The sequence below is a fragment of the Paenibacillus sp. PK1-4R genome, from assembly GCF_030369595.1.
Classification (GTDB): Bacteria; Bacillota; Bacilli; order Paenibacillales; family Paenibacillaceae; genus Paenibacillus.
Genome location: NZ_CP126535.1, coordinates 1,787,820 through 1,844,506, shown reverse-complemented (window position 1 = coordinate 1,844,506; position 56,687 = coordinate 1,787,820). Strand labels below are relative to the sequence as shown.

Below are 56,687 nucleotides of genomic sequence, written 5' to 3'. Positions count from 1 at the left end.
CTCACTCTCTTGTACATGTATCAATTCAATATCCTCACAATAAAATCCTAATATTCCGTCCTCATAGTCTTCAACGTAATATTTCATCGGATGATATCCGTGGTCTTTCAGATCTTTAATATTAAACCCACTTATCTGAACTAGAACACCATGAGGCTTATAATGAAAATTTTCAATATTAGTGAATCTAAAAAGTAATTCATATGTAACAATGGAGAATTTCATTAAAAATGTAATATCTGCTATCGAAATATTTTCATAATATTTGTCTTGTTTTATATACAGATTCAACCCAGCAACCCACTCCAAATTTTGAACAGAAAAGGCTGGAATAAAAGGTTGAATTATTGCCATGTTTTTCACCATGATCTAACCTCTATTCATTTAGAACTATTATATTAACGCTATCACTGGCGTAGCAATTTAGACTCTCCTTGCTTCAAGTCTACAAATATAGGCTTCTGCACATTGTTAATTGTGGAAATATCAATCTCATCCAGACTTTTAAAAACAAGCTGTAATGACTCCTTTTGTTCATCTTCAGATAAAAGAGTTACCTGATCATCACAGAGTTTTCCTTCCAACTCCGCAATAACGTCAAATAAAAACATTACAAATACTACTTCATTTCCATCCGGATACGTATAGTGCATCCTCTCACCCGTGTAGATCGAGGCCAATTCATAAGAACTCACCTCAAGCCCTGTTTCCTCTTTCACTTCTCTAATCATGTTTTCTTCGATTCGTTCACCTGGCTCCATACCACCACCAGGTAATCCCCAATCCCCATAATCTGATCTCTTTTGCAGCAGAACTCTCCCCATATGATCTCGAATAATAGCTCCACCCGTAACCACAATACGACTAGTCATTGCTCTTGCTCCTCTCTGTTGAGTTGCTTCTCAACAGCTTACGATTTTAATCAGGAAACTTTTCTATTGATTCATATCCCAAAATGCACAATACATTTCCCATTTACCTCAGCATACTTTGCCATGTTTGCAAGCTTGTTTAATTCGTTGATTAATTCAACTTTGTTGTACACGAGTTTTTCGTGACAGCCCTTCCGTTCTTCTCCATCAAAACAGTAACTCCCTGTTAGAACAATCGGATCCGCCGCATGGCTGAATAGATCGATCCAGGCCCGAATGATTTGATGAAACTTCAACAAAACATCCTGTTCTTCAATAACGGTTATTCCATAGTTGTTCAGTCCACTACACCGCATACAGGTAGATGGATTCCATGTATCCAACCAACAAAGGGAATCATAGATGTACGCAATGAATTCGTCTTCCAAGGTCGCATGATTCTCTGTGGTTAATCCACTTCCATGTATTCTCCCTTGTGAATCCCATGAGTAGTAGGTATGAATATTCCCGTCTACTTGCGATTTGTTTTCGATAACAAAATGATGATTCGGCATACCTAAGTACTTCCCCCCTTACACGTCACTCCCATAGACTCCTCTTAATTCATCATAACCCATGTATTGGTAAATGGAAATTGAAAAAGATCCTATCTAACTCCCAAATTAGGAGAAGCCAAATAGGAGCGTGAAAAAACTTCCTTACATTCATAAAATCCTTCGTCTACTCAGAAACGCTGTTCCTTCTTCTCGGTACATCTCTATAAACTCATTGGTCACATGATCATGCCTCAGTATTCCCATATAATCTGTTCCAGGTTTCTTTGGTCTATAATCTGAATCCACCATGTAGATATTGAAGTGCACCTCATCTTCGTCCTCTGATATATCCGTATGATCGAAAAGTGAACTCACTTCATCTTTACCGAGAAACCTAAATGGAGATGCCTGACGCTCTACAATATAAAAAGGATATGTGAGGTTCTCTATCTGAATGAATTTCTGGTATCCCTTAAGCTCTTCAGGTATAAGATCCATGTACTGTCTAGCTACATCTTCTGTCTGAAACACACCCGAAACCCACTTCAAATCCCCCTTGGTTGCTACGATAATGAACAAACTAATCACCTTCTAATTTAAATATTATTTCTCTCTTTCACGCACAAAAGTCTGGGACAAAATCCGGTGGGTGCCAGTGATGTTGTCAATTTCAATGTTATATTCAGACTCAGTATATTCAATCTGATGTTGCTCATAATATTTTTTCCAGAATGAAACTGCGGCTGCATTATTAGCAAGCTGTTCTACTTTGAATGTACCCTCAAATTGAGCAAAAACCAAGTCAACCGCTTGTGCTGCCAGCCCCTGTCCACGATACTTTTTCACCATGAACAGCTCTTGGACGGTATAATCCACGTCTTCCGGCACATATGGAGGTGAGCACACCAGTACGAATCCAATAACCTTTCCTTCATACTGAATCAAAAACGCATGTAATTCATCGCGTTCCAGATATAGATAGGTGTTCGTTGGATCATATTTCCCCTCCTCAAGCAGATCCTCACCAGAAAATTCGGACAGGTCATATAAGTACAAGTTGTACAGGTTGAGAAACAATTCCTTTTGTTCTGCCAAAACACTCGTAATTTGTACGTTGATCTTCATTGCACATCTCCCTTAGTAAATGAGTTGGCTAGTGATCCATACATAACCTTACCGATTCCACAGCACGTTTGCTGTGCCCTGTTCTCAATATATCCTTTCAACCACAGCAGATATAGGCAAAGTTTGGTTTAAACCATAGAGTAACCTTAACTGTCGTAGTGGAAGTGTACATTTGTGCAAAAAAAAAGACTCCCTACAGAGTCCGATTATTGGTCTTATCTTTATTTTTCACCAAGTATCCATTAACACTTAGCTAATAATTATTGAATTATATAGGTTCAACTAAACTTTTTACACAAAAACGGAGAGGACAGAAATAACCTGAAGAAGCGGAGCATTCGCCTTTATCACCGGATTTCCCCTTTAAAAAGGGAATCAAAAAAATCTGGGGATAACAGCGATCGGAAGGTTGTTCTGTCATTGGAGTGCTCAGTGTAAACCTCTTTAGTTGAACTTATATAGATAATCAACCACAGGATATGAGATCACATTTCGATCTCTATACGTTGAAGTCACCGCTTCGGGATGTGTGCTAAGAATTCCATTTTGCAACATCACCGGCCTGAAACCTCGCTCCATCGCACCGTTGTATGTGAATAGAACACATTCCTCTGCGGCAAACCCGGAGATAATCACCAATTCAATTCCATGACTCTTCAAAACCTGCTCCAGATTAGTTTGCCAGAAAGCATTGGAAGCTTCTTTGGTAACTGTGATATCCTTCTCATTCACATCTACCTCGGGAATAATACGATATTCTTCCGGTGGTGTCTCCTCCATGCCCTCCACATCCTGCACGTGAACGACCACATGATCATTCGAGCGCAGCACGTTAGCTACATGGTTAATGTACTCGCAAGCATGGTCTATCGATCTCTGGTCCATCTTTTTCCGCACAATACTCTCTTGCATATCAATGATTATGAATCCTACTTTCATCCAATCTCTCCTCATAAAATGTAGTATTAATCTTGGTATCACATCTCAACTTAATCTTTAAATAATTCATTCAGCATCCGGTCACGGTTCTCCAGAAAGCTGCGGGTAATCTGGTAGTGATCGGTATCCTCATAGGTTACCTCTTGAATATGGTTATCGTCAAAACTTAAAATCTCCGCCCCCGGATACCCGAGCAGAATAGGTGAGTGCGTCGCAATAATGAATTGTGAAGTGCCCGAAAGATCATGAAGGATACGCAATAAAGAGAGCTGCCTTGCTGGAGATAAAGCGGCTTCGGGCTCATCGAGCAGATAGATGCCTTTGGAACTGAAGCGATTGACGAACAGACTGAGAAAAGACTCCCCATGTGATTGTTCATGTAATGAACGCCCGCCATAATATTGAAGCGATGCCGGCATCTCATCGACATGTGATGCGAATTGATAGAACGATTCAGAGCGCATGAAGAAACCATTCGTTATTTTGGGCAACCAGGCCAGCCTGAGATAATTCCCGAGCGAGGATTCCGAAGCATGTGTCTCATAGGTATTATTCCTGCCACCCCCTGCGGTATTGAAGCCACATTGATGTGCGATGCCTTCCAGCAGCGTAGATTTCCCTGAACCATTTTCACCTACAAAAAAAGTAACGTTATTCGTGAGCTCCAATCGTTCCAAGGACCGGATCGCGGGGATGTCAAAAGGATATTGGTCCCGATTCTCGATCTTGGCCGACAGGAGTTCCACACTTCGAAGATACATAGGCATACTCCTATTCATGTTAGATTTAGCTCCAACTACGGCAGGTACCTTTTCGTTTACACATTCCCTATATTAAACGACGAACAGTCGGATGACAAAATTATGGTTGACGGGGGCAGATCAGCTTTTATATTATGTAGGAAGAACGTTCTGATGAAAACATAAAATGAATTGGCGTGTTACCACCCCAGAGGGCATGAGCCAAGAAGCGAACATGAGACTATACTCGCTTCTTGGCTCTTTTTGCGTTCCGGAGGAATGAAAGCGTTAACTTTAGAAACGAGGAGGCGGTGAACCGTGAGTAAAGGAATGGTTCTGCAGGTGGAGCGGGTCGTCGGCAGCAATATTGTTCTGGCCCGGTCGCAGCAGAATACCAAGGAGTACGTACTGATTGGCAAAGGTTTGGGATTTGCGTTCAAGGTGGAAAGCACCGTTCAGTCCGATGATCCGCGGATTGAGAAAAGGTTCCGGCTGGAAGACCGGGAGGAATGGGGGCAGGCTCAGGAGCTGATGAAAGACTTGGATCCCAATGTCATCGACATCTCTGACCAAATTATCCGTCTCATCGCTGATCAGTTTCCCGGCAAGCTGAATGACAAGATCTACCTTGCTCTTCCGAGTCATATTCAGTTCACCTTATATCGTATCCGCAACGGGATGGAGATTCTGAATCCTTTTCTTACGGAGACAAAGCTCAGTTTTCCAAAAGAATTCGAAATCGCCTCGGAAGCGGCGGCCATGATCGGAGAGGCCTTTGGCGTAGAGATACCGGAGGATGAGGCCGGGTTCCTGACATACCATGTGTACTCCTCCGTAAATCACGTCACTGTCGGACAGTTGGTTAAGGTATCCAATGTGATCAGCAAGCTTCTGTCGATTATTGAAGAGGAGGGTGGCGTTCGCTTTGATCAGGGCAGCCTTAGCCAGGCAAGACTCATGATACACTTGCGCTTCTCCATGGAACGCCTGTATCAGCAGCCGATGACGGCCCCCACCTTCGCACAATATGTGAAAAATGAATATACGTCCGAATATCAGCTGGCCAGAAAACTGAGCGCTGTAATGGCCGAGGATTTGGGTACAGAAGTGCCCGAGGAAGAAACGGCTTTTCTCGCAATGCATTTATACCGGCTTTTTCAAACCCATGCCAAAACCAACAACAGAAAGGACAACACACAATGATCTGGAAATGGAAAAACAACAAATCTGCCAAAACATCTGAAACAATATCCGTCGCCTCCCCGCTCACCGGAACCTGCGTCAGTTTGGAAGAAGTGCCTGACGAAGCGTTCGCGCAAGGACTTATGGGACCGGGAGTCGCGATGATTCCCCAGGAAGGCAGGCTGGTCGCCCCTATAGACGGCACTGTGGTGCACCTGATCAAATCGCACCATGCCGTAATGATTGAGCATGCTTCCGGGCTGCAGCTGCTGCTGCATATCGGTATCAATACTGTCAGCCTGCAAGGACAGGGCTTCACACCCCAAGTGCAGACCGGGGATCAGGTCACTATCGGTCAGACTCTGATTGAATTTGACCTGAATGCGATCGCTTCGGCCGGTTATCCAGTCATCACCCCTGTCATCGTTGCGAATGCGGCTGAACAGCCATGGGAGTCGCACCCGGAGTATGGCAGCGTAGAAGCAGGCATGGGAACTATCATGAAAGTCAGCTTGTCCAAATAACCTAAATCAAAAAAGAAAGGAAGAACAATATGCTGAAATCACTGCAAAAGCTGGGAAAATCCCTGATGCTTCCTGTAGCAACCCTGCCTGCGGCAGGTATTCTTCAAGGCCTCGGTCTTCTTAATTATGAAAAGGACATTCCGCTCGGTCCCGTGATCGGGGGATTTCTTAATCAGTATGTAGTTCCATTCCTGAATGAGGGAGCGGGGGCGATCTTCGGCAACCTTGCGCTCATCTTCGCCATTGGGGTGGCAATCGGACTGGCGGGGGATGCGGTCGCCGCGCTTTCCGCCCTGATCGCTTATATGGTGCTGACGCGGATTCTGGGAGCTGTTCCAGGTGTATTCGGCTATATTCCTGACGATGTCAAGCTGGATATGGGCGTATTGGGCGGGATATTTGCCGGACTGCTTGCAGCCTATATGTATAAAAAATACCATAATATTAAGCTTCCTGACTGGCTCGGCTTCTTCTCCGGCAAACGCTTTGTGCCGATGGTCACCGCCGGCTCCATGCTGGTGTTGGCCATCCTGTTCGGCATGGTCTGGAGCCCGATTCAGGATGCCATCGGCGCTTTCGGCGCCTGGATTGTAGGCTTTGGCGGCGTTGGTTCCATGGTGTTTATGATCGCCAACCGCCTACTCATCCCGCTTGGTCTGCATCATGTCCTCAACTCCATCGCCTGGTTCCAGATTGGAGATTATACCAATGCAGCCGGGGAAGTCGTGCACGGCGACCTGACCCGCTTCTTCAACGGAGACCCTACGGCAGGCATGTTCATGTCTGGCTTCTTCCCGATTATGATGTTCGCTCTTCCGGCGGCGGCGCTAGCCTTGATTCATACAGCCCGGCCTGAAAAGCGCAAAATGGTCGCTTCGATCTTTATCGGCGCAGCGGTGGCTTCTTTCTTAACGGGTATTACCGAGCCGCTCGAGTTCTCCTTCATGTTCGCGGCGCCTCTGCTGTATGTGGTGCACGCTATTCTTACCGGTGCAGCGGCCCTGATCATGTACCTGCTGAATGTTAAGCTGGGCTTCGCCTTCTCTGCAGGTCTGATCGATTACCTCGTGAACATGAAGCTGTCGACCAATCCGCTGCTCTTGATCCCGGTAGGACTCGCATTTGCGGTCGTCTATTATTTCCTGTTCCGATTCATGATTGTCAAATTCAACCTGAAAACGCCGGGGCGCGAGGATGACGCTTATGATGCCGATCCCCCAACTGATACTTCCGCCGTGGCAGCGTCTGCCGACACCAAGGCTGGCAAAGTGCTCGCCGAGATCGGGGGAACAGATAATATCGAGAGCATTGACGCCTGCATCACTCGCCTCCGGTTAGTTGTCAGGGACGACAAAGCCATCAACGATCAGGCGCTCAAACAGCTTGGCGCTTCCGGCGTCATGAGGCTCGGTGGTGGAGCTGTGCAGGTCATCTTCGGCACTCAGTCCGAAATCCTGAAGGATGAGATTAAGAAGCTGATGTAACACTCGTCCTCCTGTGAGTTTAAAAGGCGAGAACAAGGGTATGTTTCCCCCTGTTCTCGACCTTTTTTGTTAACCAAGAAGCGCAGGATATTCTTTTGAAACGGTTTTGATTGAAAAAAAAGAGAGCAAGCTATATGCCACTCTCTCTGTGTTAATAGACAAATCTGCGCTGCGCCCAATAGCTGAATACAAAGATCGATACCTCGGTCAATAATTTGGCTGCGAGCAGTGGAATAATCAGTTTTTCATTATAAAAGTACAGTAAACCATAGTTTAATAACAGCACCAGCAAGACAAGTGAGAAATATTTGGGCAAAGACTGCCGAACCTTCGAGGTTCGTCCAGCGGAAAATACGTACTTCCGATTAATCGTATAGTTGAAGATGGAGCTGCATAGTCTTGCTGCAACAACCGACAGAAACAGATTGTGTGTGAAATACTGAATAACAAATAATAGTCCAAAATCAATCAGAGCAGACAGCACCGAAGATGTGCTGAACATCAGGATTGGCATATAGATCCGGAATGAATCAACCAGCGGGCGGAAATGGGAGGACTCATTGTGATCCAAATACACCGTATCAATAAACTCCTCCGTAATCTCATACCCTTCCTTGTGTGCCGTTAACAGCATGTTCATCTCGTATTCAAACCGATCCCCGGGAATCTGGTTCAACCAGTCCAGCATGGAGTAAGGAAAACCGCGTAGACCCGTCTGCGTGTCATATACTTTGGTACCTGTCGTGAGCGAAAAGACCGCCCGTGTGACGGTGTTGCCAAAACGGCTACGTGCTGGAATTTTACCACTGAAGCGACGGCTGCCGAGTACAATTCCTGGTGTCGTTTGTGCAAGAAGTACTTCGAAGATACGCTTAATATCATGTGGCAGATGCTGTCCGTCACTATCTGCGCACACCACACCGCCCTGTGGTCCAAACTCCTTAATATACTGAAAGCCCGTCTTTAAAGCCCTCCCCTTACCCAGATTGACGGGATGTGTCAGGACCGTACAGCCATAGGCTTCTGCCGTTTCAAAAATGCCACGGTAACCGGGTCCACTGCCATCATCCACAATCACAATGGGTCCAAGTTTAAATGTCTGTAACTGCAGAACAAGATTTAGTAAACGCACATCGGGTTCATATGATGGAATTAATATCGTCATGATCCTCGTCCCTCCGTCAGATATAAAATGTCACTTACGCCACGTTCCTGGTTACGCCCTAGCGGATTATTGACAACTCTGCCCATAAAATACATCGTGGATGAACCGCCGCCGTCCAGATTGTAGGCTTCGGTTGCTCCGAGGCCTTTCATGACATCAGCCAGTTCTGCCAAGGTCATGCCACGGCTGTCGTCCTGTCGTCCGTCCACCACCACGAAGACGTAATGATTCGGAGCAATCATGCCGATCGCTGTTCTTGGATTCGCATCTTGGATCGAGCGGTTGCCAAAGTTGTTATCGATTTTCACACTGCTAAAATCACTGACAATCTCGCCATCCTGAATCAGAATGGGCCCAAAGGATAACGTATTGGTTGCACCTTCGGCCAGCAATTCCGAGGAAGAAATCTCGTTCTCGTTATAGGTTTTCATCGTTCCGTCATTGAACAGGGCAAGTGCATCCCGCGTGGGGCTGTCCCGGTACAATGTTCCATTTCGGATAATGACACCATCATCACGAAATCCATAATAGTCACCATTAATGGCAAAAATCGCATTGTTGGCTGCGGCAATCTCTGACGTATTCTCGGTAATGTTTGTTCCAAAGCTGTTGTCTGCCAGCGCGGTTCGCAGGCTGCTTGCATCTGTTAGCTGAACATCGGCGACATAATACGTAATCTGATCCGAGCCTGAACCAGTCTGTACCTTTTCAATACTGACTTTCATATCATCACTCGAATAATTCCAATCATCTGACGTTGCATTCACCTCAGTCGCTGTGATTGAAGTGTTGGTGGAATCATTCGCGTTGTTCGTTGCTGCCGTTGCCGTGTTCTCATCCGCCACAACCACCTGCACATGCCGGATCAGGTAACGGTCAGCCAGGCTGTACAGGATTCCACCTATCGCAAGCACGATGACAAGTGTGATGATGAGCCATCTGCGCTTTCTTGGGGAGATCGGTCGTTTATTTGGGTCTTTCCGGGTTGGTTTCTCATAGATCTTCATCATGTAAAGCTCACCTCTTCATCTAAGTTCTTAAGGCCATATTAGGCCGGGTAGCTTAAATGAATCTGAAACCATATCAAAAAAGGCCATCCGTTTTCCTAGTAAGGAAATCAGATCACCTTAATTTCAGTTTATATAACCCTAAATGTCACTGTTATCGTTTATATATCTCGTTCAACATACATATCACATATCTTCAACAGATCTTCCTTTTATGCGTCTGCAAAAAGAGCATCGTATGCGGGACAAGGCCGCTTTTCCAAAAATTCAGTTAACGCCAGCGGCTGCTGGGCATAGATATCCTTCAACGACGTTCCATTATAGATATTACCAATCACGACAGGATGGCATAACTCACAGATGAGAATATCCCCGTTGCCGTGCAAGTGCAGCTGTTTCGTGCCATCCACACAATTAGAGAAATACACACCAGGTTGTTCACGCAAATTCAACTGTTCAGCGAACCGATCCATACAGGTAAAATAGAGCGTTGTATCTGGCTTCTTATGTTCAATTAATTCCGTTACAGATCGAACGAGAGACTCCCTGGATACAATCTGGCTCCAGTCGGTATGCGGCATCTTAATGCTGTTCTGGATCTCATGGATGCGCACACCCAGATCATACACCTTATCGCTAATGGCCTGCATGTTCGCTTGATTACCTTTAAACAGCAACGTTTCCAACACCGTCTCCAGACCAGCTTCCGTACACAAACGGATATTCTGCTCCAGTCTCTCATACATGCGAGGATGCACACGGTAGTACGCAGCATAGGCATCCGCATCCGTATAATTGAACGAGATATGAATGTTGGACAAGCCTGCATCACGCAACGCAAGAATCCGTTCTTCGGTCAGCAGACTGGCATTACTGTTCAATTGTGTATCAATGCCATGTGCTGCACAGTACATCACAATCTCCAGGCAATCCTGGTATTTCAGTGTTACTTCTCCTCCGGATAATCGCACTCGCTTGAGACGAGGAAGTTCACTAATAATACGGATGACTTCCTGACTATCGATGCACGCTCCATCATCCCGATTGTAGGCGCAGCAATAGTCACATTTATAATTGCAGTTCGATGTCACTCCCACCTCAAGCCCTTCCAGCTCATATACGCCGGGGGTCTCCAGTTCGAGTGATTTATATTTGTTTTTGGATATCAATTCGTTGTACCTCCTGGTTCCTTCATTCAATTCATGTTTGGATAACTTGAAGATTATAGCGGAAGGCACCCCGTTCACGATATGACATTATGTACGTTGCTTGCTGAAAACAAAAATAAAACCCATTTCCTCAATGATCGGGAATGGGTCAGAGCTTGGCATATGATTATTAAATTAGACAATATAAAATAGGATACCTTGACCTTTTGATGCAGCAATTCAAACTCTTTCTTACTTCTGCTTTTATTGTGTACCACTGATAAATTCAGGATTATAGGAAAATCCATGGCTCTCCAGCATGATAAATGACATACGACTTTCAATAACACGTTCTTTATTTAACACGAGTATAGAAATCATCTTTTACGATAGCATACATCTTCAAATCCTGAAGTTCATTTTTCACCCGCATGTACTTCCGTAAAATACCCTCAAATTGCATGCCTGACTTCTCCATAACCTTGGCGGAACCTGTGTTTTTCACCAAACATCTGGCCTGAATTCGCTCGAGCCCCACTTCATCAAATCCAAATTGGATGATTCGTTTCACTACCTCGGTCATGTAGCCTTGATTCCAAAATTGATCAGATAACACATATCCCAGCTCAACTCTCCTGTTATCGCTATCACACCCTAGATAGTTACAACTACCGATCAGCCTCTTGGTGTGTTTATCTTCAATCCCCCATGGGCCTATTAGATCCGTCTCATAGCGACTCATGACAAAATTTAAAAAAGCTTTTGTATCTTCTATGCTCTGATGCGCGTCCCAAGTGGTGAACTCCGATACAGCAGGTACAACGCAATAACTATACATATCATCCAGATCATCATAGGTAAGAGGCCGGAGTAACGTCCGTTCGGTTTCCAACACCGGAAATGGTTCGAAGAAACTTTCAATCGTTTTCATAGATTTATCCTCCCTCAGATTGTTAGGAAAAAGAAACACACAGCAGTTCGGTCACTATTGCCTAACTCATCTTTTCTAAAATTAAGGCCACAATCTGAGTGTCTTCCACTGCCCATCTTGCTTTACATATTGGACTCGTACATGCTTGCGCTCCGAATCTCCCTGCCAAAATTCTACCTCTTGTGCATTCACGGCATATAAACGCCAATGAGGTGTAACAACACTGGGGTCACGTCTTATCTTTTCCTTCTGAGCTTCGATGGAACGATCAAGTACTTCCTCGCTATCCAAAACCTCACTCTGATGTCCTGTCATGGCAACTGCTCTCGCTCCAGCTGAACGTTTGCGGAAATCATCAGCGCCCGCTTCATCTCCACAATCTTCGGCAATTCCCCTTATCCGAATCTGTCTTCCAAGGGAAGGCCAGTAGAAGGTGAGAGCCACATGAGGGTTCTCCTTCAACTGCTGACCTTTTCGGCTCTCCGAACTGGAGGCAAAATAAAACGTTTCGTCAATTACGTTTTTCAAAATCAACACCCGCGCATCAGGATAACCATCTTGATCCACGGTCGAGATCGTCATGGCATGAGGTTCTTTCACTTCGTTCTCAACCGCCACTCTCAACCAATCCAAAAATAGCTTACCTGGCCGCTCCGGCAACTGCCCCATATCCCATGTTGGAAATGGTCCGGATAAAGACTTCAAATGTTGTAACAGTGAAATGGATTGATCACTCATGTCATCGCCTCCGTCTTCTATTTTCTAATCAAGGTGACTTATCCGCTCATGATCTAGCATCTATATAAATTGAACTAAAGAATATTTACACTGCACACTCCGATGACAGAACAACCTTCCGATCGCTGTTATCCCCAGATTTTTTTGATTCCTTTTATAAAGGGGAAATCCGGGGATAAAGGCGAACGCTCCGCTTCTTCAGGTCCTTTCTGTCCTCTCCGTTTTGTGTAAATGTTCAGTTCAATTTATATAGTAAACAACTAATCAAGATGAATTAACACATTTGCGTTGCTAAGTTTCCAACCATGCCTTCCCTTTTCAACGGTATGTACACTGGTGTTGTCCATGGGATAAAAGCTGGATTTATTACTCCACTCCCTATTTCCAAGCAGATAATACAGAATATTAATCACTCCGCCGTGAGTAATTAACAGAACATTAGACTTGACTGCTTGTTCCTCCATATCTCTAAGAAGACTCTCGAAAGATGTGCTTATCCGGTTATAAAAATCCCTTGGACTTTCTCCTCCCGGAAAAGGTGAATCCATCTCAAGGGTGTTGAAATAAACTCCCGGGTAATGTTCTTCTGCATCCTTATGGAGCATGCCTGCCATATCTCCGTTATTCATCTCCCGCCAATCTTTCATTAAGCTAGCCTGCATATGTAATTTCTTCTCAATTTCCCGTGTTGTCTGCACTGCACGAGGAAGATCACTGCTAATGATCGTATGTATGTTGTACTCCTCAGCATGATGATGTAAATACTCTCCCAGTCTTCTGGATTGATTGATTCCCTGTTCCGTAAGTCCACGATCGCTCCATCCGCCTCGATACCCTTCCTCATCCATCCCATGCCTTACCAGATAAATTTTCAAGATCTCTCCTCCTTTTCATGAACAATATCCTTTACACTGTATGACTAGCCCGGTATATATAAAATAAACCCGACCTCAGATAGCTTCTATCCAAGATCGGGTATTTCCTGCTTACCATTTATCTTACAAATGTGTTATGAACTCGCTCGGATTTGATAAAATAAGGAATCCAGATGGCACAACTAATAACAGATTTCACAATCTCCTGTATTCCACTTCCATCTTCCAATTCTCGCATCATAGGAATCTGTAGCACGAGTATATAATCAACCATATAGAGCACTAAACTCACACTGTAATAGATGATCATTAACCGGGGCAAGATTGCTTTTTTTCTATAAAAAGTCACAACTATATATATCGTGAACAATAAAAAGACCACATTATATATAGCTTCAAAAATAATTAATGGCCCCCACAGAACGTGATAGTATTCGGAGTCCTTGGAAACAAATAAGTCCCACATTTCGGGTGTTAAAGCTGGTAACGTGTTTTGCATCAACTGTACTGCGAGCAGGATAATGGTAAGAAATAATCCAATCTGGATGAGAATCAGCCAACCACCCAATCCCGATACACCTAGTGGACGGTAGTCTGTTTTTTGCTCATGAATATGTGGTTCCACCTTGTAACACTTCCTTATGTAGTTTTGTTTTTCTGAGATGAGTCTTCCTCGTAATATTGCCAATTGAATCTACGGGTGCTTCACTCCGTTACTTCACGTGCGCTGTATGTATTTTCACACTCTTCTTATAGCGACCTCTCCGCCCTCCTCCTATATAGAATTTTACACAACTTCCTTATTGTACTACGCGTGTCAAGGACGCAACATCCATTTCAAAACATCGTACTCATACACTGTGAAAGCAAACAAGGCCTTCGCTATACTTCCGCCATGTTCAGCAAAGTACACGTACGTCATAATCCTATACAGATACAGGTGGTGACTCTGCATTGGACTACAAAGGAGGATATGGATATGCCCAATCCTAAAGTAAAACTTCTGCCTTTTGCCGATATTTCAAATTATGTCGAGGGCTTCGATATCGTTTCCACCCAGTGGGGCGGTGATGGCCTTGTCTATGTGTTGTTGATGAATCAGATCCCGGAAAGAGAGCGAGGTATGTTCGTCCAAAGTAAATTGAAGCAAAGCTATACGTACAAAGTGCTTATTGTGACAGATCAAACTATCGAGGAAGTTGTCATCTGGGGGCAGACGTTTAATTATCATTACGTACAACCATTACATGATCATCTGCTGCTCGTCGGAGCACGATGTGCGAATTACGGAAATGAAAAGTTTGATCTGAATGCCAAAGTGTGTGATCTGGACGGAAATACATTTCGCGAGTTTCTGTTGGGAGACGGTATCCAAAGTGTACAGGTCACAGAGAAGGGAACGATCTGGACCAGTTACTTCGATGAAGGGGTATTTGGTAACTACGGATGGAGCGATCCAATTGGATCAAACGGTCTGTTGGCCTGGGATGAGCACGGTAATAAAGTGTACGAAAACCGCGCAGCTGACATTGCAGATTGTTACGCACTCAATGTGGTGAATGAGAAGCAGGTCTGGTTCTACTTCTATACCGATTTTGAACTCGGTTGTATCTCAGGGGGAACCAGTGAACCCGACGTTACATTCATGAATCCAAACATCTCCGGTTCCTCGGGCTTCAGTACGGATGGTTATCATTTCTTGTTTGATGCGGGGTACGGTAAACATGGGACGTTTGTGCTAAAAAAAATGGAGAAACCCGGTAGATTGAGCAAGGGGCAGAAGATTGATTTCCTAAATGAAGATGATCAGCCCTTCAAGCAGGCACGGCAAGATTTTCGCCAACATCGTCTGCTACTTAGTGAAGGTAACTTGTTGTATCGGGTAACGATGGAGGAGATTACATCCGCTTCTGGTTTGGATTAAATGACAGGATTGAAGAGGGTTATTTCTTAAAAGACAATCCCTCTTTTTCCAATGCGTTCCGCAGTTTAGGCATGGCAGATGGCCCGATTCCATGCAGCATCAGGATTTCTTTCTCCGTGTACTCCGTAAGTTGCATTAGTGTTGTAATCCCTTCATTCTCCAAGGCACGTCTGGCGGGAGCTGACAACAAGGCTAGAAATCCCTCTGTCGGTTTACGTTCAGCTTCGCACGTTGGACAGGTTGGGCAGTCACTTTTTTTATAATACGAATGTCCTTGTTCGCATGTTCTGAGTGTTCCTTTATCGTTTGTCATTTGGGTGTCTCCCCCTAATTTAAGTATTCAACCAGATCTTAATATCTGAAATCATATTTTCGTATTGTTTTAAAGCCTCTAAAGTCCAAATGACTTGTGATGTTCCTACTAACTGTTCCTCTACGTCCGTACATTCAATCCACAGTGACCGTTTAAGACTGTACTCGAGCCAGTCCAACTTTCCAGCAAAACCATTATCCAGAACCACTTCCCAATTCGCTGTTAGACTACCCACTCTCTTCTCATATCCAGCTATGAAAGCCAAGAACCTCTCCTTGTTTATACTTCCAGCGCTATCTACTGACCAATACACAGCTGTTTCTACCAGATCATGCATCGGATTAATATAACCTGCCGATTCCCAATCTATAATAATAGGTATGCCCTGTCTCCACATCACATTCTTAGGCTCCAGATCTCTGTGACTAATCACTTTATTGAATGCTAGCATTGAAGATGAATTCTTAGCCTTCATGCTCCACTCATACAGCTTATTGATATTAGAATCCAAAATCTCAATCCATTCCGAATTCTCATTTTTTCCTTTGTTCAGATAAAACATCCAATCTATTTTTTTAGAATTAGTCGCCTGTGGACTATCCAATTCTAGTTGTCTAAAATCCGTTTTATGGATATCTGCAAGGATCGTTCCCATCAGAGAACTGTTATTGATAGTAACTTCATCTTGTTTCAAACATTGACCCTCAATCCAATCAAATATTAGATAGAATTGATTATCAATGTTATGTATAGAAGCACCCTTTAACCTTTTTGCAGGTTGAGCATGGATATGTTCAGCTGCCACGTCTGCTATTTTTTCTGAATTAATATAATTTTGCACAGCAGCAGGTCGTATCATGATCTGGGGATTCAATGCCTTAACTGCATAATTAGCTTGCGTCGTTTCAATGGCGTACATTCGATGAAGAAGTCCACCTGAAATCGGTTTGGGCGAACTGATCAATTCACCAAGCTGTAATTCATTACACAGTTTCTCAAAATTTAAATTATATTGAGTATCGTTCATATGTTATCCCCTCTCATTTTGGCTATTTGTCTGGAGCAAAGCTTACATTCCGTACTCGGCAAAAACGGCTGCATATTTCTTTTCTAATATCGTCCAGCGCTTTTCGGCTCCGTATTTGGCGTGCAGTTGCTGTAAATAATGCTTGGCTTCTTCCGTATCGCCGGCTTTTAGCAGGAAACGGAAGGTTACTTCGCTTAAATGTAGCGCTGTCTTATCCATATAATAATGGACTATATCTCTGGCCCCTGTTAGCGAGTGTAAGAATGACATACCCTCTTCCAAATGTGACACCAGTTCTTTCGATAAAGCGTCTGGATCGATATCAGGCGTTAAGGTATAGTGGGCCGGAGCGGAAGGGGCTATTTCTCTGATTCGGCAGGTAAAATGAGATGTGAACTCCAATATGTCTCCATTCAATCCAACGGAATGCAACTCCGCAAGTTCGGTGGAATGAACACCACAATTAACATAAAACTGGACTTGTCTACTGGTGTTATACTTTGCTCTTTGAATGTTGAACTTATATGCGAGGTTTCCATCCGCTTTGTAGAAATTCAGATTTTTCTTCGAATAGCCGTGTTTGGCAAATACGGGTTTGACGTCTGTTTTGATGATCTTCTTAAAAAGTTCCTGCATTGATATCACTCCCAAGGCAAAGTTTATTTAATTCGTTGTTACCCTTTTTTGTTCAGAATCATGCTTGTTCTATTTTATAAAAATAAGGGCCACACATGGATTCGTGCGTATACACGTACGTCCATGTAAACGCTCGGTCGAAGATATAGATATCCTGCTCCGAATCAAAATCCGCTGCAATGACCCGATTCGCGTTTTCGTATAAAAGCACCCAACCACCACTTTCATACATCACATATACTTCATCTTTCGGCTCGGCATCGAAAGCATCTCGTGCTTCATCATGTGTCAGACATTTCTGTTGTTCATAACTGAACATATGCCACTTGTACTGGCTATAATGGATAGACTCTTTGACCACATCATCGATATTATGGGCAAATACGCTGTCCCATTGCTGTACAATCCCTTCGGATTCCTCATACAGTTCGGATACGACAACCCCTTTATCCTGCAATTTCTTCTTGAACATATATTCCTGATGGATACGCTCAATCCCCCAATATGCTCGGTTCAGTTCCATTTCGGGTAACGCATCCAGCAGCTCGTTAATTTTATCTCGAATCATCATTACCTCCGTAAGTTATCTGGAATTATAATACCTGGCCCTTGCCTGACTGTTTAGCTTCTTCTCGTAGCATATGAGCCAGTTTGTACATTTCTGCAATGTCATGCCTGTTCTGTTCCTGGAATCTTCGTATTGCCTTATCAATCTCTACCACTTCCACCGCAACCACCTGCTCGCCATCTTCCGGATTCAGTGGATCACCGACAAGTTCAACATCTCCATATCCGATGATTCGTACAAAATGGGGATGCGGAATATGCGGCCGATACGGTTCCAAAGCACTGGATGTGCAATAGAATTGACCAAAGATCTGATAGGACCGCATTTTTGCCCCAAGCTCCTCCATCAGTTCACGCTTCAGTCCATCCATGTAATGCTCACCTGCTTCAAGCGTACCCCCAGGCAGCTCCCAGGCTCCATTATCCAGTTGGAAGACAACACATTGATCCCCGACAAACGGAATGATGCTAATATTACTCACCAGCTTTTCATCCACGATGTCGTTCAATCTGAACTCCGCCTCAATAATTCCCCAATGAATTGACGTACTCAGCGCCGGAAATAGTTCCGCACTCAAGCTACTCATCCGCACCCGATCCTCTCTATCTAATTCCACTATTCTTCCAATTATAGTCGAAAACACAGAAAGAAGGCCACCTTCCCACCGGGGAATACGTGACCCTCTTCTTACGCTCTCTGCCCTTAAGCCTTGAATCAGTGTTCTCTCCAGACTCTCAGACCATTCTCCTTCTAATGCTGCACCAGTTTCCCATTTTCCAAAAAAAGAACCCGGCTACAGAGCGGCAAAATCCGCTCATCATGCGTAACCATCACTGCACTCTTGCCCTGCTCTTTCACGAGCCGTGCAATCATGCCGACAATATCCAGCCCACGTTCCGCATCCAGACTGGCTGTTGGTTCATCCGCGAGCAGAACAGCCGGATCGTTCATCAATGCCCGTGCAATGGCGACCCGCTGACGTTCCCCGCCAGACAGCTTCTCTGCATATGCCTTCCTCCGATGGGTCAACCCCACCGTATCCAGCAGCTCATCCACTCGCTTCTCCGCCTTATTTTTATCCGTTCCGGCGAGCTTTGCGACCACCATCAGTTGTTCTTCTACTTTCAGATACGGAATGAGGTTGGCACTTTGAAATATAAAACCAAGCTGCTGAAGCCGTACATCGGATATATCTTGTTTGCTTTTGCCCATAATAGAGGCTCCGTCCAGCAAAACCTGTCCTTCCGTCGGTTCAAGAAGTGCGCCTGCAATGGACAAGAATGTACTTTTGCCCGAGCCGGAAGGCCCCATCACAGCCACAAGTTCCCCTTCAGCAACCTCAAGGTGCAACTTGTCCAGAATCGTCCGTTTACTGCCACCATCTTCAAAGGTCTGTGTAATTCCCTGCAATACCAATCGGTTTCTCATGCTGCTGTCCTCCCAATCGCATCAAGTGCATCAATTTTGGTAACCTTCCACACCGAGAACAATGAACCCGCCATAGACATGAGTATGAATAATACACAGGTCAGTGCGAGGGTGGATAAACCTAATTGAAACGGCATCGATGCTGGCAAGATGGACTCAAACAGTCGAACCAATAGTACGCTAATCACCAGACTGCCAACCGACAGAACCAACACTTGTAACGAAACACTACCCGCCAGATAACCATTCCGCGTTCCGATGGCTTTTAATATGCCGAACTGACTCGTCTTCTGAATCGTGATGACATAGAAGAATACCGCAAGCACAAACGCCGAGATGACATATAGAAAAGCGATCATCATGAGCAATGATCCCTGCTCTTCCTTATATCCAGGAATGGCCGATACGGCATCAGACTTCGTAATGACTTCCGTATTAGGCATTGCAGCACTCAGGCGGTCTACCTTATCGCCCCCATCCTTAATCGCAATAGCATTGTATATCGGAGCATTGGCATTGGTGTCTGCTGAACCTTGCGAAGTTCGTGAACTTCCCTGAAGTGCAAGCCACTCCTGTTCATTCAGGAACACCACAGGGGAGTGACTGAAGGACTCATTTTGAACAAATCCACCAACAGTCCACTCCGTTCCCGAAGCTTGATCGACCAAGACGGTGCCAATTGTGACACCAGATTCAGACAACTTTTGGTCCACCACAACCTGCCCTTTCGTCTGATCTGTAATCGGAGATCCTTCGGTAACGGTTGGAGCAAGCCAACCTTCCGGGTTGACCATGAACAACGTGACATCGATCTTCTTCGTGTCGCCCGTTGGACTAACAGTTGTCATTTTCACACCCAGTGGCTCAGCATTCTCTTGCCCCACTACGGAGCGAGCTTGATTAAGCTGATCCTGATCCACTTGTGACCGGGTAAACCGATGATTCGAATCCTGTTCCAGCACAAAGTGGGTTGCTGCCATATTTTTGACCGAAGCTGCGTTATCATAAGCCAGCCCCTGTGCAAGACCTGTAACAAACAGTACCAGAAATGAAACCAGTACCATGATTGTAGCAATTAAGGCATACCGACCTTTGGCATACCTCATTTCCCGAATAGCCAAGTACATGTTCTGTGACCTCCCTCTTGATAACCCAAGTATAGGAGGCGAAAATGAACGGCAAATGAATAACAGATTACATCTGCGGAAGGGTCACGGTGAAGACCGTACCCTCAGGCGAACTGGAAACCTCGATTGTACCGTCATGAATTCGGATAATTTTCTGCACAATGGCAAGTCCAAGCCCGGTTCGTCCGGAAGAACGTTCCCGCGCACGGTCCACCCGATAGAATCGATCGAACAGGAAAGGTAGATGCTCCGCAGCAATCCCGTCTCCAGTATCCCGGATCTGAATCACACACTGGTTATCCGTCTGCTCGGCATGAATCTCAATGCTTCTTCCCTGCGGCAGATGATTCACTGCATTTCCCAGCAGATTCATCCACACTTGCATGAGCAGCACTTCATTGCCGACCAGCTGAATAGATTCGGGCACCGATATCCGAAGCAGCAGTACTTTTTCTTCAAGTTGCCATTGTAACACCTGAACCGCTTGCCGGAATTGATCTCGCAAAGAGAACTTTACTTTCGACAGATCTTCGTTGCCTTGTTCTAGGGAGGACAGGAGTAGCAGTTGTTTGCTGAGCAAAGAGAGATGACGGCTCTCCTCCTCAATGATCGATGCATAGTGCTCTCTTTCCTGTTCAGGCAGATCCCGATCCGCAACTAATTGGGCAAAACCCTGAATCGAGGTCAGCGGTGATTGAATCTCATGGGATACGTTGGATACAAACTGCTGCCGCGCCTGATCGACCCTCTCCAATTCACGACTCATTGTCATGAAATGTTGAGCCAGCTGTCCAATCTCATCCCGCCTTGCGGTAGGCAATTTCAGATTATATTTTCCTTGCGCAATCCGCTTGGTCGCCTCGGACAGACGTTCAATCGGATGAACCAGATAGCGTGTACTGATCAGAAAGATCAGGATACTAATACCTATCGTAAATGCTCCAATCAGCGCAAAAAAGATTCGCAGCTCACCGAATTGCAGAATTACATCCGGACGCATAAAGAGAGCGTAATTGGTATTGCCCAACAGTAGTTGAACACCCACGGTATTGCTTAATTGATTATCGAAGAAACCGGTAATGAACGGTTTGCTTGGAAACTGGGCGACGCCATGGTATACCTCACCATTCAGCACCAATTCTACAGCTTGCTTGTCCAGATCTTTTTCACGGAATTCGCGGCCGTAGAATTGGTCGTTGGCTTTTCCATCCGTTACATAAATTTCGTACCCAAGTGCGGCGGCATTGTTCAGATACTGCTCCATTGTGTCCGGTTGCTGCTCCACAAATTGTTTCATTTGCGTCGCAATGCCCACCAGCTTCTCATCATTAAAATCCTTGAGCTTTGCATGATAGTAGATATTCGACAAAAGAAAACCGAGCATGCCGCTGACCATAATCACCGCAATCGTAATGAGGAATACCCGGACGTACAAGGTCCTCAAGGTGCTTTCACCTCCATCTTGTAACCAATGCCCCGCACAGTCTGAATGACAAAATCGTCCGTATAATCGGCAAAACGATCACGCAGCCGCTTGATATGCACATCAACGGTACGGTCATCTCCTTCGTAGTCTGCTCCCCAAACGAGCCGAATGAGCTCATCCCGTGAGAACAACCGCCCTGGAAACTGCGCAAGCTGTGAGAGTAATTCAAATTCTTTCATTGGCAAAAAGAGAATGGATTGCCCGTCCGTAACCTCCACATTGTTGCGGTCAATAACGATTCGGTTCATGCGGATGATATCGCTGGATGTGCGATGATACCGACGAAACAACGCCTTTACCCGATAGACCAGTTCTTCAGGTTCAAACGGCTTGGTCACATATTCATCCGTTCCTTTCAGATAACCGTCTCGCTTGTCAGATAGCTGATCTCGTGCCGTCAGCAACATAATGGGAATGTCGTAATGCTGCCGAATGTAATCACATAACTCCAGTCCGTCCATGCCTGGCATCATCACATCTAAGATTGCCAGATCGATCGGTGTTTCTTGCATCAGTTTGACCGCTTCCAGTCCGTCCTGCGCTTCATGAACCCGATACCCTTCCTTGGTCATGACATGCCGCAGGAGTGCTCGAATATTGGCATCATCGTCTGCCAGCAGCAGATGTTTCATAAGGTTGTCCGCCCTTCTATGTAACGAGTACATCTCACTTTGATCCTGCACAGATGGTAGCATAAAAGCAACTTCATTCGCCAGCACACAATCCCGAAAACACCGCGGCCATGTTTACATTTCCATGAATCTGGTTGACACTATTATGAGGCGCAACTATAATAAAATCATAACATATGAACAAACGCTCATATATTCATTTGTAGGTGATCAAACATTGCCAAGAATCATCTATATTCCACACTAGAAATCATATTACATAACGGAGCAAGGCTCCAAAGGAGAGGATTTAAATGTCCGGACATCATCACGATCAGAACCATGGGCACGATCATGGACACAACCACGCTCACACCACCAATAACAAGAAAGTCCTGTTGTTTTCCTTCATTATTATTACCATCTATATGATCGTCGAAGCCATTGGTGGATTCATCACCAACAGCCTAGCGCTCATCTCGGATGCAGGTCATATGTTGTCCGATTCCATTGCGCTCGGGATCGCTTTGCTGGCGTTCACGTTTGGTGAAAAAGCAGTGAATACTGGCAAAACGTACGGCTACAGAAGATTCGAGATTTTGGCTGCCACGTTAAATGGAATCACGTTAATTGCCATCGCGCTTTACATTTTCTACGAAGCCATTGGTCGTTTTATCCACCCTCCAGAAGTCGCAACCGTAGGCATGTTAATCATCAGCGTCATTGGACTGCTCGTAAACATTCTTGTTGCCTGGATCATGATGCGTGGTAGCGATACGGAGAATAACCTGAATATGCGCGGTGCTTATCTCCATGTTATCAGCGACATGCTGGGATCGATCGGGGCCATTGCTGCGGCACTGCTCATGATGTTCTTTGGCTGGGGTTGGGCCGATCCACTGGCGAGTGTGATTGTCGCGGCACTGGTATTGCGTAGTGGGTTCTATGTCACCAAATCATCCCTGCATATCTTGATGGAAGGAACTCCGGCCAATGTGGATGTGAATGAACTGGTGCAAACCATCAAACAAGTCGATGGCGTCAAAGGTGTACACGATGTGCATGTCTGGTCCATTACCAGTAACCTGAATGCGCTGACCGCTCATATCGTGGTGGATGGAACGATGGATGTTTATGCATCCGAGATCCTGGTTCAGAAGATTGAACATATGCTGGAGCATAAAGAAATCAAACATGTGACGCTCCAAGTGGAGTCCGAAAAACATCTGCACGATACCTCAGTACTATGTACCGTCAAAGGAGACGCACCCGATGCTCACGCACATCATCACCATTGAGAAGGGTAACAAATATTAGTTGCTTCTAAATGAAAACAGGGCAGATTCTCCGGTGAAGGGAACGCCCTGTTTTTATTTTCCTAAGTTCAGCTTCTTGGTATGAGTAGAAAATAGAATAGCCTTTACCTAACCGTAGCGGGCTCTGGACTACTTGTATCTGGAGAGTAACTTCTCTTTCTTTTGATCGAATTCATATTCTGATATGATATTTTTCTCTTTTAATTCACCCAACTGTAGCAGTTGTTCATGAACATTCACAGGGGTCTTTTTTCTCTTGCTAGATATGATCAAAGCTAGGATTGAGAAAAGCAGACCATACAGGACAGCCAAAATCCCCATTCCTGCTGCGGCTTCCGAACTTTCCAAGAAAGCCACTAAAAAGAAAAAATTAAGTACGTACCAAATAAGACTGACGATCGATAATGCTTTCAATGAATATTCCTCCTAAAGGTTATGTATATTTCTATTCAAAATCAGAAAAGGTCGGTCAGAAGACTAAACATCAACCTCGTCCCAGTTTATAATGACGTATCCAAGCTGAAACAACAGGATGACAATATAACTGATGTTGATTCTCAAACTGGTCTTAACTTTCTTGATCTGATCCAAGAAATCTTCTTTGTTCATTTTTTCGCGTTCCAGCTCAGACTTCATCTTTTGTTTTTCTTTCCATAAAAGTACAAACTCGATTACACCAAATACACCCCATACCAATGTAAACATCAATAAGGACGCATTTGCACCCGACAATAGCATAAGGGAACCTTCATCCAAACCTTTCTCAATTCCTAGCTTAAAGCTTACATTCACACTCAAAGTCAGAATGACTAAACCAAAACCTATAAAACTTAAATACGGTGTGAATCTGGAGCTGCGCAATACTTCCCCTCCTTTCGGATAATAGAACCCTAGCACATATGCCAGGGCTCTTCGATTCAGGTAAGCTCAAATTCTCTTTAAGAGACTTTGACCTTATAAACCGCATAACCAATCTGAAGATCACAGTATTTAGTTACTTTCGAACTGTCCATCTATTTCTTCTGTGCCTGTAACAGTTGATCATTAACAAATGCTTTCAAGAAGAAGAGTTCATTCCCATTAGGCTCCCGCAGCTGTTCCTTTTCAAACGATGTTATCGCCTGCTCCAAGGAAGTAGATGTCACCGCTCTGCTACTGGTTGTAAGCTCTCTCCAGAATACATCCATCTCTTCCCGATCACAGATAGACTCGTGTCCGAGAATGAAATGCTCTGCATCATACATCTGGATATCTTGTATCATGTGGTTAAGCAAGGATTGCTTAAAATGAAACATTTTATCCGTTGTTGTTCCATAAGGACTATCTCCGAGAAAAATAGTCTTCTCATCCGGAATATAAACAATTGTTGAATCATCTGTGTGCGTACTTTGAATCCTATCCAGCATACAGAGCTTGTTCCCCAGGTCAATCTGGAGGGAATCTTTAAAGACGATACCGGGCTTATCTAGTAGAAATGATTCTCTCCTCGGGATTTCCGCCTGTATAATTTCCATACAATGCGCGCTGATTATATCGGCATCTACATACTCACGAAGTGACTGATCATCGAAGGAATAAGATCTCCATTCGTTCAACCGCTGTTCTGTCAACCGATTAACGATGATCGTCGCACCAAATTCATTCATTCCCAAAAAATGATCCCAATGCGCATGAGTAATAACCACATACTGAACGGGAGGCACATCTAAGCATCGAATCTCCTCGATAAAGTCTCTGGCATGTTGAACTGAATTCCCACCATCGATCACCAGACTATGTTTTTCCCCACACACCAAGCCTAGTACCGGTCTTTCTCTATCATTATCGTTGGACATATAATAAATGGAATCGCTTAATTGATTTAACATGTCAATTCTTCTCCTCTATATGAGTATTTTCATATCATAGGCAGAGAAAAACCGCATGCTTATCCAAACTAATACATGGATTTTTCTCCGTTTATGGATTTACCAATGGAATCACCTCTTTCAATCTGTAATCAATATTTCAAATATTATGTAATGGCAATGATTATACTACTTATCAACATCAACAACGTTACGGGCGCCCAGATTCTTCGTTCCCATACACTTCTCGTAATCAGATTCAAAATCGTCCCAAGTACTAAATACGCGACGATAAACCAGATCGCTGTCTCTGCAAAAACAGACCACTGAGGCCAAAGCAATCCTGCTTTACTCAGAACAATGATACCCATGAATGCTAAAATCGCAATCTGGAATATGCAAGCAAAACGCATGGAAACGGGGTATTTCCCGGGAAACTTTCCACCCATGGCGTACTCCCCCCAAGGCACACCTACCGCTAAAGCAACCTGAAAGAGAATAACGATTAGGATCAATATGGTAAATGCTATTGCTGACGTTAATACGATCATGACCACACTCCAGTATTCAAAGCGGCAGTAGAATCACTCCCATAATAGGGATTCCTTACCAATCTTAGACCCTTTATTCTCTACAGAAATGCAAACATGATTGTTCTCTAAATTATACAGGCTATGCCACTAAATCATACTTCCTTTTTTGCCTTTTCGCCCCCTGCCAATCCGCGATACAACATTCTGCATGGTCCTACACTCTTTAACCATCTTGCAAAAAGATCGGTGAAACTGAACTTCGGAGGAAAAGAACTAGGAGTTGCTGGATACTGTTTCGTTTACTTCAATTGTTGAGTGCCATAAAGTATCCGGGCTTGCTCATAATTCAATGGTTCAGTAAAAGGTACTTCCAAGAAATACTCCAACTGCCATTGCTGCGTTTTTAGAGCCTGTTTACTTGTTGGCTTGTCCCAAGGCGGATATACACGTATGGCGCGCTTGCCACCTTTGCCTTGATCCGATACGATATCTCGCTGTAACAATACAGGTTTTGGAAATACAAATTGACCAAAATGGCTGCCTGAGCGCGTACTAATGACATACATATCTTCTGGATCTGTTACGTCATATGGCTGTGTCGATCCATCCTCACTTCGTTGCCACAGGGTAACAAATTGTCCAATCTTGGTTGGGGTGGTTTTTGCGACGCGAAATCGAATGGAGAGAGAATTTAAGGTGAATACATACGCCCCGTATTCAGCATTTTGTGCTTCTTCATGTGGTTGTGAGCATACAAAGCCACACTTGTCATAGATAAGTGCTTTACTGGCAAGTAAGTCACCATGAAGTATATCGGGGGTTGTCCAAGCATTCGAACGATTCAAACTACTTTTGTTATCCAACTTGTGATATCTCTCCTGTCTTATACAGTCTGAACTAAGGCATTAGCGATAGCTATAATAACTCTGCTAGTTCAAAGTTCCTGACATAATCGTTTCCATACATTCCATGCCTCCAAATATTCAGGCAGATCATCAGGATGATGCTTGTTACTCAGCCCAATTCGGCAATATAGATGGACCAGAGCTTCCTCGATCAATCTGGATTTATCCATTTCCACTTGTTCCAGAAGTTCGAACGTAGCAAATAATGTTTCGGTGTTGATATTATCTGGCGAGGAGCTAAAAGCATACAAGAAATCATAGACGATAGGTCCAACCATTGGAGATGGGTCAATAACGCCGATGAGTTCATTTTGATCATATACAAAATTATGAACCCCCGTATCTCCATGCAAAAGAAACTTCTCTTCTTCCTCATGAAAGAGACGATCCACTTTGGATTGAACCAGATTATAATCATCTTTCGTTAAAATATTTCCGATATTCATCTTTGCTTCATGAATACTAATCTGATTGAATTCTTTCCATGTCCTCTGCGGGAGCTCTATTCTGCCCCATGATTTCGTATCTGTAGAACGCACATATGTATTGAATAACTCTTTCACCAGACGAGTTAACCATTCTCTCTTTAGGCCCCGGTTGAAATGGGTCGTACCGTCCATATACGTATAAATAAAATAAGTGTTAGCCGGGTCAGTGTACAAAACTTCAGGCAATAACGAAGAATTCTTATACGTATCCAAAAACTGCTGGGCGATGTGAATCTGTTCGGGTTCATCCGATTTCAAAATATAGTGTTTATTCAGACTCGTACTCAACCGATAAACACGTCCAGCTGTGGTACCTGACAAACTTTGAATTTCAGATATTTCTTCATTGATATGATGCATCTTGAATAAGTTATTGACCTCATTTATCGTTGGATTAATTAACATATGGTTCTCCTCATATAACTAGGATCTTGATTCATTTGGTAAACATAAGTTAAGGTGAGCATTAAGCTCCAGCTCCACGCTGAATTATCTTTCAAAATGGACTCGTTCTTCTTGATTGGAACTAAAAATATAATCTGGATACTGGTTTGCCATGGGTGGGAGCTGATCCTCGGGGAAAAACTGCAGATCCTTCATCTCTTCATTATCGGGCGTGAGTTGTCCAGATCTGATCCTGCATTCAAATACGATAGTCAAATATTCGACCTGATGACCATTGCTGTATGTAAACCTTCTTGCTTCACCCCCGTATATTCCGATAATCTTCTCCGGTTCAACAACCAGACCTGTCTCTTCCAGTGCCTCTCTTACCATCGCTTGCGCCGGTATTTCACCAAGCTCAATTGCTCCAGCAATCAGCCCCCAGGTTGATTCGTTATGTTTACGACCGAACAGGATCTTTCCTTGTTCATTTCGGATAATTCCAGCTACACCCGGCATAAAAATAAGCTCATTGCCGATCTTTTCCCTAAGGTTTTTGTAATAGTCTGACATGCCCATGCACAGTTATCTCCTGTCTTCTATTTTCTGATTTCCCTTCCATCAATGATCCATTGTACGGCATCCCAAATATCCTCTGCGATATAATCAGGTTCGGTCTCCGTCCATTTGTCTCTAAATTTGGTTAATGAAGATTCCCCCCAGCCTGTTCTCACCATGATTTTGGTCGCTCTTACGGCATGGGCAGCAAGCATATCTGTATCTCCTACATCTCCAATTACTACGCATTTGGATAGATCCAGACCGTGTTCCTCTGATGCCTGTAATAACATTCCGGGTTGTGGCTTTCTGCAGCTGCATTCTTGCTCATGCGGACATATATAGGAGTGATCGAATCCGTACTTGCGAAATTGCTCTTCAAAATCCTGAACACTTGCCTCTCCACGAGAAATTCGATATTGATTCGTAAAAGCCAGCACCATAATTCCTTCTCGTTTCAAAAGCATAATTGCTTCTTGAGCATTGGGGTATAATCTGAAATCTCTCGGATGAATAAAATGACCTGTACCACCGATTGTTCCATCTCTGTCTATAAAAACAGCTTGTACATTCCCCTGTGGTTTCATCATGGTCTGTTCCTTTCTTAGAAAAATTTCAAGTCGTGTCGTTCATCTATACTTTCTCATCGATAGTATGCTTGCTGCCATCTTGCTGTTTATTGTGTTGTTGTTTTTTAATTTCAGTTTTCAGATAGTGTACTTCTTTGATTAATACATCCAGCTTTTTCGATGTTTTGGATGAATCTATCGCATAACGTACAATTGCAGCAAAGATAAGAACGACAATAAAACTTATAAGTGATACTACTAAAGCTCCATAAAACTCCAAAATGGTGTTCAACTCCTTGCTGTCAAAAAAATAAGTTGTAAAACTCTTCTGAAAACCAAAACCATATAATCCCCAGGATAACCATAGTGATGCCTAGTACTTTTAATATTATTTCGATATGTTTAGAGATATCACTATTAGGAGGGTTATCTTCAAACTCGTAATTCGGTTTAATTTTTCGATATCTCATCAGGACAAATATTTTGTATAGAAAATCAGGAAAGAAGTAACATGCAATGCCCACGACAAATACGGGAGTAGATAAATAACCAAACGTACTGTTGGTCCATTCCATCTCTATTTCCTCCATCCTCCTTTTTTCCTTACTGAATTCCCGCCGTACCAAACGTATTTTCGATGGCCTGTTTATAATTTTCCCAACCAAAATAAAACGGGCCTACCTGTAGTTTCTTGTCGTTCAATATGAAATCGCTCCAGATCACAACATCATCTTCCTTATCAATCTTGACAGAAATAAATCCACACTCTTCATCCCCACACCAAGGACATACTAAAATGGGATATCTATAATACATGGATTCATGTGGTTTCTTAAGTAAAAAATAATCAATGAGAAGTCTCTGATATTCATCGCTGACCCATCCCAGACTTGGTACCAATTCATGTTTTTTCAATTTTTGATAGAGCGATGTACCATCAATAATGATGTCAGCAAATCTCGTATTTTTATTCCCATCCTGTTCAGGATCGAACTCATCGTATCTTGAAGCTAACTTGGTTTCTATGGTGCTAATTTTCACTATATTTCCTCCATATTCATCCTCTTAAGCTCTCACATTCTTCCTCTACGAGAATGTCAGCACAGCGCACAATCAATTCAGGCATATTTTCTCCACCAAATAGAACATGAAGCTCATATCCGTTATCGATCCGATACAGCTCTTGATACAGCCAGTAACTGCCTACAATCCCACCGTCTTGCTTAAGGATTTCCGGCGCAACGAGCGTGAGTTTATTTATATTGGTGAAGCCCCCACGGGTGTCAAAACGAATGACCACTTCATCCCCTGTCAGCAGTTCCGTCACTGTACAATCATGATATTGAACCCGGCTATGTATTTCATCGGAAATATCCTGTGCGATCATCACTTCTCTAAATTCTTTCGATATGCGTTCCATTTCTCTTCTATTTTCTGCACTCTGTTTCTTCAGCTGGAGCATAACTTCTCTCGTGCAATAACCCAACGTAAAGACACGGATATCCGCAATTTGTTCAACGATTTCCTGTGGCAAATTCTCCGCCTTGTATTGAAAATTCCACTCCATCGATTCTTTGTACTCTTCCTTACATTTCTTCTCATCAAAAGGAGGACGTACATCATATTCTGCAATGAGTTTCTCGATATGCTCTCGTTCTTCCGGAGGCATGTGAAATACGATCTGATCCTCTTCAGTCACTTCTTCCTCACCGAAAGCTTTGTCTACGCGAGTAAGTACTTGACCATCATGCTCCAGCATGAAACGTGGGTCCAAGTTATATAGCTCTCGCTCCTGCTTCACATGTGCTTTTTCCTTTCTTTTATACAGCCTTAAAAATAGATCCTCATCTGACTCGTAAGCTCCGTTATGTACTCTTAAACCAAAATGAAGATGTGTCTGCTGACAAAGCTCATACCATTCTTTCGTTAGATATCTCATGGGCATCTCTCCTGGTAATTTTTAGAAGTCTTTTTTTCATCGCTACTCCTCGAAAATCTTCAGCCTTAACGACTCCTTATACTCAACAGACGTACTGGTCTACCCCAAGGTTTGAAACAATTTGTGTTTTATTTCTTTGTCGTTTCGCGCCGCCCATTCATACACAGCTTCTAGGCCTGCGGACTCCTGACCTCGTTGAAAATAAAAACATAGATCCATCGGTACTAACCGTTTACCATAGAGTTTGATGCCAATCCGTCTGTAATTCATATAAATACACTCAATCTGAGATGCATCATATCTCTGATGTTTCATAGAAATCACATGATCGCTTTCCAGCGTAATACTGGGTTTAGTGAAAAATAAACGCCAGAGCAGAAAAACGATATAACCGAGATTAAAGGTCAATATAACGATCAGGGAGTACTTCAGAATACCATTTTTATAGTAAATACCATCCCTGAAAAGTATAGCTTCAATGACCAACATACATAATAGGCCCAACCATGCTCTTGGATAAATCGTCTTGTATGTGATGAGTTCCATCTCCTAATTATTCTCTTCATTAATCCGAAGCCACTCGGAAGGGGTTTTTCTGGCAAAATGTTTTTCAACAAAATCCAAAATATCATCAATACCGGGTAATGCCGCATTTTCTTTGGCTTCGTGAAACGTCATCCATTGGTACTCGGTATGTTCATGATTTAACCGGACAGGCTGTCTTTCATCCACGTATCCTACGAATACGGGAGCGGTATAGATATAATCCTCTATGGGTGAGTAATATTGTTCGAATTGATTGGCAGAGTACAACCGGACTTCCGTAATACCTGTTTCCTCGTTAACTTCTCTAAGCGCAGCTTCCCATGCCTTCTCGCCCTCTTCTATCCCGCCGCCAACATAACACCACTCGTTATGCAACATACGACCAGCCCGCTTCAGCATCAGTACACGGTATTGATCGAGGCTTTTCTTCAACAGAACTACAGCCACGCCTTCACAACGAATAGGAACTACCTGTTTCACGTGCTCCGCACCATTCAATTTCTCGCCCCCTTCTCTTCAGAATCGAAGTCCTCCAACACTTTAAACTTATCCCCGTAGATTTTGTCCAGATGATCTTCTCCCCAATAACACAAATGATCCAGGGCAGGCTTGAGTCCCCAACCGTAGTCCGTTAACTCATATTCCACTTTGGGAGGAACCTCCGAATATACCTTGCGCTGCACAATCTCATCCTTTTCCAGACCTCTGAGCTGTGTTGTCAGCATCTTCTGCGTAATGTCCGGTATCAATCTTCGAAGCTCCGACGTACGTTTCCGTCCCGTCATCAAATGATAAATAATCAAAGGCTTCCACTTCCCACCCATCACTTCCAAGGCCGCTTCCACGCCAACTTTATATTTCTTTGTAGCGTTTGTGTCTTCATGTTCCGTCATTTTTGAACCCCTCCATAATCAGGCTATATCAAGGTGAATCTTAATCTTTTTGGTGCTCTTCTTTCTATTATTTGAGCCTATTTCGAGGCATCCATTTAGGGTACTTTAATGTTCCTATAGCACTTCATTCTTCCTATAGAACATCAAAGTGCGTACTTCCAGATGTTTTCATACCTGTTTATAATAGCATCAGCCACTGATTTATGGCTACAATACTGCAATCCAGAAAGGTAGTGAAAGATAAGATGAACGTACTCGTTGTAGTGTCCCACCCCAGAAAAGATTCCCTGACCTTCCAGGTAGCTGAACGTTTTGCACAGGGGCTTACCGAAGCTGGTCACGGTTATGAGATATTGGATTTGCATGGGATTGGCTTCGACCCGATTCTCCGAGAGATGGATGAACCTGACTATACCCAAGAAAATCAGGTGTTCTCGCCTGAGGTTGAAACCGAGATGAAGCGATTGAAGAAACACGATGCTGTGGCTTTTGTGTTTCCTCTCTGGTGGTGGCATTTGCCAGCCATGTTGAAAGGTTATGTGGATCGTGTCATGAACAACGGATTTGCCTATGGCGCAAACAAGCTCCCTCATCAGCAGATATTGTGGATCGCTCTTTCGGGTGTGACGGAAGAACAGGTGCAGAAGCGCAACTATGGTCAATCGATCGCCAACCTGCTCAATGTGGGGATTGCCGATTACTGCGGCGTGTCCCAATCGAGGGTTGAGTTTTTATATGAAACGTTGGAATCCAAGCCTGAGCATTATGAGGCACTGCTGAACCATGCACATCACTTGGGACTGAACTATGCCAACGATATTCCGACTCCATGATCGTATGAGAAAAAAGGTATGACCCGAATATGTATTCTGAAGTTTTGTGGTACGTTCAATATCGAATCACAACGCTTGAACACGCAAAAAGGTCGCTCCGAAGAGCGACCCTGCTTGTGTGTCTTGCATTATTTTACTGTCGAGAGAAGAAACTTCTCCAGCATAGTGATATCAGTAATGCTATGATTGCAAGCTGTGTTATCCATGCATACATACTGGGCAACGGAAGAAATATTATCCGGCGTATGGCTCTTGGTCTTCACGTTGAAGAATCCGAGCTCCTGATGGCGATGACAGAACATGCAGTACCCTTTTTTGTTCGTAGCTGTAAGCCGTCCCTCAATACCAAGGAATTTGCCCTCGTGCGGGTACACGATGAACAAGCGATTGGTCGCAATGTCGGTCCATCTCAGGTAGGTTGTACGTGCGTAGTCGATGGATTCGAGATCGGGCAATTTAAGCTTCTTGGCTTTTGGAAACAGCTTTTGGATCTGCTTGGCCGATATTTGCGGATATGGAATCAGATATGATTCCAGTCGGTTCAGATACGTCTGCAATTCATGTGTCGTCTCATACGTGGATAACTGCTCCAGCAATTGCTTCTGCTCCGGAGTGAGTTCATCGAAGATGCTCACCGCATTTGTGCCGACCGTATAACGGACGGTTTCCAATACTTTTGGATCTACAACCGAGCGTAGCGTTTTCAGCAGGAAATCAGCTTGTTTTTGAATATAATTAAATTGATGATTCTGAATAAATGGTGTTAGCATGGCGTTCAGCCCCTTATTTTTATTGGAAGAACAAATAAGGTGCAAAGCCTGCGGGATGTAACATTATGTTGATATTGATTTCAGGGCAACAATCTCATTTTTGTCGCGCCCTACACAAAGTCCGCCCCTATTCAGGCTTTGCGTAAGGCTTTCTAGCGAACGAGCAATCCGGCATCATCCATATTGCCACGTCATAACCCCCAATACGATAGATATATCGAAATTATAGCAGGGCAGCATAGTGTAGGCAACGGGCTTCGTTCCAATCTCCTCTGTTCAAGAAATATAATTACATCTTAGGCTTTCTTCCCATTTTCCACGAAATGATCTACTGCTGACTGCTCAATGGCCTCATGAAGCAAGAGCAGGATTGGAGCTGTAACGGACAATTACAAGGTTAATACCGCCTGTACTTCGCCACATGCCAATATTTCACCGGTTTGAATAAAGCCAAGAGAGTCATAAATTTTCTTCGCAACTACATTTTCAGGATTGTAGGTGAGTTCTACAACTTTGGCTTTTCCTCGTGGAAAAGTCCTCGCATACTCAATTGCTTTTACTACCATTTCTTTACCATATCCCTTACCTTGGTATCGCTGGTCAATCATCATCTTGAAGATGCCATAACTGCTATAATCAAAATTGCCATCCCCGTCATCATAGTACATCGAAATAAAACCTATCATATTGTCTTCCTTATAGACTGCAAAAGTAATTATAATCTGCCCCTCATCTGAGGCAACGTACGCTTCAGCAAGTGCATGTTGGTTCGAGGATATGAATCTTTGTTGGTCTGGAGTAACTTTAAGTTCAATACATTCGATAAAATTATCCCAAGTTATTCTTCTAAAATCCATTTTGAATTCCCTCCTGCACTAATCATCATTACTATTTTCTTCTCTATCTCACTGCACTCGTAAAACTCGCTTTAAAAATAAGATCATACACATTCGTGTAAGAATCATAGTACTCAAGTGCCTGTTTTCTCTCTTCGTAAAACGACTTCAACCTCTCTTTGTCTCCAGTATCGACATAAGCGATTAACTCTCGACTTGCTTTTTTGTATGCTTCTACACTTCGTCTCGCAGATCCAAAATCAAAGGAATTATAGTCTAGCACGGGAGTAAAGTTCTCCGGTCGGATTCCCGCATTTGATTCAGCTTCCGCTATGAACTCGTGTAATTTCGAGAAATCTACCGGCTCTTCCAGCAGCACATTGCCCAAAATGTGAACCACTTCCTGATCCATCTTGTTGAATCGCGTTGTAAAGACATGATTAAACACATGCATCTCCATCAAATTTCTGGTGTACAGAAAATAGCTATTAATCAAATGAAGCGTTGAGTTTTTATACTCTACCGAGAATCTCGCACCTCGAAGAATATTAGCCGGGATATATACTCGGCCGTCTATCATTTTTGCTTCGGCTCCTGCCTGTGTTTTGAGTTCCTTTTCATTGAAAATTACGCTGATTTTCTTAGGTGCACTTGAAACGGTGTGAGCCATGGAGCAGCTTAATAACGTTACAGCAAGTGTCAACATCATCATCTTTTTCACTATGTACAACTCCTCGATAGGAATAATCAGGATATACTTGCATTTCATTTTTTCCATCGTACCATTTTATTCAAATAAAGGTAATACACTACATATGCGCAACGTTCTTTTTCCACAAAAAGAAGCCACCTCCCTGGCCTTCCCCAGTTCAGTGACTCCATTTTGCAATCCTATTCATTCCCTACATTCAACTACTCCTTAACAGCTCCAACCACAATCCCCGTTACAAAATAACGTTGCAGGAACGGGTACACAAGCAGGATCGGCAGTGCGCTGATAAAGATCTGCGAAGCCCGAATCGTCCGTTGGGACAGGTTCTTCACCGCTTCTGGATCAAGCTTCGACATATCGGCCTGCACGATGATCGTCTGCATGAATGTCGCGAGTGGAAGTTTTTCCGCATCACGGATGTAGATAATACCGTCAAAGTACGCGTTCCAATGTCCAACCATCATGAAGAGAGAAACCGTTGCAATAACAGGTACGGAGACAGGCAGATAGATTTTGATAAACGTCTGCAAGTGACCTGCGCCATCGATAAATGCAGCTTCTTCCAGATCTTTGGGAACGGTACGGAAGAAGTTCAGCAACAGAATGATGTTAAACACCGCAACCAATCCCGGCAGGATCAAGGCCAGCAATGTGTTCATCAGTCCCAGCTTCAGAATCAGGATATACCCCGGAATGAGGCCACCGCTGAACAGCATCGTGATGACAAAATACCACAGATAGATGTTACGTGCGCGGAACACCCGCGTCTCTTTGGAAAGCGCATAGGCTGCAAGCGTATTAACAATTAACGCAAGTCCAGTACCGAGTACCGTCCGCTCCACAGATACCCATAAGGAGGAGAGGAAGTTTGTATTGGCAAATGTCTTCGCATACGCCTCCAGTGTGAATCCAATTGGCCAGAACGTTACGAGACCAGCATTTGCAGGCGCAGATGCGCTAAGTGATACCATGAGCAAGTGATACAAAGGCAGCAAGCAGAGCAGTGAAAGGATGGTCAGGAACACATTGTTGAATATGCTGAATATGCGGTAAGGCATCGTTTTATGGTACATTCGTTTGTCATCCTTTCTAGAAAATTCGATATCCGGCGAATCGGTAAGCCAGTCGGTACGAGATCACAATCAGGATCAGGCTGATGACCGACTTGAACAGATTCACAGCGGTAGCGAAACTGAACTGCCCACTTAACAGACCTTCTCTATACACAAACGTATCGATAATATCACCTTGTTGGTAAATTAACGGACTATATAAGTTAAAGATTTGGTCAAAGTTGGCGTTGAGTACATTACCCAGTGCCAGTGTTGCGATTACAATCCCAATGGGAATCAGTGCCGGAATGGTAATATACATCGTTTGCTTCCAGCGTCCTGCTCCATCCACTTCAGCTGCTTCATAAAGTGCAGGGTTAATGCCGGACAGTGCCGCGAGGAAGATAATTGTGTTGAAACCAAACTCTTTCCAGACATCACTCGCAATAATCGTGAATCGGAACCAGCTTCCATCCCCCAGGAAGAAGATCGGCTTGATACCAAATACGGATACCAGGAACTGATTGACAATACCCGTCTGGGCCAGAATGTCGATCAGGATGCCTGACAACGTAACCCAAGACAGAAAGTGAGGAAGATACACGAGTGTTTGAATCGTTCTTTTCAGCGCCATCTTCCGTACCTCGTTAAGCAATAAGGCAAAGATAAACGGAATGATCAGATTCATGACGATCTTCGTACAGGCAAAAAACAGCGTGTTCCACGTAATTTGCAGGAAATAATCATTTTCCCACATATACCTGAAGTGCTTCAGTCCTACCCATTCGGAATTAAAGAATCCCAGTGCAGGTTTATAATCTTGAAATGCCATCAAAATCCCGGACATCGGAATGTATGAAAATATAAAGACCATAATAGCCGCCGGCAACACCATGAAGTGCAGAATCCATGGCTGTTTGTAGCGTTTTTTTCTCTTTTTATCCAGCTTGTTCCCAACGTTTGCCTGCGGGATCCGCTTACCCTCCAATTTAGCCTCCATAGCGCTTCTCCTGTTCCCAAAAAAAGTTTTTGTGTGTGATCGGGTTCTCTGATATAAATAGTATCAAGCCGTTCTGAGGTCTGACTATATAACATTGTTAGGCTTGATAGTGTTTTGTTAGGGTATCATCGGAAGAGGTTGTTTACACACGAATTAGAAGGAGACTTTTCATGCATATATGGAAGCGCTTAATGCCTTTTCAAGGTACTACCAGATCCCGATTCAGTCTTTTTGCCAAAATAAACTTGTTAATTGTGGTCTTGTTCATCCCCATTCTGATCATGTACACCTACTCGAATAACGTCACCTATGATGTCGTCAGCAAAGAACTGCAGATCTCCAACACCAAACAGCTCACGTTTCTGTCCAGTCAGATCGACTCACGCATCAATCAGATGATGGATTTCAGCCTGATTCTCTCCCGAGATCCCAATGTCAGAGCTTTCAACGGCCTTAACATGTGGGATGATCGATATGACCGGATGCAGACCCGTTATGTGATACAAGAAAAGATGACGCTGCAAACCGGCGTTACGGATATATGGCCCACCCGATATGCGGTGTATTCACAGCAGAATAAGGATGTCATAGCCAACTACAACCAAACGACAGGATATGATGAAGCGTATTTGAAAAAAAATATGAGTGGACGATGGACCTATGGGGATCAGGGAGCCGCATCACAGGACGAACTAAATTCCTTCTATTGGTTTTATACCGATTCCTTGGCACAGCCAGGGATGCTCACAGGAAGTAATCTGGTGATTGAAGCGAGCTTCAGTTATGAGAATATTCAAAATATGCTGGATACGTATAAAGCGGGCGGACAAGGCGATCCTTTCTTGTATCACAAAGGAAATTCACCCATTCTCAATCGCAGCGCGGACAAGCAATTATCCGCAGAACTCATTCAGTATCTGGATATGCATTCCCCAGAAGACACCACACAAGATGTCGTGAAACTGAACGGGAAGAAATATCTGGTTAGCTCTGTGAAGTCCACTTATCTGGATTGGCATCTGGTGGACGTGATCCCGCTGTATCAGATTTTGAAACCCATCTCGCTGAGTCAGAATCTGTTCTACACCTGTATGATTTTACTGTTGGTGGTGGGCATCTCTGCTTCAATCTTGCTGTACCGGAATGTTCAATATCCGATCAAAAAGCTGATCAAAGGCTTACGCCGCGTAGAGCAAGGGGATTATTCTGTCCGACTGCATAGCAAAAACCAGAATGAGTTCTCATTCCTGTTCCGCCGATTCAACGATATGTCCCATCAGATTCAGGATCTGATCGAGAATGTATTCCATGAGAAAATTAGAGCCAGGGAAGCTACGCTGAAGCAATTACAAGCGCAGATCAATCCGCATTTCCTATATAATTGTCTAGGTTATATCATCAACATGGCCCAAATGAAGGACGAGCAAGCCGTCGTCTCCATGGCGCATAACCTAAGTGCGTATTATCGCTACACCACCCGTATGGAACGGGAGACGTCGTCGCTACAAGAAGAGATCAAGCTGCTGATCAACTATCTGGATATCCAGAAGCTGCGCAATGGTCGAATTGAGTATCACATCGATATCCCTGAGGATATGCTCTCCCAGTCGGTGCCACGATTAATGCTTCAGCCGATGGTCGAGAATTCCGTGATTCACGGCGTGGCGAAGTCCTATTCTTCCGGGGAAATTCGAATTACCGGGGAGCGCTTGAATGGTTTTGGCAGAATATACATCGACGACGATGGTCCAGGCTTAAGCCCGGAACAGTACGAAGCACTCAACTTGAAGATGCAGGAACCTTTACAAGAAGAAATGGGCTGCGGCCTTTGGAATACGCATCAACGAATCACGCACCTGTTCGGCAGTCATTCCTACCTCCTATTCGGCCCATCCCCACTTGGCGGGTTCCGAACCGAAATCATCTGGGAGATACCAAAAGAGGATACAAATTCCGATAAAGGAAATACCGATACAAATTGATACGTTATTAACGATAAGTTGACTATTTGATTTTGAACGAACCATTTACACATGAACATTTATATAAGGCCTTGTTTAAAATAAATGATTAGATTTTACGTGAACTCAAGCGAAGGATTGAAGGGATTCTGGAGAAGCGAAGCGTTCGCCTTTCAAGCACCATTTTAACCATCCAATCTTTCAATTCAGAAAATGGGGCTTGAACAGCGATCGAAAGAACCCTTCAAATCCGTAGCGATTTTGTTCACTTCACGTATCCTTTGATTTTGATTATTGGCCTTATATACCAACCACCAAGGGAGACATTATAATGCAAATGATGATCGTAGACGATGAAGCACACTGGGTCGATAACCTGTCCATGACCAAACCATGGCACACGCTAGGCATCGAACATGTGCATAAAGCATACTCGGCCCACGAAGCACTACAAATGATTGACACCCATCCCATCGATATCGTGATCTCGGACATCCAGATGCCCGAAATGACAGGCATTGAACTGATCGAACGCATCCGCATCCGGGACAAAAAAATAAAATGTATTCTGTTATCCGGGTATTCCGAATTTGATTACGCCAAAAAAGCCATTCAGTTCGAGGCCGTGGACTATCTGCTCAAGCCCCCAACTGACGATGAATTAATGGGGGCCGTTCAGAAGGCCATCGATCAATTGAACAATGAATGGGAACTTGTCAGTTCACTGACACGGACGCAGTTTACATTGCGAGAGAATCTCCCCCATTTGCGGGGACGACTGCTTCTGGGGGCTTTGCAGGGACAACGAATCGCGGTTGCGGAATGGGATCGGAAGCTCGCTAATTATGCTCTGCCTTTTCACACCGGGGATGCCGCTTTAATGCTGGTAAGGTTGGAAGAAGAATTCGGACACTATGACAGCAATGATCAGACCCTGATCGAATATGCGATCATCAATATGGCGGAAGAGATTATGGGTGAGTTTATGGAAGTGTGGGGCGTGAAGGAGGAGCACGGATATCTGGTGTTTCTACTGCAAATGAAAGAACGGAAAGGCGATATTGGCAAAGAAACCATCCTGGAGAAGTTATCGATTCAGCTTCAATCCAAAGTAAAACAGTTTCTGAAAGGCTCCCTCTCCATTGTCATCACCGAGTGGTTCACCTTTCCGGACCAGATTTACGATCGCTTCCGTCAGGCTTCAGCCTATTTCCGGCAGATCGTCGGCGACGAACGCGAATTCGTCATGCGCGTTAGCGATGTTGAGACACCTGCGGCGCAAGGTCCACTCGATGTGCTGTATACCCCGCCCACCTTCATTAGTCTGCTAGAGAGCGGACAGTGGGATGCAGCGGAAGAGAAAATCCTCGCGGTCTGCGCAGAGCTGGATGAGAAATGGTCGGAATCATGGGAGCACTGCATGGAGGCTGGTTTTCTCATTACAGCATCGTTCACCAACATCGCTCACCGAAACAAGCTGACTCTGACCACCTTAATGGGAAATGATGTCGAGGATTTACAAAGTGGGGAAGTTTTCGCTACCATCAGCAAACTGCGGAAATGGTCGCTCAGTGTGCTTGGCAAACTCAAGGAAGGCACGTCCAACGAGATCAAGGACATCCGTTCTGAGTATGTGAAGAAGATTCAGGATTTTACAGATAAAAACCTGCATCTGGATGTGTCTTTGCGTGTACTGGCCGACCATGTCAATCTGCACCCGACCCATTTGTCCAAGATCTATAAGATCGAAACGGGCGAAGGCATCAGTGATTATATCTCGCGCCTGCGTATGGATCGGGCCTGTCACAAGCTGGTCACGACCACCAAAAAAGTGTATGAAATCAGCATGGAGATTGGTTATATGGACCCGGCTTATTTTATCAAAGTGTTCAAGCGTCAATTCGGCGTTACGCCGCAAGAATACAGAGACCAGCACAAATAACATCTTAGAGGTTATTCAAAAAATCCGCTTTTGATTACGAAGGATGCCTCACGGCATCATCAGCATCGAATATGGAATTCAGCCGAAATGTCCGTTGCTCACGTAGTTTTCCTACGCTCCGCTACTCCATTTCTAGCTTTATCCCATCTTCTCGGTACTGAAAACCGAATTTTTTGAACTTCATTTGAACATTCATTGGAACATTCACTAATAGAGTCCTATCGAAACTAACAAACTCATATAGATGCCCTCCCGCCCAAATTGGTACAGTTACATTGTAGAGGTTGTTCAAAAAGTCCGCTTTTGATTACGAAGGATGCCTAGCGGCATCATCAGCATCGAATATGGAATTCAGCCGAAATGTCCGTTGCTCACGTAGCTCTATCTACGCTCCGCTACTCCATTTCTAGCTTCATCCCATCTTCTCGGTACTGAAAACCGGCCTTTTTGAACACGCATTTGTAAAGATCATACACCGTAGGGGGATTGAACAATGATCAAATTCAAAACATGGTGGTCACTGCTCATGGTTATCGCGCTCATCACGATCACTGCGTGCGGCAGTGGCGAGACAGCCAGTGACAATGGTAGCGATAATACGCCGGGAACAGTCGGCTCAGCGGAAGCAGAAGCTGCTTTTGCCAAAGGAAAATATGACCCACCCATCGAGTTCAGTTCGGTATTAATGCCGAAGAAATACGTGCAAGGAGATACCAAAGAAAATAACGTGCACGATCGCTGGATGCTCGAAACGCTGGGTATGAAGCACAAAGATACTTGGTATCCGGCCAATGACGATCAATACAGACAAAAGCTGCAACTGGCAATCGCCTCTGGCGAGAAACTGCCTGATTTCGTTACCGTACCCACCAATGCGGTACTGACCAATCAGCTGATCGACTCCGGTCAATTCATCGCCATCGATGAGTTGTTCGACAAGTATGCGAGTCAGACCCTGAAAGATCACGCAGCAGCACATCCTGAACTGTGGTATCCGTTCACCAAGGACGGCAAGAAATACAACATGCCGATCATGGAGTACACCGATAACGACGATACACTGCTCTGGCTCCGCGAGGACTGGATGGAGAAGCTGAACCTGGAAGCTCCGAAAACCATCGCAGACCTTGAGAACATCATGGACAAATTCAAGAACGAGAACCCGGACGGTCTGTCTCCAGACAAAGTATTCCCGCTGGCGATCTCGCTGAAAAATAACACCAACACCTGGATGGGTCAGCTTGACTGGTTGTTCGGTGCATACGGCACAATCGAGGAGCAATGGAACAAAGACGCAAACGGCAACCTCGAGTACGGCTCCGTTAACCCGGGTGCCAAACAAGCCCTTGCCAAGCTGGCTGAATGGATGGATAAAGGTTATATCCACGCTGACTCCGCTCTGTGGGACGAAGGCAAATCCGCTGAAAGCTGGACAGCCGGCAAAGCGGGCATTCTGCCTGGCGCAAACTGGGTACCGGACTGGCCTGCACCTGACCTGCTGAAGAACGTACCTGGATCAAAGTATAAAGCTTACCCTGTTCCAGCTGGCCCAGACGGCAAGATCGGTACGAAATGGCAGAACTCTGGTGTCAACGCAAGTATCATGATCAACAAAGATGCGAAGCATCCAGAAGCCATCTTCTTGTATTACAACTACCTGCTGGATAACCTCGCGAACCCGAAAGCGGGCAGTGAGTATGAATACGGCTTCGCCAAAGGTTACGACTGGGATATCATTGACGGACAACCGACCAGTGACAAAGAGAAGATCAAAGACTTCTCCAACGAATTCCCTTTCCTGACCGGCCCAGCACGTATCCCGGATCTGTACATGAAAACACTCGTGAAACTGGCCAACGGCGAGAAGCCTGAAACACCTTACGAGAAACAAATGGCCGAATTCCGCAAACCGGAAAACTGGTATGCAGGTAAAGTCGTTATGTCCCAGATCGACGTCCGTAAACAAAACTATTTCACTGGCGCTGCAACACCAACTATGGTATCCAAATGGAACCTGCTCCGTCAGTCTGAGATGGAAACCTTCAACAAAATCATCTACGGCAATCTGCCAATTGATGCCTTTGACCAATTCGTCGCTAACTGGAAATCCAATGGCGGAGATCAGATCACGCAAGAAGTAAATGATTGGTTTAAATCGGTAAGTGCGAAGTAAGAATTAGATTTGGGAAAAGTAGAGATTATAAAAACAGCCGAAGCGATAGTTACACGCTTCGGCTGTTTTTATTTAGGTAGAGAATAAGGTCGCTCCCCCTGACTTATGGGTTCGCGTTAATGGTTTGAACAGCCTTTGTATTTGTCTCCTCAAACATCGACTGTCCCAACAAGGAAACTGTGAGCTGAATGCCGTCCCTCAGTCCTTGCATGTACAACCGCTCATTCTCCATCCCTTTGGTGACAATGTATCGGCTCTCCCACTCAGCGTATCCAGGTGTCTGCTCCATATCCTCGCCAGCAAACAATCCTTTGAAAGCTTCGTCTGTTTCATTACGAACGCGACTCAATTCAGGCTCTTGCTCGATCCGCGAAGACACCTCATCCAGCCTGGCCTGAATCGCTTGTTCCAACCACGGTGGAAAATTCATTGCTCATCCTCCCTTGCGCATTATGTACCTCACTCATCATCGTACAACTCGGTTATGTCTCGCCTTCATTTCACTCACTCGTGCCACCAGTTCATCTACCCTTCGGCTCTGTTCCTGAACCTCGAGATTGTCCCACAACGGAATCGCTTGCTTCAAGGATGCCTCACCAAGCTGATTAAGCTTGCGCCGTTCCTTTTCCAATAAGTCAAGCAACCGGCTCATACATCCACCTCTCTGATGGGTCTAAGCTGCGCCAGGTCTTGTTAAAACTAGACGTGAGCAGCCATTTTTAATGCGATTATCGGTTTATTTCATTTTAATTCGATTTCCGCATTAAAACAACCATTATCTCTCATACAATTTGGTTGAAATGAGGGGTGTAAATAATGAAGCATAGACAAGAACCGCCTGGCGACAAAAACATCATCGGCTCCCGAGTCGTAGCTATTCGTAAAAGCAAAGGAATCAAACAAAGAGAATTCCTCGCCAGACTACAAACACTGGGCTTGGATATCAGTCAAACGAGTCTCTCACGATTGGAGGGGCAATATCGTCTTGTTCAGGATTACGAAGTAGTGGTAATTGCAAAGGCTTTGGAGGTTTCTGTGGGGTATTTGCTTAGGGAAGTTGAGGATTGAAGAAAGTACATCATATTTAAGCACGTTATTTTTGCATTACACTTCGACAAAAAATCAGCACCTTCTTTTCGGTATACTATGGAACCATACGAAGTAAGATTTCCTGTAAGCGACCATACACAAACAAAGGGTGTCCTTCGTAACAATCTATCGTTAAGAGATTTGATTAATTTAAAAGTTAAAGACTTGTTCATAGTTATTTTAATTGGTTCAACTATTTCCGGAGTATTAGCATTTGCATCATAAGGAACCCCAGTCAAAGCAACAATTTAGAAGATCTACCTTTATGTAGATTCATTTTATAGAGGAGAGAGAAAGTAAGGGCCAATATGTAATTCGGGCATATGAAGACTTTCCTGACAATATGGCTACCTATGGCTGGTATCATGTAGACAAATACTCTGGTGTGGTTTATTACTATGATTTTGAAAATGATAAATAGATAAAAATATAGGGCGGAGCTTCTCCACCCTTCTTCTTATAAATTAAACCCAGCTCATGTTTTCGATCAATATGATTTAGAGAAATAGCTATTCAATATTTTATTAATTTCTTTTGTATTTCTTATTTTGCATTTCCATAGAAAGTGAAGGAATCTCAAAATCCTCATCAAACAATCTAATATCCTGATGATTTGTAACTAACTCCATACTTTTCCCTATTAGTACTGAATAGTCCTTTTTCATTTGTTGTAACACTCTACGGAACCCCTCATAGTTTTGTGAGGATTGATCAAGTAAACTAAACAGCCATTTCTTATCGTAGCGCTTATATAAATAAGCAGTAATAGGGTTGTAGTTATTTATTAACTTATTTGTAATTTCTGAACCTTTATTCTTTTCTAATACCTCAAGTTGTGCATGTATAATAGATTCAGGCATGTGTGCCGACCAATTCCGACCATTATTAAACTGAGAAATAATAGATTGTATATCATCTGATAAATCAGAAAGTCCGAAATCAATATCTTTTTTTCTATCTATTATCTTTCGCAACTTTTTATATGATGCCGCTGTGTTAGTTTCGTCTGCAAATATATTCAGCAACCCTAAAGAGACAAAACCAAGTTTGTCTCTAAATTCGTCATAAATCTCACCATTAAAAAACTTAACTTCATCACTGTTAAGATCCAGTTCCTCTATTGTTTTTTTTAGTTCATTAATGTATTTTCTATACTGTAGTACTTGTTTATGAGCCGTAACTATAAGGAAGCGTAAATAATGAATAAAATCATGTTTACTTTCCAATTTATACAATTTATAGTTTTTATTTTCCATAATATATTTTCCTTTCTCTTACAAAATTCAGTAAACGATTCTATAAACACTTCTCATGTCGTTGTGCTGAAACCATTTAAGTCGAAGGATAACAAACTGGAACAGCGTTCGAATTGTTTATATTCTACCAATTAACCTAAATTCATTAACAAGATTGGAGAAATTCTAGTTTTATTACAATCTATCAATTTATTAGAACTTGGAACACTACATTTCCAATCACACCACAAAAAACACTAAAAACAAAGGAAGCTATAAATTTTATTATACTATTCCTTGATTTCTTCTTACTTTTGGCCTTATATTTCTTTGTATGTTCATTGAGACATATAAATGCTTCATGTAGTGTCATTTTCCCCAAAATACCGTCAAATAAAAAACCAGCTAATATTGAGAGAAAAACACCTCCAATTAAGAGAATAATCGCATATAAATTAAATTGTTGCCAATCGCCACTAGCAATATATTCAGAAATATAATTTAACTTTATGTTAATATCGTTTGTTCCTATGATGATATTATTAATTTTATTTACAGAATACTCTGAGTAAGAATTTACAGTATATATGCAACCAAATAAAACAATTAAAAATAATGAAATTGAACTTAATAGTGTGATTCTATTTTGGTTCTTTTTAATGGTTTTATAAAATGATCTTTCGTCTTCAAGTAACACCTTAACTTGATTGGATAACAAGTTTTGAATATCGTTTCCCCATGTTCGATCTGTATACCCAATAACAAATTTTATTGCCCCTACTTCTGATAGTGAATAAATTCTATCTATATTTTTGTTAAGTATAGTTTGATCTGAAATAAAAACCATTTCTGTTTCTTGTTTTTCGGGACTTTTCTTATCCGGAAAATGAACTAAGAATGACCAATACACATTAAGACGAGTTATTACTAACGGCTGGGTTGAATTGTAGGTTCTAAGCTCTTCAAATGAGCCTAATTTAATAGATGAATCATCTTCAAATGTAATTGTTGCTCTAAAATCAAGTAATTCAGAAGGATTTTGACGTACTCTTTGCGTTAAAACATGATGAATATTTATTATGTTGCTTATCTCGACACTAAATGATCCCTTGAATACATTCTCCACCACTTGTGGCCGACCTAACAAACTTGATACGAAGCCTCGCAATGCATCATGATTGATAGGTAATTTGACAAATCCCTGATCAATAGTCACTTCAGGTGCTATTTCAATAATCTCTTTTGTTTTTTCAGCATTCGCCATCTTACTCATCCTTCGTTAAAATAATATAATTCAATTTATATTTGGGGTTTAAAATTATTCAAATATCTCAGATAACATCTAATCTATGTAAAATATGATTACTACTCCTTCAGGGTACGAACTAACATATATGATAACTCATGTTAAGATATTTGCGAAGAAAAATTTGGTGAAAAAGGGAGATTCAGCAGAGAAAACATTTCTCAATATTCCTTCACTTCAACAATATTTTAAATTATAGGTATTTTTATCATTAAAACTCGTATATCGTTGAGTTATTCGCGCACTCTAAGACTTTGCATCTCTAACAAGGAAATATCTGCACGATATTCAAAACACTTGTGTAGAAGCTGCCTCAGGATATGAATATAAGCATTCTCAAAAATCTTGTGCGTTGCTTGGTTTCTTCAAAAACCTCCTGCACGCTCCGCTCGGTAAAATGTTGATAATCAGAAGATTGCCCCGGAGACATTAACGATTGGGTCTATCTTCAGCTATGTATTTCTACACGATATCCCAGCCGAGATTTGAAAGAAGTTTCCTCCCTTCCTTTTATCACTTCCCCTGTCTCACGAGGAGTGTTTTCCTTTCAATATCGAGAAAGTTGCAACGAATACATATAATTCCACCTACACGTAGCCCGGAAGAATAGATCAGAAACAATTGACCTGATTACAATACGTTTTGATCATTTTAAGGTTGTATCCTCGCAACTTTAGCGCTTTCTGCAACAATTCTTTGATCGATTGTTTTTTTTACTTACTAGCATTTCATTGAGACAATCCACTTACAGATAACGGAAAATGCTGATAGAATATATGGATGATAATGTTGTTCTCACACAGTTATATTTTTGGTAGTAAAACATAAGGAGGGGGTGTATTTGATTATCAAGAAGCTAATAATTAGCGTCATCACACTTTGTATTCTAATCATATTGGGTTTTCTGAGGTGGGACATCCTTGAGTCCAGCGCAGACTTTCGTTATAAGTATGATCGATGGGCAGGTCAAAAATGGGTAGAGTTCTATCCGCCGCTAGCTGCTTCTTCCAACAGCATGGAGTTTCCACTTATATATAGGGATGAAATAAATCAAAAGGATATAGATAAATATTTAGGAAAACAAGCTCTCTCTGGAGAGTTAGTGAATAAGTGGATTGAACGAACAAAATTAACGGATGGGTATATAGGTCTATTATTATTGAATATTCTAGTGGTTATTTACAGTTCTATTAAATTATTTATTTTGAGAGACAAAAAATAGGATGATCTTGTTCCCCCTTCAATATGCCGAGGCACAAGTTGTCAAAGAACAACTAACACAAAGGCAGCTGTCCCACATAAGGAACTGCTGCCTTTACTCAGTTTAATTGACCCCACTTAATACCATTGATATATAGAAGTCATTCACGAGTCTTTGTATTACATGGAGTATATCTATGGCAGATATTCCTGGATATCCGTCTCCAAATCAAGCTTTCCTTGTTCGACAAGCTGCATCACACTCGTATAGACCAACAGTTTCGAGATGGAAGCCCATTCAAAAACCGTAGAGGTGTCCGCCTTTCGCTGATTCTCAATATCTGCGTAACCATATGCCTTATTCACAATGGTTTCACCATCTTTGATAGCTACAACCGAAACGGCAGCGGTATACTTCTCATACGATGCAACATAAGCATCAATCGTTTCCTCTAACTTGGATAAAGGAATCCTGGAAGGTGTAGTCTCAACCTGTTTCTCATCAGCCTGGGCAGGTAATGCTATTGCCATGATGATAAATATGTATGACAGAATACAAGCGATTACTTTCTTTACCGTGTGATGTCCACGATTCATCTGCATTAGCTTCTCTCCTTTTATATTAAATGTTAATCACATCTCTTGTTTTCGAGTATGCGTTCTCAGAAAGAGTCCACATGAATCCAAGTTATTTTCAAATGCAATTACACTCCATTCAAGAGAGAGGTCGGAGAAGTTCACCTTTCCAATTAACGATGTTTATTTCTTTATCTTTCAAGAGGCACCAATCAATCATTTCACCTATCCATTTTGGCGTGATGATCTCATCGCTCCATTTCGGTGTTAGTACTCTTCTGTATCCTATATATTCTGTTGTCCAGCCTTCGAATTCTTCTCCGATGATGACTATAAATGGGATCTTGTTCTTAATACTATGTTGTCCCACTTCATAAGTAACGATTAACTTCTTATCCTCAGAAACGATATGTAATTTAATTATTCCTTCATCGTCAATATCCGGTTCAACATACCAATAAAATAATCGATTGGAGCGAACGATTTTACGTTTATATTTTTCTTACGCCCATAACTCACCTCACATGTTCTTTTCCCTTTACTCGCAGTATTGGGTCAGTTATCTAAGACACAGCTAGAGTAGCTTTGGGATCTGTTATTAGAATCACACTAAGATTAAGGAGTAGTACTCTTGTAAAAATCAATTACTCTATCAAAGATTTCGATCTCTCGTTTTTTTATGTCCGGTAATGTCTCGCTATGCTTTACAATATGATGTATATTATCTGCTACAGTCTCTGCTTTATGAATCCCTACATATCCTGGTACCAGTTCATTAAGATAATGGAAGTATCTCATTTGAGGTTCAATCATGTGCAGATGTTTATCAAAATTTCTTCTGGATCTTGTCTGATCCATCTCCTTTCGCTTGCGCAGCTCATCTTCTTCAGCCCAGAATAGTACATAAGCATCCGGTAATGATATTTCATTCTTCAATAACTTCTTTCTAAAAAAGTTCGCTGTTTCATCTAGAGATAGGTGCTCATAACCATATATCCAGCTGTACCAAATCTTAAATACATCGCCATCCAAAATCACATACTCATGTTGTTGATTCTTCTCATATGCTATATGCCATCTATCGATTTGTCTCTCCAGCAACCACATCATAAGTTCCTTACCGTCAAGTTGAGGAGATTCAAAAAGAAGCCCTGTTTCTGGAACAATAAATGCATCATATTGTGTAGCGAACTGCTGACAAGTGGTACTTTTACCTACAGAACTGGCACCTTCGAGACAAATTATCGTCATTCAATTACCTCCAAATATTACTCACCAAATGATTAATCAACCTTCACTGGCTCTTAAGCGATCATGTTGAATTTCATTAGACTATGTACTGTAGATTTCTTTGATCTTTAGCCAAGTTTCATACCAGAATGTTTTTCGTTTAAGAGGTTTTATTACCTTAATCTCGACTTCTTTTCGTTTCAAATAAACCGTGCCATCCACTTCAATGAGTCTATCGCCATATGCAAATACAATATCCTTGCATTCTTTGTGATACTGGTTCTCTCTTGTTTCTGACCACTCCGCTTTATCAATAGAATGCCGTTTTCTCATTATGTAAGATCCTCCTTAAAGAAAAACACCACTATTTTCAGCAAAAAAGCAGCTCGCCCCACATCATTAACACTTTATTATCCGATATTGATGAGCCTTAAGGTTCGTTTATTCCTACACAATGTTATCTGATGTCCATTCCTTGGAAGCGTGTCTTACAAACTTTATTTGTTATTCTAATTCTTCATTATATGGATTTGCATACAAATCAACATCAATTTCAGCATGAATCATATTAACAAATTCAATAAAATCAGAATCGAAATAAAGAGCAGGCGTTTCCCCCTCTTCTATTCTTATTACAATGAAAAATTTCGTGCTTAATTGATGTTCAATCCGAATCGAATTGATCTCTTTTACTTTGTTTCTTAATGTATCGACTACTTTTCTTAATTGGTGATTTACATCTAATGATTCTTCATACTCTGTACCCAATGTCCATGATGTTTCTTTTACTCGAAGCTTTTCGTTAATTATATCTCCTTTATAAGCCGTATTCGTAGGTTCAATTTTAAGTATTGAAGTTACATGATTCGGATCGACTTCATCTCCAAACAAACAAAAATAGGCCATTACTTCGGTTTTGTCTTTCAGGAGTTTCACCTCTTTAAAAATGGATGTATGGACCTCCGCTACTCCAACTCTTTTAATACAATTGCACATAACATTTGGTATTTACGAGCCGAAGAACCCTAACTGACCAGTAATTATTATTCTTGCTTCCATTGATGTGATTCGTGTAGTTTACCAGTTTCATAAAAATACTTTAGTACTTCAAGCATGGGTATTAATTCTATACAAATGTTATCGCAATAATTTCCCAACTGACCACCAATAACTAGAGAAAATTCACTATTTCCCTGCTTATCGTTCATAAGCGTATATATATGTTCATCAATTGTAATAGACACTACAAAATATTCCGGTCCGCCTCCAACTAATGCTGAACCTGTGTCTGATACCTCAAAAAAAACTAATGTAAATTTATCTCCATCGAGTTTTCTCAAAAAACGTAAACTGTCTGCCCATGTAGGGTTCATAACTATCTCTTCATTAAATGTGGTCCCATTCCGTTCATCAATGCTAATAGAATTTATCACTTTTTCTTTTTATCCTCCTTCTTTCATCACACATATCCATCTTCAGGTTCACCAACATCAAAACCCAACACTTTTGTCGCTTCCAACTTAAATGTTTCTATCCAAGACATCCATACATCGCTATCCATCTGTGCATAAAATGATAATCCACTAGGCTCAACGGATGCTTCAATGAAAACATCATCCTCTTCAGTTCCAAACCAATATGGAATTCCACTTTTATAACCAATCCACCCTGGCATACTCTCATATACTTTAGAAACTTTATCCCATACCTCAACAGGCAGGTCATATCTTATATTTAGGTTACAATTATGAGAGTTTATGTTGTTCATATCCATTCTCTCCTTCTACCTTAGACGTACCAAAAATATCCTATATATACTTCTCCCACTACTTGATCAAGGATGTGTCTCTTGTTCTTTATATACTATTTTCGTTTATCGTTTACCAAATATCTTCTTCCTTTAAGATTTCTTTGGTGGGCTGGTCTACAGCTAACCAAGTAGAAATATCCCCTTCTATTTTTCTCTTCCACGCTATCAAAAAATGTACTTGGCATATCTCGCGGGAATCCATCTGTATCATAGGTACTTCAACGCCTTGATCAGAATGTAAGACAGAACTATACTTCTCAAAATCAGAGTTTAAAGCAAGAAATTTAGGAATCATATCACCTTGGTTTCTTTTTCGCATTATCAGTGGTTTTTCTTGAGTTCCTATGTGTAGACGGTATTGTTCATTCTCATATTCTACAGCTTCAAGATTTTCTCCCGTGTCAGCTCCGTGATCTTCCCAGCTGTATCCCTCTTTCCACGAAGCAGAAAAGCTACACGTGCTTATCTGATGATATGCATTGGGTTTGATTCTATATACGGCTCCCCAGCATTCGTCTACTTCCTGAGGTGAAGAAAGATTATGGTTCAGATTACAGAGCAATAACTCGCAATCAAACGAGTCGTAGTAATACTGGTATAGTGTGCCGCCATGTTTGAGCTGAGCACAGTGAGTAGGAAGATAACATTCGCTGGAGACAGCAAGAGAAAGTTCAATTGTTCCTAGAGGCGTATATATTGAAGGTTTTATATGATCAGTACCTTGAATTAAGGCTTCTTTTCCACGAAAAAGCTTCATAATGTCCCTCCTTACTCATCTACTTAAGAGTTACTTTCTATTCTTGATAATTAAAAAAATATTTATTATATAAATTTGGCTCCATTTCTTTTATTCTAATTCCATTCTCTCCTGCGTCCTCTATCCCTCTTATGTAGAAAAGACACTTTAAATTTTTATCAAAGACAATACAAGAAAAGTCCCAGTCTTGATACCTATATTGCTCTAATAAATCTTTCTTGGATTTGATATATGGTATAAAACTCATCTTATTTGAGTTATCGATTATTTGTATCACATTATCTAACTTTAATACTTTATTTTTAGATAAGTAGGTATCGAGATCTTCTTCATGGTAAATGTCTAAAAATAAAATAGAATTATCTTCTATTAGTAATCCATCTAGAACCTCGGTGATATTACAATTTAGAATCTTAAAGTATGGAGGCATTTTGATAATTTGTAATGGTTTCATCAGTTCTCCCCAAAAAAGTATTATCGAGAATTTCATAAAGTGTTCTTATATCTACTAACCCTCACTACCTTAAAGAGTGCAGCGACTTGTCGCAATTCAATAAGGTAGTTCAGGGTTACCTGCTACCTCCACTTCTTCGAAACCCTCGGTATACAAAGAAGTGGAGGCAACGTAGCGTAGATATGTTGTTATTTAGATGTCAATTGTCTTCCACAAAACACTTATAGATTGTATTTCGTTTTCATTCTTTCATATAACTTATATTCCGTATTTCGATTTACAATCTCTCCAATTAACTCTTTCCATTTATTTTCAATCCACTTAGGACTTTGTTCTTTCAGAATATCCTCGTTAAATTGACTATCGATATACTCCAAATCTTGTTTAAGCACTCCTATATCCTTAATCAGTTGATTTCTCGATTCTTTTTCTAGCGATATCTTATTCGATAAAATGTCGTCTGTGATTTCTACACTTATATACGTATACATATCTCTAAACACATTGTAGATTAAATTGGTTGATGATAATTGATCTTCCTTGAAGTCGGAATTCAGAAAGACGAATGATTCTTCACCAACTTTCAAAGATACCGCCACATTTCCTAAGGCATGTATGACTGTTTCCTTGGAAGAGCCGTCCTCTAAGCTTTTTATCACATTATCTAAATTGTAGATGGATTCTTTTATACCAAATTGAGTTCCATGATTTAGTTTAACCGCGTAATCAACTTCTTGATTGTCTTTGTACGCTTTGAATTGATAGTTGAAGTACATGCTTATTACCAATCCAACCATTAGTATGATTATTGCTATATTTTTTTTCATTGAATCCCCTCCTAATAGTGCCTGAACTACGTATATGATAACCCATATTGTTACAATTGCGAAAGGAAATTGGCGAATAAGGGAGATTTATTAGTTTTCTCAACCCCGTATCCATACACTCCTACGGGCTTTAAATACGCTGAATATATGCAGGGTTGTACAGAGTGCGAGTATGCAGTGAGTCCTTTATTATAGTAATAAAACAAAAAGGCCCTTCTTCATTCCATGGGGAATCCGACGGCCTTCCGATGCTTTTGGAACATATCAACTTTTTGAAAGGTAGCGCGTACCAACTTTCGCTGCAAGCAGGCTAGGGCCAACAACTACCTATCAAGCCAACAACGCCTGTTCAATCTGATCCACAATGCCATTGATGCCTGTTGGTCCATAACAACCGATCCATGTCGCCGCATCTACGGAGTGTATTTGCTGTCTCTCATCCGTATCAAGCATCCTCCAGACACGTTGCTCGGTCGCGGATATACCCTCCTGCATGATCTCATTGCTAAGCAAAAAGTAGTGGCTCGCCTGCACAGCCGGTAGTCTGTCAACGGAGATATGATAGGCCGTGTCGGTGGTATCTGCTACAAATAACGGGACAGGCAGACCCAGATCACGGTACAGCACAGCACCTGTACGATGCGAAGCAGAATGTACGCGAACCAGAGAATCCAGCGGACGAATCAGTGCCACGCTCTTACCTGCCAGTACTGGAGCAAGTTCTTCAGAAAGCAATGTGGTTCGTCGGTGATAATCCGCAAGTATACGTTTTGCCTCTGCTCGTTTACCAGTTAATTCACCGAACAGGCCAAGAATGGTCTGCCAGCTCTCATTGCGCTTAAACATAAGAACTGGAGCGACGCGGCTTAACCGTTCATAGTACTGATCATGTACCTCGGTGCAAATAATCAGATCCGGTGACAATCGTTCTACCGCAAGCAGATCAGGGTACTCATACGTTCCGAGTATCTCGGTACCCTGAAGTCCTGCCCTGATATATTGCGGGAAATGGAACGTTCCACTTCCCAATCCCACACTTCCTGCTGGAGACAATCCAAGTGCAAGCAAATGATCCGCATATTGAACATCAAGTACAGCGATACGTTGCGGAGAACGGGTGACAGGATATTCACCTCGCATATGGCATATCACAGGGCCTTGGTCCGACTCGTACGAAGAAGCCATGCGATTCCGCAGCAAGGATTGAGCATAATTTGCATCTGTTTCCTTAGCCGCATCAAGCCGATAACGCAGCGGAGGGACGCCATAATATTTCTTAAACGCCCTACTGAAATAATACATGTCGCGGTAGCCCATCTTGTCAGCAATTTCCCCAATGGACGCATCTGTATGATGCAGCATCCGCGATGCATTTTCCATTCGTAGCTGGATGACGTACTCCATTGGTCCAAGCTGCTTCTCTTGTTTGAATCGTCGCTGTAACTGCCTTACGCTGCATCCGGCAAGAGCCGCCAGCTCTTTAAGCTCCAGATTCTGGCGATAATGCGATGATATATATGACACGACCACATCCACCATGTCGGACTCTGCTCCGCCTTGACCACGTTCATACTCCATGATCAGTTCATAGATCATCCCCTGAAGCAACGCATGGGCATGAAATCGTTCAAGTCCTTCGCCACGACGCCATTTGGCAACGATTTTTTCCGCATTCTGGATCCATTCTGCCTGAGTCACAGGGTTCTGAATAAACGAATTTTGCAGCGGATGTTTGCGATACGAGGGCATGGCATGGGAGGCTCCTTCCATGGAAGAAGCCTCGTACATGATTACGATATAATAAAGTTCGTCTGATCTGGCCGTCAGCGTAAAGGATGATCCCTTCACCACATGACAGGCAAAAGAAGCTCCAATGTGGCTACCCTCGCCATCCATTGCAAGCTCCCCTTCCCCTCCATATGCCAGCAGCAGCACATTTGAAGTTAAATCCGTTTCGTGTAAAACGCTGCCTGTCTGCAAAGTACCACTATACCCGTCAAGCATCTTGATCGTTGTATCACTCCATAGACTTGTCTGTTCTTGCAGCGGCATTTCTCTCATCTCCTGACAATAGCAAAGGTAAAATTCTTGCTGTTGTCATTTTAGTTGAGATTCTTTCTCATTGTCAATTTTCGGACATTTGAGACAATATTCGCCTGACATCTGGTAATAGAAACAGCAGGTAATTCGCTCGCTTTTGGCAACATGCACATTGTCCTTACAATCGGTGAAGCGGGTTAACGGATTCTTCCTCTCACCAAACACTTCCCCGGATGCCACCTGCGTCAGATATGAAAAGTCCTCTTGAATGATCTTACTTTCCTGCTCAGTTTCGGCTTCATCAGGAGCGAATAGTCGGCCGATACGTACCATGATATTCTCCCAGAGAATACTCATCGAAAGAGGCGCAATCGCAGCAAGTGTCTTTAACAGAGGTGTCAGCTGTACCGCAAACATGCTCTGGACTGCCTTTTCCCGCCATACGCTCCTGTCTCCAGTCAGTTCTTCAGCCTGAAGCCCGTTCACCGCTAGAAAAGGAAATCGTGTGCCGCCCTCATGA

General features: G+C 42.8%; 69 protein-coding genes (2 of these 69 cut by a window edge). 11 read left to right on the top strand and 58 right to left on the bottom strand.

The window, feature by feature from the left end; genetic code table 11:
* The 7 genes from QNO02_RS07955 to QNO02_RS07925 form a co-directional block, all read right to left on the bottom strand.
* Positions 1 to 366, bottom strand: partial view of a hypothetical protein gene (locus QNO02_RS07955; RefSeq protein ID WP_289391688.1) — the 5' portion only. Its footprint begins 15 nt before the window's first position; the window shows 366 of its 381 coding nt (coding positions 1-366); it begins with the start codon at positions 364 to 366; its stop codon lies beyond the left edge, outside the window.
* Positions 367 to 407: 41 nt separating this feature from the next.
* Positions 408 to 872: an NUDIX domain-containing protein gene (locus QNO02_RS07950; protein ID WP_289391687.1), complete on the bottom strand. Its 465-nt coding sequence runs from the start codon at positions 870 to 872 to the stop codon at positions 408 to 410.
* Positions 873 to 943: 71 nt separating this feature from the next.
* A complete protein-coding gene (locus QNO02_RS07945) occupies positions 944 to 1,426 on the bottom strand; it encodes a hypothetical protein (protein WP_289391686.1) in 483 nt (160 codons plus the stop codon).
* A gap of 150 nt (positions 1,427 to 1,576) precedes the next feature.
* Positions 1,577 to 1,987 carry a hypothetical protein gene (locus QNO02_RS07940; RefSeq protein WP_289391685.1) on the bottom strand — a complete coding sequence of 137 codons (411 nt, stop codon included), beginning with the start codon at positions 1,985 to 1,987 and terminating at the stop codon, positions 1,577 to 1,579.
* Positions 1,988 to 2,011: 24 nt separating this feature from the next.
* On the bottom strand, positions 2,012 to 2,533 hold the full coding sequence (locus QNO02_RS07935; protein WP_289391684.1) for a GNAT family N-acetyltransferase: 522 nt from the start codon (positions 2,531 to 2,533) through the stop codon (positions 2,012 to 2,014).
* Between the two features lie 444 nt (positions 2,534 to 2,977).
* Positions 2,978 to 3,472: a cysteine hydrolase family protein gene (locus QNO02_RS07930; protein ID WP_091033168.1), complete on the bottom strand. Its 495-nt coding sequence runs from the start codon at positions 3,470 to 3,472 to the stop codon at positions 2,978 to 2,980.
* A gap of 50 nt (positions 3,473 to 3,522) precedes the next feature.
* Positions 3,523 to 4,233 (bottom strand): AAA family ATPase, encoded by a 711-nt coding sequence (locus QNO02_RS07925; protein ID WP_289391683.1) that lies wholly within the window; start codon positions 4,231 to 4,233, stop codon positions 3,523 to 3,525.
* Between the two features lie 297 nt (positions 4,234 to 4,530).
* Here QNO02_RS07925 and QNO02_RS07920 point away from each other — a divergent pair, with 297 nt between their 5' ends.
* Genes QNO02_RS07920 through QNO02_RS07910 form a run of 3 tightly spaced genes read left to right on the top strand, consistent with a single transcriptional unit; the run spans position 4,531 to position 7,402 of the window.
* Complete coding sequence (locus tag QNO02_RS07920) at positions 4,531 to 5,415, top strand: PRD domain-containing protein (RefSeq protein ID WP_240767954.1); 885 nt, start codon at positions 4,531 to 4,533, stop codon at positions 5,413 to 5,415.
* Complete coding sequence (locus QNO02_RS07915; RefSeq protein ID WP_289391682.1) at positions 5,412 to 5,918, top strand: PTS sugar transporter subunit IIA; 507 nt, start codon at positions 5,412 to 5,414, stop codon at positions 5,916 to 5,918. Before QNO02_RS07920 ends, QNO02_RS07915 begins: the two co-directional genes overlap by 4 nt.
* 29 nt (positions 5,919 to 5,947) lie before the next feature.
* The gene (locus QNO02_RS07910; protein ID WP_289391680.1) at positions 5,948 to 7,402 is read left to right on the top strand and encodes a PTS transporter subunit EIIC; all 1,455 of its coding nucleotides are present in this window, start codon (positions 5,948 to 5,950) and stop codon (positions 7,400 to 7,402) included.
* A 151-nt stretch (positions 7,403 to 7,553) separates the two neighbouring features.
* Here the strand turns inward: QNO02_RS07910 and QNO02_RS07905 are convergent, their stop codons facing one another.
* The 7 genes from QNO02_RS07905 to QNO02_RS07875 form a co-directional block, all read right to left on the bottom strand.
* A complete protein-coding gene (locus tag QNO02_RS07905) occupies positions 7,554 to 8,567 on the bottom strand; it encodes a bifunctional glycosyltransferase family 2/GtrA family protein (RefSeq protein WP_091033179.1) in 1,014 nt (337 codons plus the stop codon).
* The gene (locus QNO02_RS07900) at positions 8,564 to 9,577 is read right to left on the bottom strand and encodes a phosphodiester glycosidase family protein (protein ID WP_289391679.1); all 1,014 of its coding nucleotides are present in this window, start codon (positions 9,575 to 9,577) and stop codon (positions 8,564 to 8,566) included. The genes QNO02_RS07905 and QNO02_RS07900 overlap by 4 nt, the downstream gene beginning before the upstream one ends.
* Before the next feature lie 209 nt (positions 9,578 to 9,786).
* A complete protein-coding gene (locus tag QNO02_RS07895; RefSeq protein ID WP_091033184.1) occupies positions 9,787 to 10,743 on the bottom strand; it encodes a radical SAM protein in 957 nt (318 codons plus the stop codon).
* Positions 10,744 to 11,077: 334 nt separating this feature from the next.
* On the bottom strand, positions 11,078 to 11,653 hold the full coding sequence (locus QNO02_RS07890; protein WP_091033186.1) for a GNAT family N-acetyltransferase: 576 nt from the start codon (positions 11,651 to 11,653) through the stop codon (positions 11,078 to 11,080).
* 81 nt (positions 11,654 to 11,734) lie between these two features.
* The gene (locus tag QNO02_RS07885; protein WP_091033189.1) at positions 11,735 to 12,391 is read right to left on the bottom strand and encodes a pyridoxine/pyridoxamine 5'-phosphate oxidase; all 657 of its coding nucleotides are present in this window, start codon (positions 12,389 to 12,391) and stop codon (positions 11,735 to 11,737) included.
* A gap of 260 nt (positions 12,392 to 12,651) precedes the next feature.
* Positions 12,652 to 13,266 carry a histidine phosphatase family protein gene (locus QNO02_RS07880; RefSeq protein WP_091033191.1) on the bottom strand — a complete coding sequence of 205 codons (615 nt, stop codon included), beginning with the start codon at positions 13,264 to 13,266 and terminating at the stop codon, positions 12,652 to 12,654.
* A 118-nt stretch (positions 13,267 to 13,384) separates the two neighbouring features.
* Entirely contained in the window at positions 13,385 to 13,891 is a 507-nt protein-coding gene (locus QNO02_RS07875; protein ID WP_165980128.1) for a DUF2569 domain-containing protein, read from the bottom strand.
* Positions 13,892 to 14,245: 354 nt separating this feature from the next.
* Here QNO02_RS07875 and QNO02_RS07870 point away from each other — a divergent pair, with 354 nt between their 5' ends.
* Positions 14,246 to 15,190 carry a hypothetical protein gene (locus QNO02_RS07870; RefSeq protein ID WP_091033199.1) on the top strand — a complete coding sequence of 315 codons (945 nt, stop codon included), beginning with the start codon at positions 14,246 to 14,248 and terminating at the stop codon, positions 15,188 to 15,190.
* Between the two features lie 19 nt (positions 15,191 to 15,209).
* Here the strand turns inward: QNO02_RS07870 and QNO02_RS07865 are convergent, their stop codons facing one another.
* The 9 genes from QNO02_RS07865 to QNO02_RS07825 form a co-directional block, all read right to left on the bottom strand.
* A complete protein-coding gene (locus QNO02_RS07865; protein WP_091033202.1) occupies positions 15,210 to 15,503 on the bottom strand; it encodes an RNA polymerase alpha subunit C-terminal domain-containing protein in 294 nt (97 codons plus the stop codon).
* 19 nt (positions 15,504 to 15,522) lie between these two features.
* Positions 15,523 to 16,530 carry a phosphotransferase gene (locus QNO02_RS07860; RefSeq protein WP_091033205.1) on the bottom strand — a complete coding sequence of 336 codons (1,008 nt, stop codon included), beginning with the start codon at positions 16,528 to 16,530 and terminating at the stop codon, positions 15,523 to 15,525.
* A 42-nt stretch (positions 16,531 to 16,572) separates the two neighbouring features.
* Positions 16,573 to 17,166: a DUF4304 domain-containing protein gene (locus QNO02_RS07855; protein ID WP_036610462.1), complete on the bottom strand. Its 594-nt coding sequence runs from the start codon at positions 17,164 to 17,166 to the stop codon at positions 16,573 to 16,575.
* 58 nt (positions 17,167 to 17,224) lie between these two features.
* Positions 17,225 to 17,737 carry a DUF4275 family protein gene (locus QNO02_RS07850; protein ID WP_243391489.1) on the bottom strand — a complete coding sequence of 171 codons (513 nt, stop codon included), beginning with the start codon at positions 17,735 to 17,737 and terminating at the stop codon, positions 17,225 to 17,227.
* 22 nt (positions 17,738 to 17,759) lie between these two features.
* A complete protein-coding gene (locus QNO02_RS07845) occupies positions 17,760 to 18,320 on the bottom strand; it encodes an NUDIX hydrolase (protein ID WP_091033209.1) in 561 nt (186 codons plus the stop codon).
* A 164-nt stretch (positions 18,321 to 18,484) separates the two neighbouring features.
* On the bottom strand, positions 18,485 to 19,162 hold the full coding sequence (locus QNO02_RS07840; protein ID WP_249911380.1) for an ABC transporter ATP-binding protein: 678 nt from the start codon (positions 19,160 to 19,162) through the stop codon (positions 18,485 to 18,487).
* Positions 19,159 to 20,289 carry an ABC transporter permease gene (locus tag QNO02_RS07835; RefSeq protein ID WP_289391669.1) on the bottom strand — a complete coding sequence of 377 codons (1,131 nt, stop codon included), beginning with the start codon at positions 20,287 to 20,289 and terminating at the stop codon, positions 19,159 to 19,161. Before QNO02_RS07835 ends, QNO02_RS07840 begins: the two co-directional genes overlap by 4 nt.
* Before the next feature lie 67 nt (positions 20,290 to 20,356).
* Positions 20,357 to 21,733 (bottom strand): sensor histidine kinase, encoded by a 1,377-nt coding sequence (locus QNO02_RS07830; protein WP_289391668.1) that lies wholly within the window; start codon positions 21,731 to 21,733, stop codon positions 20,357 to 20,359.
* Entirely contained in the window at positions 21,730 to 22,407 is a 678-nt protein-coding gene (locus tag QNO02_RS07825; protein ID WP_289391667.1) for a response regulator transcription factor, read from the bottom strand. The genes QNO02_RS07830 and QNO02_RS07825 overlap by 4 nt, the downstream gene beginning before the upstream one ends.
* 293 nt (positions 22,408 to 22,700) lie before the next feature.
* Between QNO02_RS07825 and QNO02_RS07820 the strand changes: the two genes are divergently transcribed.
* A complete protein-coding gene (locus tag QNO02_RS07820) occupies positions 22,701 to 23,684 on the top strand; it encodes a cation diffusion facilitator family transporter (RefSeq protein ID WP_289391665.1) in 984 nt (327 codons plus the stop codon).
* Positions 23,685 to 23,831: 147 nt separating this feature from the next.
* Here the strand turns inward: QNO02_RS07820 and QNO02_RS07815 are convergent, their stop codons facing one another.
* The 15 genes from QNO02_RS07815 to QNO02_RS07745 all read right to left on the bottom strand — a co-directional run bounded on the left by QNO02_RS07815 (position 23,832) and on the right by QNO02_RS07745 (position 32,364).
* Positions 23,832 to 24,116 (bottom strand): SHOCT domain-containing protein, encoded by a 285-nt coding sequence (locus QNO02_RS07815; RefSeq protein WP_289391663.1) that lies wholly within the window; start codon positions 24,114 to 24,116, stop codon positions 23,832 to 23,834.
* A gap of 63 nt (positions 24,117 to 24,179) precedes the next feature.
* Positions 24,180 to 24,563 (bottom strand): hypothetical protein, encoded by a 384-nt coding sequence (locus QNO02_RS07810; RefSeq protein ID WP_289391661.1) that lies wholly within the window; start codon positions 24,561 to 24,563, stop codon positions 24,180 to 24,182.
* 152 nt (positions 24,564 to 24,715) lie between these two features.
* A complete protein-coding gene (locus tag QNO02_RS07805; RefSeq protein ID WP_289391659.1) occupies positions 24,716 to 25,570 on the bottom strand; it encodes an MBL fold metallo-hydrolase in 855 nt (284 codons plus the stop codon).
* Positions 25,571 to 25,716: 146 nt separating this feature from the next.
* Positions 25,717 to 26,100: a hypothetical protein gene (locus QNO02_RS07800; protein WP_289391657.1), complete on the bottom strand. Its 384-nt coding sequence runs from the start codon at positions 26,098 to 26,100 to the stop codon at positions 25,717 to 25,719.
* Positions 26,101 to 26,381: 281 nt separating this feature from the next.
* Positions 26,382 to 26,945: a MepB family protein gene (locus tag QNO02_RS07795; RefSeq protein WP_289391655.1), complete on the bottom strand. Its 564-nt coding sequence runs from the start codon at positions 26,943 to 26,945 to the stop codon at positions 26,382 to 26,384.
* Positions 26,946 to 27,016: 71 nt separating this feature from the next.
* Positions 27,017 to 27,880 carry a phosphotransferase gene (locus QNO02_RS07790; RefSeq protein ID WP_289391653.1) on the bottom strand — a complete coding sequence of 288 codons (864 nt, stop codon included), beginning with the start codon at positions 27,878 to 27,880 and terminating at the stop codon, positions 27,017 to 27,019.
* A gap of 84 nt (positions 27,881 to 27,964) precedes the next feature.
* Positions 27,965 to 28,438: an NUDIX domain-containing protein gene (locus tag QNO02_RS07785; protein WP_289391652.1), complete on the bottom strand. Its 474-nt coding sequence runs from the start codon at positions 28,436 to 28,438 to the stop codon at positions 27,965 to 27,967.
* Between the two features lie 20 nt (positions 28,439 to 28,458).
* Positions 28,459 to 29,007 (bottom strand): HAD-IIIA family hydrolase, encoded by a 549-nt coding sequence (locus tag QNO02_RS07780; RefSeq protein ID WP_289391651.1) that lies wholly within the window; start codon positions 29,005 to 29,007, stop codon positions 28,459 to 28,461.
* Between the two features lie 43 nt (positions 29,008 to 29,050).
* Positions 29,051 to 29,266 (bottom strand): hypothetical protein, encoded by a 216-nt coding sequence (locus QNO02_RS07775; RefSeq protein ID WP_289391650.1) that lies wholly within the window; start codon positions 29,264 to 29,266, stop codon positions 29,051 to 29,053.
* 22 nt (positions 29,267 to 29,288) lie between these two features.
* Positions 29,289 to 29,561: a hypothetical protein gene (locus QNO02_RS07770; RefSeq protein ID WP_289391649.1), complete on the bottom strand. Its 273-nt coding sequence runs from the start codon at positions 29,559 to 29,561 to the stop codon at positions 29,289 to 29,291.
* Positions 29,562 to 29,589: 28 nt separating this feature from the next.
* Positions 29,590 to 30,030 (bottom strand): oxidoreductase, encoded by a 441-nt coding sequence (locus QNO02_RS07765; protein ID WP_289392711.1) that lies wholly within the window; start codon positions 30,028 to 30,030, stop codon positions 29,590 to 29,592.
* A 13-nt stretch (positions 30,031 to 30,043) separates the two neighbouring features.
* Positions 30,044 to 30,925, bottom strand: coding sequence for a DUF4085 family protein (locus QNO02_RS07760; protein ID WP_249911393.1), 882 nt, complete (start codon positions 30,923 to 30,925; stop codon positions 30,044 to 30,046).
* A 99-nt stretch (positions 30,926 to 31,024) separates the two neighbouring features.
* Positions 31,025 to 31,471: a hypothetical protein gene (locus QNO02_RS07755; protein WP_289391648.1), complete on the bottom strand. Its 447-nt coding sequence runs from the start codon at positions 31,469 to 31,471 to the stop codon at positions 31,025 to 31,027.
* A 3-nt stretch (positions 31,472 to 31,474) separates the two neighbouring features.
* The gene (locus QNO02_RS07750; protein ID WP_289391647.1) at positions 31,475 to 31,969 is read right to left on the bottom strand and encodes an NUDIX hydrolase; all 495 of its coding nucleotides are present in this window, start codon (positions 31,967 to 31,969) and stop codon (positions 31,475 to 31,477) included.
* Positions 31,966 to 32,364, bottom strand: coding sequence for a winged helix-turn-helix transcriptional regulator (locus QNO02_RS07745; protein ID WP_289391645.1), 399 nt, complete (start codon positions 32,362 to 32,364; stop codon positions 31,966 to 31,968). The genes QNO02_RS07750 and QNO02_RS07745 overlap by 4 nt, the downstream gene beginning before the upstream one ends.
* A 245-nt stretch (positions 32,365 to 32,609) precedes the next feature.
* Between QNO02_RS07745 and QNO02_RS07740 the strand changes: the two genes are divergently transcribed.
* On the top strand, positions 32,610 to 33,197 hold the full coding sequence (locus QNO02_RS07740) for an NAD(P)H oxidoreductase (protein ID WP_289391644.1): 588 nt from the start codon (positions 32,610 to 32,612) through the stop codon (positions 33,195 to 33,197).
* Positions 33,198 to 33,325: 128 nt separating this feature from the next.
* On the opposite strand, the gene QNO02_RS07735 is transcribed toward QNO02_RS07740, so the two are convergent.
* From QNO02_RS07735 to QNO02_RS07715, 5 genes are all read right to left on the bottom strand, one after another.
* Complete coding sequence (locus tag QNO02_RS07735; RefSeq protein ID WP_289391643.1) at positions 33,326 to 33,967, bottom strand: FusB/FusC family EF-G-binding protein; 642 nt, start codon at positions 33,965 to 33,967, stop codon at positions 33,326 to 33,328.
* Between the two features lie 389 nt (positions 33,968 to 34,356).
* Entirely contained in the window at positions 34,357 to 34,824 is a 468-nt protein-coding gene (locus tag QNO02_RS07730) for a GNAT family N-acetyltransferase (RefSeq protein WP_289391641.1), read from the bottom strand.
* Positions 34,825 to 34,867: 43 nt separating this feature from the next.
* Positions 34,868 to 35,524 (bottom strand): hypothetical protein, encoded by a 657-nt coding sequence (locus tag QNO02_RS07725; RefSeq protein ID WP_289391639.1) that lies wholly within the window; start codon positions 35,522 to 35,524, stop codon positions 34,868 to 34,870.
* A 191-nt stretch (positions 35,525 to 35,715) separates the two neighbouring features.
* Complete coding sequence (locus QNO02_RS07720; protein WP_047842119.1) at positions 35,716 to 36,588, bottom strand: carbohydrate ABC transporter permease; 873 nt, start codon at positions 36,586 to 36,588, stop codon at positions 35,716 to 35,718.
* A 16-nt stretch (positions 36,589 to 36,604) separates the two neighbouring features.
* Entirely contained in the window at positions 36,605 to 37,567 is a 963-nt protein-coding gene (locus QNO02_RS07715; RefSeq protein ID WP_370511435.1) for an ABC transporter permease, read from the bottom strand.
* Positions 37,568 to 37,737: 170 nt separating this feature from the next.
* Between QNO02_RS07715 and QNO02_RS07710 the strand changes: the two genes are divergently transcribed.
* The 3 genes from QNO02_RS07710 (at position 37,738) to QNO02_RS07700 (ending at position 43,643) form a co-directional block, all read left to right on the top strand.
* A complete protein-coding gene (locus tag QNO02_RS07710; protein WP_289391637.1) occupies positions 37,738 to 39,549 on the top strand; it encodes a sensor histidine kinase in 1,812 nt (603 codons plus the stop codon).
* Between the two features lie 310 nt (positions 39,550 to 39,859).
* Positions 39,860 to 41,470 (top strand): response regulator transcription factor, encoded by a 1,611-nt coding sequence (locus QNO02_RS07705; RefSeq protein ID WP_289391635.1) that lies wholly within the window; start codon positions 39,860 to 39,862, stop codon positions 41,468 to 41,470.
* A gap of 493 nt (positions 41,471 to 41,963) precedes the next feature.
* Positions 41,964 to 43,643, top strand: a complete 1,680-nt coding sequence (locus QNO02_RS07700; protein WP_289391634.1) for a type 2 periplasmic-binding domain-containing protein — start codon at positions 41,964 to 41,966, stop codon at positions 43,641 to 43,643.
* Positions 43,644 to 43,746: 103 nt separating this feature from the next.
* On the opposite strand, the gene QNO02_RS07695 is transcribed toward QNO02_RS07700, so the two are convergent.
* A complete protein-coding gene (locus tag QNO02_RS07695; protein ID WP_289391632.1) occupies positions 43,747 to 44,073 on the bottom strand; it encodes a hypothetical protein in 327 nt (108 codons plus the stop codon).
* 36 nt (positions 44,074 to 44,109) lie between these two features.
* Positions 44,110 to 44,295, bottom strand: coding sequence for an aspartyl-phosphate phosphatase Spo0E family protein (locus QNO02_RS07690; RefSeq protein WP_289391630.1), 186 nt, complete (start codon positions 44,293 to 44,295; stop codon positions 44,110 to 44,112).
* Between the two features lie 164 nt (positions 44,296 to 44,459).
* Between QNO02_RS07690 and QNO02_RS07685 the strand changes: the two genes are divergently transcribed.
* Complete coding sequence (locus tag QNO02_RS07685) at positions 44,460 to 44,711, top strand: helix-turn-helix domain-containing protein (protein ID WP_289391628.1); 252 nt, start codon at positions 44,460 to 44,462, stop codon at positions 44,709 to 44,711.
* 545 nt (positions 44,712 to 45,256) lie between these two features.
* Here the strand turns inward: QNO02_RS07685 and QNO02_RS07680 are convergent.
* Together QNO02_RS07680 and QNO02_RS07675 are read right to left on the bottom strand one after the other, a co-directional pair.
* On the bottom strand, positions 45,257 to 45,988 hold the full coding sequence (locus QNO02_RS07680; protein ID WP_289391627.1) for a hypothetical protein: 732 nt from the start codon (positions 45,986 to 45,988) through the stop codon (positions 45,257 to 45,259).
* A 184-nt stretch (positions 45,989 to 46,172) separates the two neighbouring features.
* On the bottom strand, positions 46,173 to 47,231 hold the full coding sequence (locus QNO02_RS07675; protein ID WP_289391626.1) for a hypothetical protein: 1,059 nt from the start codon (positions 47,229 to 47,231) through the stop codon (positions 46,173 to 46,175).
* An 883-nt stretch (positions 47,232 to 48,114) separates the two neighbouring features.
* Here QNO02_RS07675 and QNO02_RS07670 point away from each other — a divergent pair.
* Positions 48,115 to 48,495 carry a hypothetical protein gene (locus QNO02_RS07670; RefSeq protein WP_289391625.1) on the top strand — a complete coding sequence of 127 codons (381 nt, stop codon included), beginning with the start codon at positions 48,115 to 48,117 and terminating at the stop codon, positions 48,493 to 48,495.
* A 173-nt stretch (positions 48,496 to 48,668) separates the two neighbouring features.
* Here QNO02_RS07670 and QNO02_RS07665 read toward each other — a convergent pair whose 3' ends face one another.
* The 11 genes from QNO02_RS07665 to QNO02_RS07615 all read right to left on the bottom strand — a co-directional run.
* Entirely contained in the window at positions 48,669 to 49,076 is a 408-nt protein-coding gene (locus QNO02_RS07665) for a serine hydrolase domain-containing protein (RefSeq protein ID WP_289391624.1), read from the bottom strand.
* Positions 49,077 to 49,664: 588 nt separating this feature from the next.
* Complete coding sequence (locus QNO02_RS07660; RefSeq protein WP_289391623.1) at positions 49,665 to 50,300, bottom strand: P-loop NTPase family protein; 636 nt, start codon at positions 50,298 to 50,300, stop codon at positions 49,665 to 49,667.
* 81 nt (positions 50,301 to 50,381) lie between these two features.
* Complete coding sequence (locus QNO02_RS07655) at positions 50,382 to 50,612, bottom strand: hypothetical protein (protein WP_289391622.1); 231 nt, start codon at positions 50,610 to 50,612, stop codon at positions 50,382 to 50,384.
* Positions 50,613 to 50,783: 171 nt separating this feature from the next.
* Positions 50,784 to 51,185, bottom strand: coding sequence for a DUF4279 domain-containing protein (locus tag QNO02_RS07650; RefSeq protein ID WP_289391621.1), 402 nt, complete (start codon positions 51,183 to 51,185; stop codon positions 50,784 to 50,786).
* Between the two features lie 137 nt (positions 51,186 to 51,322).
* Positions 51,323 to 51,712: a hypothetical protein gene (locus QNO02_RS07645; protein WP_289391620.1), complete on the bottom strand. Its 390-nt coding sequence runs from the start codon at positions 51,710 to 51,712 to the stop codon at positions 51,323 to 51,325.
* 26 nt (positions 51,713 to 51,738) lie between these two features.
* Entirely contained in the window at positions 51,739 to 52,047 is a 309-nt protein-coding gene (locus QNO02_RS07640) for a hypothetical protein (RefSeq protein ID WP_289391619.1), read from the bottom strand.
* 112 nt (positions 52,048 to 52,159) lie between these two features.
* Positions 52,160 to 52,846, bottom strand: coding sequence for a hypothetical protein (locus tag QNO02_RS07635; RefSeq protein ID WP_289391617.1), 687 nt, complete (start codon positions 52,844 to 52,846; stop codon positions 52,160 to 52,162).
* Between the two features lie 37 nt (positions 52,847 to 52,883).
* Positions 52,884 to 53,300, bottom strand: a complete 417-nt coding sequence (locus QNO02_RS07630; protein WP_253506615.1) for a hypothetical protein — start codon at positions 53,298 to 53,300, stop codon at positions 52,884 to 52,886.
* A gap of 221 nt (positions 53,301 to 53,521) precedes the next feature.
* On the bottom strand, positions 53,522 to 54,127 hold the full coding sequence (locus QNO02_RS07625; RefSeq protein ID WP_289391616.1) for an oxidoreductase: 606 nt from the start codon (positions 54,125 to 54,127) through the stop codon (positions 53,522 to 53,524).
* A gap of 330 nt (positions 54,128 to 54,457) precedes the next feature.
* Complete coding sequence (locus QNO02_RS07620) at positions 54,458 to 56,179, bottom strand: helix-turn-helix domain-containing protein (RefSeq protein ID WP_289391615.1); 1,722 nt, start codon at positions 56,177 to 56,179, stop codon at positions 54,458 to 54,460.
* A 45-nt stretch (positions 56,180 to 56,224) separates the two neighbouring features.
* Positions 56,225 to 56,687, bottom strand: partial view of an IucA/IucC family C-terminal-domain containing protein gene (locus tag QNO02_RS07615; RefSeq protein ID WP_289391614.1) — the 3' portion only. 314 nt of this gene lie beyond the right edge of the window; 463 of the gene's 777 nt are visible here — the last part of the coding sequence; the start codon falls outside the window, past its right edge; the stop codon is at positions 56,225 to 56,227.

Excerpts from the sequence above, each read along its gene's own strand:
- QNO02_RS07950 (WP_289391687.1), bottom strand. The coding sequence starts at position 872 with ATGACTAGTCGTATTGTGGTTACGGGTGGAGCTATTATTCGAGATCAT.
- QNO02_RS07945 (WP_289391686.1), bottom strand. The coding sequence starts at position 1,426 with ATGCCGAATCATCATTTTGTTATCGAAAACAAATCGCAAGTAGACGGG.
- QNO02_RS07935 (WP_289391684.1), bottom strand. The coding sequence starts at position 2,533 with ATGAAGATCAACGTACAAATTACGAGTGTTTTGGCAGAACAAAAGGAA.
- QNO02_RS07930 (WP_091033168.1), bottom strand. The coding sequence starts at position 3,472 with ATGAAAGTAGGATTCATAATCATTGATATGCAAGAGAGTATTGTGCGG.
- QNO02_RS07925 (WP_289391683.1), bottom strand. The coding sequence starts at position 4,233 with ATGTATCTTCGAAGTGTGGAACTCCTGTCGGCCAAGATCGAGAATCGG.
- QNO02_RS07915 (WP_289391682.1), top strand. The coding sequence starts at position 5,412 with ATGATCTGGAAATGGAAAAACAACAAATCTGCCAAAACATCTGAAACA.
- QNO02_RS07910 (WP_289391680.1), top strand. The coding sequence starts at position 5,948 with ATGCTGAAATCACTGCAAAAGCTGGGAAAATCCCTGATGCTTCCTGTA.
- QNO02_RS07905 (WP_091033179.1), bottom strand. The coding sequence starts at position 8,567 with ATGACGATATTAATTCCATCATATGAACCCGATGTGCGTTTACTAAAT.
- QNO02_RS07900 (WP_289391679.1), bottom strand. The coding sequence starts at position 9,577 with ATGATGAAGATCTATGAGAAACCAACCCGGAAAGACCCAAATAAACGA.
- QNO02_RS07890 (WP_091033186.1), bottom strand. The coding sequence starts at position 11,653 with ATGAAAACGATTGAAAGTTTCTTCGAACCATTTCCGGTGTTGGAAACC.
- QNO02_RS07885 (WP_091033189.1), bottom strand. The coding sequence starts at position 12,391 with ATGAGTGATCAATCCATTTCACTGTTACAACATTTGAAGTCTTTATCC.
- QNO02_RS07870 (WP_091033199.1), top strand. The coding sequence starts at position 14,246 with ATGCCCAATCCTAAAGTAAAACTTCTGCCTTTTGCCGATATTTCAAAT.
- QNO02_RS07865 (WP_091033202.1), bottom strand. The coding sequence starts at position 15,503 with ATGACAAACGATAAAGGAACACTCAGAACATGCGAACAAGGACATTCG.
- QNO02_RS07860 (WP_091033205.1), bottom strand. The coding sequence starts at position 16,530 with ATGAACGATACTCAATATAATTTAAATTTTGAGAAACTGTGTAATGAA.
- QNO02_RS07855 (WP_036610462.1), bottom strand. The coding sequence starts at position 17,166 with ATGCAGGAACTTTTTAAGAAGATCATCAAAACAGACGTCAAACCCGTA.
- QNO02_RS07850 (WP_243391489.1), bottom strand. The coding sequence starts at position 17,737 with ATGATGATTCGAGATAAAATTAACGAGCTGCTGGATGCGTTACCCGAA.
- QNO02_RS07845 (WP_091033209.1), bottom strand. The coding sequence starts at position 18,320 with ATGAGTAGCTTGAGTGCGGAACTATTTCCGGCGCTGAGTACGTCAATT.
- QNO02_RS07840 (WP_249911380.1), bottom strand. The coding sequence starts at position 19,162 with ATGAGAAACCGATTGGTATTGCAGGGAATTACACAGACCTTTGAAGAT.
- QNO02_RS07835 (WP_289391669.1), bottom strand. The coding sequence starts at position 20,289 with ATGTACTTGGCTATTCGGGAAATGAGGTATGCCAAAGGTCGGTATGCC.
- QNO02_RS07825 (WP_289391667.1), bottom strand. The coding sequence starts at position 22,407 with ATGAAACATCTGCTGCTGGCAGACGATGATGCCAATATTCGAGCACTC.
- QNO02_RS07820 (WP_289391665.1), top strand. The coding sequence starts at position 22,701 with ATGTCCGGACATCATCACGATCAGAACCATGGGCACGATCATGGACAC.
- QNO02_RS07805 (WP_289391659.1), bottom strand. The coding sequence starts at position 25,570 with ATGTTAAATCAATTAAGCGATTCCATTTATTATATGTCCAACGATAAT.
- QNO02_RS07800 (WP_289391657.1), bottom strand. The coding sequence starts at position 26,100 with ATGATCGTATTAACGTCAGCAATAGCATTTACCATATTGATCCTAATC.
- QNO02_RS07790 (WP_289391653.1), bottom strand. The coding sequence starts at position 27,880 with ATGTTAATTAATCCAACGATAAATGAGGTCAATAACTTATTCAAGATG.
- QNO02_RS07785 (WP_289391652.1), bottom strand. The coding sequence starts at position 28,438 with ATGGGCATGTCAGACTATTACAAAAACCTTAGGGAAAAGATCGGCAAT.
- QNO02_RS07780 (WP_289391651.1), bottom strand. The coding sequence starts at position 29,007 with ATGATGAAACCACAGGGGAATGTACAAGCTGTTTTTATAGACAGAGAT.
- QNO02_RS07770 (WP_289391649.1), bottom strand. The coding sequence starts at position 29,561 with ATGGAATGGACCAACAGTACGTTTGGTTATTTATCTACTCCCGTATTT.
- QNO02_RS07760 (WP_249911393.1), bottom strand. The coding sequence starts at position 30,925 with ATGAGATATCTAACGAAAGAATGGTATGAGCTTTGTCAGCAGACACAT.
- QNO02_RS07755 (WP_289391648.1), bottom strand. The coding sequence starts at position 31,471 with ATGGAACTCATCACATACAAGACGATTTATCCAAGAGCATGGTTGGGC.
- QNO02_RS07745 (WP_289391645.1), bottom strand. The coding sequence starts at position 32,364 with ATGACGGAACATGAAGACACAAACGCTACAAAGAAATATAAAGTTGGC.
- QNO02_RS07740 (WP_289391644.1), top strand. The coding sequence starts at position 32,610 with ATGAACGTACTCGTTGTAGTGTCCCACCCCAGAAAAGATTCCCTGACC.
- QNO02_RS07735 (WP_289391643.1), bottom strand. The coding sequence starts at position 33,967 with ATGCTAACACCATTTATTCAGAATCATCAATTTAATTATATTCAAAAA.
- QNO02_RS07730 (WP_289391641.1), bottom strand. The coding sequence starts at position 34,824 with ATGGATTTTAGAAGAATAACTTGGGATAATTTTATCGAATGTATTGAA.
- QNO02_RS07720 (WP_047842119.1), bottom strand. The coding sequence starts at position 36,588 with ATGTACCATAAAACGATGCCTTACCGCATATTCAGCATATTCAACAAT.
- QNO02_RS07715 (WP_370511435.1), bottom strand. The coding sequence starts at position 37,567 with ATGGAGGCTAAATTGGAGGGTAAGCGGATCCCGCAGGCAAACGTTGGG.
- QNO02_RS07710 (WP_289391637.1), top strand. The coding sequence starts at position 37,738 with ATGCATATATGGAAGCGCTTAATGCCTTTTCAAGGTACTACCAGATCC.
- QNO02_RS07705 (WP_289391635.1), top strand. The coding sequence starts at position 39,860 with ATGCAAATGATGATCGTAGACGATGAAGCACACTGGGTCGATAACCTG.
- QNO02_RS07700 (WP_289391634.1), top strand. The coding sequence starts at position 41,964 with ATGATCAAATTCAAAACATGGTGGTCACTGCTCATGGTTATCGCGCTC.
- QNO02_RS07695 (WP_289391632.1), bottom strand. The coding sequence starts at position 44,073 with ATGAATTTTCCACCGTGGTTGGAACAAGCGATTCAGGCCAGGCTGGAT.
- QNO02_RS07690 (WP_289391630.1), bottom strand. The coding sequence starts at position 44,295 with ATGAGCCGGTTGCTTGACTTATTGGAAAAGGAACGGCGCAAGCTTAAT.
- QNO02_RS07685 (WP_289391628.1), top strand. The coding sequence starts at position 44,460 with ATGAAGCATAGACAAGAACCGCCTGGCGACAAAAACATCATCGGCTCC.
- QNO02_RS07680 (WP_289391627.1), bottom strand. The coding sequence starts at position 45,988 with ATGGAAAATAAAAACTATAAATTGTATAAATTGGAAAGTAAACATGAT.
- QNO02_RS07675 (WP_289391626.1), bottom strand. The coding sequence starts at position 47,231 with ATGGCGAATGCTGAAAAAACAAAAGAGATTATTGAAATAGCACCTGAA.
- QNO02_RS07665 (WP_289391624.1), bottom strand. The coding sequence starts at position 49,076 with ATGCAGATGAATCGTGGACATCACACGGTAAAGAAAGTAATCGCTTGT.
- QNO02_RS07660 (WP_289391623.1), bottom strand. The coding sequence starts at position 50,300 with ATGACGATAATTTGTCTCGAAGGTGCCAGTTCTGTAGGTAAAAGTACC.
- QNO02_RS07655 (WP_289391622.1), bottom strand. The coding sequence starts at position 50,612 with ATGAGAAAACGGCATTCTATTGATAAAGCGGAGTGGTCAGAAACAAGA.
- QNO02_RS07650 (WP_289391621.1), bottom strand. The coding sequence starts at position 51,185 with ATGGCCTATTTTTGTTTGTTTGGAGATGAAGTCGATCCGAATCATGTA.
- QNO02_RS07640 (WP_289391619.1), bottom strand. The coding sequence starts at position 52,047 with ATGAACAACATAAACTCTCATAATTGTAACCTAAATATAAGATATGAC.
- QNO02_RS07635 (WP_289391617.1), bottom strand. The coding sequence starts at position 52,846 with ATGAAGCTTTTTCGTGGAAAAGAAGCCTTAATTCAAGGTACTGATCAT.
- QNO02_RS07630 (WP_253506615.1), bottom strand. The coding sequence starts at position 53,300 with ATGAAACCATTACAAATTATCAAAATGCCTCCATACTTTAAGATTCTA.
- QNO02_RS07625 (WP_289391616.1), bottom strand. The coding sequence starts at position 54,127 with ATGAAAAAAAATATAGCAATAATCATACTAATGGTTGGATTGGTAATA.
- QNO02_RS07620 (WP_289391615.1), bottom strand. The coding sequence starts at position 56,179 with ATGCCGCTGCAAGAACAGACAAGTCTATGGAGTGATACAACGATCAAG.